A 57,671-nucleotide genomic window follows, 5' to 3' on the forward strand; every position below is an offset into this window, starting at 1 on the left:
TCCCGCTGATGATCCGACGGTCGTCCACCCGTGGCACCCCGTGCGATAGCGGAAAATATGGCTCGATCCGGCGCATCTGCGCCTCCGACAACCAGAGCAGGTCACTCATCACGACGTCTCCTCACGCCGTCATTGAATCAATCCTTCGCTATCACCGCAAGCGATTTAATAGGTCCTGAGCCTAGAGCGACCAAGAACCGCCCATCCCATCATCGTCACCCTGAACTTGTTTCAGAGTCCATTCCTCTCAATAGATCAATGGCTTGTTAGGCTTGATGGATGCTGAAACAAGTTCAGCATGACGTTGGTGGGATGGCCGTAAGCCACCCCACCAACGTCATCTAGCGAAGTCGAAGCGAGGCGCGTGCCTCGCTTCGAGGATCTCACTGTCTTCTGGGTTCTGAGAAGAACAGAGAGATGCCAGCCTTCGCTGGCATGACGAAATAGGGAAGTTTCCGCTAGCCGCTCATCTTGGTCTTTTGATGGGTGGCGCACTTGTCCAGGCGGCTTGGAGCCGGATGTCTCGACAGGCTCGAAACGAACGGCTGTTGCTATTTTTGTCGCCTTCCTATTAACTCCGACAAATGATGAGGATGACATGGAAGGCCAGCCGCCGCGATTTGTTCGCGGGCGGTGTGGCGGGGCTCGTGGCTGCTGGTGCAGTGCGGGCGGGGGCAGCTCCGGCGGAAGCGGGAAAAGCGGTGCTGGCGCCGCGTCCGCCGATGGGATGGAATAGCTGGAACAGCTTTGCCACCACCATTACCGAGGCCCAGGCGCGCGAGACCGCCGGGATCATGGCGGAAAAGCTGCTGCCCTTCGGCTATGACATCTTCACCGTGGACATTCAGTGGTATGAGCCCGAGGCGTCGAGCTATACCTATAATGCCAAGCCCAGGCCGGCGATGGACGGTTATGGCCGGATGATCCCGGCGCCCAATCGCTTCCCCTCCAGCGCCGGCGGCAAGGGCTTCACCCAGCTTGCCAAGGATGTGCATGCGCTGGGCATGAAATTCGGCATCCATGTGATGCGCGGCATTCCACGCGCGGCAGTGGAACAGAATTTGCCGATCTTGGGGACGAAATATCGCGCGGCGGACATTGCCGACAGGAAGAGCATCTGTAGCTGGAACCCGGACATGTATGGCGTCGACATGACGCGACCGGGTGCGCAGGCCTATTATGACAGCATCTTCCGCCTCTATGCCGACTGGGGCGTCGATTTCGTCAAGATGGACGATATGAGCCGACCCTATGACGCCCATGCGGCGGAGATCGAGGCGGCGCACAAGGCGATCGTTGCGACCGGGCGGCCGATCATCCTGAGCCTTTCACCGGGCGAGACGCCGGTGATGCGCGGCGACCATGTCCGCAAATATGCGCAGATGTGGCGCATTTCCGACGATTTCTGGGATGACTGGGCGATGCTGGAGGCGCAGTTCACCCGGCTGGAGAATTGGACGCCCTATCGCGGGCCGGGTTCATGGCCGGATGCGGACATGCTGCCGCTGGGGCGGCTGGCGCTGGGCGAGCGCGATACCCGCTTCACCCCGGACGAGCAGCGGACGCTGATGACCCTGTGGGCGATCGCGCGGTCGCCGCTGATCATGGGCGGTGACCTGCGGCATCTGGATGCGGCGACGCTGGCGCTGCTGACCAACAAGGAGGTGATCGCGGTCAATCAGGCGAGCCATGACAACCAGCCCCATTATATCGAGGATGGCGGGCGCATCTGGTCGGCGAAGGCGGAAGGGAGCGCGGATCGCTATGTCGCCTTGTTCAACGTTAGCGACAAGCCGCGCGAGGTCTGGATCAGGCTGCGCGATCTGGGGCTGAACGGTCCGGTGGCGGTGCGCGACCTGTGGGCCGGGCAGGCACTGGGGCAGCAGGCGGACCGGATATCGGTGACGCTGCCGCCGCATGGGGCGGGACTGTATCGGCTGAGCGCTGCATAAGTATCTCCCCTCCCTTTCAAGGGAGGGGATCAAGGGGTGGGTGGCGAACGAAGTGAGCCTCCTGCGGAGGCTACCCACCCCCGGCCCCTCCCTGGAAGGGAGGGGAGTAAGGGGCTTACTTCCGGACCGCCGCGCTCTTGTCGCGGATGGCCTTGAATTCGGAGCCGGTTTTCCATTCGGGCCAGCGGGCCGAGAAGGCAAGGTCGCGGCCGATGTCATACATCAGGTCCACGTCCTGCGCGGCGCCGTCCAGCTTCCATGTATCGTCGACCGCGTCGCAGGCCTGGTGATAGCATTTGCCGGTATAGGCATCGATCCATGCCTGGCCGGCGGCGCGGCCGCCGTCGACCATGTCGGATGCACCGGCAAGGCCCATCATCAGCAGCACGGGCACGCCGCGCTTGGCCATGGAGAAATGGTCGGCGCGGTAGAAGAGGCCGCGTTCGGGCAGGCTTTCCTGGGTGATGACGCGACCCTGTTTGGCGGCGAACTTGGCGAGATCGTCCTCCAGCACATTCTGGCCCTTGCCGATCAGGATCACGTCCTTGGCCTTGCCGGCGGTCTGGAGCACGTCGATGGTGAGGTTCGCGACCGTCTTGTCGAGCGGATAGACCGGGTTCTGGGCGTAAAATTCCGATCCCAGCAGGCCGCGCTCTTCCGCCGTCCAGGCGGCGAAGACGATCGAGCGATCGGGAGCGGGGCCGGCCTTGAAGATGCGGGCAATCTCGAACAGGCCGGCCATGCCGAGCGCGTCGTCATTGGCGCCGGCACGATAGATGCGGCCCTGCGCGTCGGGCGCACCCTTGCCATAGGCGTCCCAATGGGCGCCATACATGACCGTCTCATCCGGGCGCTTGGCGCCGGGGATGCGGGCGATGACATTGGCGCTCTTCACCACTTCCTGGGTCACCGGGAAGGCGGCGGAGAAGCTGGCACCCTTGAGTTCGACCGGCTTGAATTTCGCCGAGCGGGCCTGCTTGCGCAGCGCGGCCAGATCCTGACCGGCACCGGCGAACAGCGCCTTGGCCGCCTCGCCCTCGACCCAGCCCTGCACCTGCAGGCTGGTCAGCTTGTCGGCGGGGCGGACGAGATCATAATTCTCGCCGCTGGGGCTGACGACCACGTTCCAGCCATAGCCGGCGCCCGGCGTGTCATGGACGATCAGCGCGCCGATCGCGCCGTGGCGGGCGGCTTCCTCGAACTTGTAGGTCCAGCGACCATAATAGGTCATGGTCTTGCCGCCGAACTTGCCGAACGGGTCTTCGCCCTTCGCGGCTTCAAAGTCCGGGTCGTTGATCAGGAAGACGGCGATCTTGCCTTTCAGGTCCACGCCCTTGAAATCGTCCCAGCCGCGTTCCGGGGCGGAGACGCCATAGCCGACAAAGACCATCGGTGCATTGGCGACGGCGACCTTGTCCTTGGGCTGGAGGGTCGAGAGATAGACCTGCTTGCCGAAGGTCCAGGGGGTGGCGGCGCCATTTTGCGCGACCGACAGGCTTTCCGACTGGCCAAGGCGGGTGTGGAGCAGCGGCACGGTCTGTACCCACTGGCCGTCCGGACCACCCGGTTCCAGCCCCAGTTGCTCGAAGCGGGCGACGAGATAGCCGATCGTGCGCTCTTCTCCCACGGTGCCGGGCGCGCGGCCCTCGAACAGGTCGGACGCCATGGTGCGGACCGACTGTTCCAGCTTGGCCGGATCAGTTTTCGCCGGATCGGTCTGGGCGCTGGCGGGGAAGGAAAGGGTGGCAAGGCCAAGGGCCAGGAGGGGGAGGGCGTGTTTCATGCCCGTGCCTTAACCCCCGCACAGGGCGGGGGAAAGGGCCGTTTCAGAACTCGATATCCAGTTCCTCGATATCATCGGGTTCGGCGCGGGCGGCGTCGATCCATTCGCGCATCAGCGGCCAGCCGTTGATGGTGTCGCAATAGGCCGCCGACCTGGGTGAGAGTGGCACGGCATAGGTGAGGAAGCGCTGCGCCACCGGTGCGAACATGGCGTCGGCCACGGTGGGCTTTTCGCCGAACAGCCAGGGGCCGCCATAGGCGTCCAGGCATTCTGTCCAGATCGTCTCGATCCGCTCGATATCGGGCTTGGCGCCCGAGAAGATCGGGAAGCGGTCATGGCGAACCTTGAGGTTCATCGGCAGGGCAGAGCGCAGATTGGCGAAGCCCGAATGAATTTCGCCCGAGACCGACCGGCAATGGGCGCGGATGATGCGTTCGGCCGGATACATGCCGACCTGGGGATAGAGTTCGTGCAGATATTCCGCGATTGCGAGCGTGTCCCAGACGCTCGCCCCTTCATGGGTGAGGCGCGGCACCAGCACCGATGGCGACAAGAGCAACAGTTCAGCACGATTTTCCGGATCATCGATGGCGATGATCCTTTCCTCCACCTTCAGCCCGGCGAGCCGGCACAAGAGCCAGCCGCGCAGCGACCAGGAGGAATAGTTCTTGCTGGATAGAGTGAGTTCCGCGACGGCCATCCATGCTCTCCCGATACACGGTTCCCGGCCCCCAAACGCAAAATCGCAGGGGCGGTTCCCTGGCAGATATGCCGAATGTTATTTCCCATCATTCATGATGCAGTGCAACATGAAAAGCATGTATAGCGTTTAAGGGAAGAACCGAGTCGTCTCCCCTAGGTTGAACAAGGTTGTTTTGGTAATATGCGAATGCTTTACGACGGTTACCAGGCCATGGAAGACATGCTGGCCCCGGCCCGCTTCGGGGCGCAGATGGCGCTGGCGATGCGCGACCATATCGGTCCGGTCGCCGATTGGCCGATGCCGCGCCGCATGTTCGCCCTGATGGACGTGTTCCAGGGCGCGCGTATGACCCACAAGCGCCCCGCCTATGGCATTGACCGTGTCCAGACCGGCAATGCCGAGGTCGAGGTGCGCGAGGAGATCGTACTCGACCTGCCGTTCGGCGACCTGCTGCATTTCGTGAAGGATGACGTCGAGACCGCCCAGCCCAAGGTGCTGGTGGTGGCGCCGATGTCGGGGCATTTCGCAACCCTGCTGCGCAGCACGGTAGCGACGCTGTTGCAGGACCATGACGTCTATATCACCGACTGGAAGAATGCCCGCGACGTGCCGATGGAAGCGGGGCGCTTCGGTTTCGACGAATATGTCGATTATGTGATCCAGTTCCTGCAGGATATCGGCCCCGGCGCCCATCTGGTGTCAGTGTGCCAGCCCTGTGTGCCGGCACTCGCCGCCGTGGCGCTGATGTCCGAGGATGAGGATGCGGCGACGCCCAGGTCGATGACCCTGATGGGCGGGCCGATCGATCCGCGCGCGGCGCCGACGGTGGTCAACGAACTGGCGAACGAGAAGCCGATCGAATGGTTCGAGGAGAATCTGATCTCTACCGTGCCGTTCCGCTATGCCGGGCGCGGGCGCGAGGTCTATCCCGGATTCCTGCAACTGTCCGCCTTCATGTCGATGAACATGGAACGGCACGGGTCGCAGCATCGCGAACTCTATCAGTTGCTGGCCGACGGCAAGACGATCGAGGCCGACAAGATCAAGACTTTCTACCAGGAATATTTCGCGGTCCTCGACATGACCAAGGAATTCTACCTGGAAACGGTCGACATGGTGTTCCAGCGCATGCTGCTGGCCAAGGGCGAATTGAAGGTCCATGGCCGGGCGGTGAACCCCGGCGCGATCCGCAAGACAGCGCTGCTGACGGTCGAGGGTGAAAAGGACGATGTCTGCGCGGTTGGCCAGACGTCGGCCGCCCATGGCCTTTGCACCGGCCTGCGGCCGCATCTGAAGCGCCACCATCTGCAGCCGGGCGTTGGCCATTATGGTGTCTTTTCCGGCAGCAAATGGGAAAAGCAGGTCTATCCCCAGGTGCGCAACATGATCCTGGCGATGAACTGATCCTCCCTGCTTGCGGGGAGAGGGACCGCGCCCGGAGGGCGTAGCCCTCATGACTATCAAGCCGAATTGGGAAAGGGCGCGCCAACTGGCACGCCCCCTCCACCACCGCCGTTGGCGGTGGTCCCCCTCCCCGTGCCGGGGAGGAATTAGGCGGCTGCGCGATTGAGATAGGGCAGGCGGCTGGCGAGCGCCGGCGGCAGGCCGGTGACGATCGTGGCGCGGGTGCGGTGCCAGAAGGCCGAGAGCAGCAGCAGCGTGCCGCCGATCACCAGCGCGGTGAGCGCGGCGGACAGTTCGACCGCGCCGACCTTCTGGAACAGGCTGTAGAGCGCATAGAGGACGTAGGCGAGGCTGGAGACCAGCAGTGCGCGGCGGTCGATCGCCAGCGCCACCAGGCCGAAGGCGAGATAGAGCAGGATCACCAGGAAGGCCTGTCCCGCATCGACCAGCCCATGGGTGATGCCCAGCAACTGGAACAGCGAATGGGCGATCATCGGTGCGGCGGTCAGGTGCAGCCAGAAGGCGACGTCGGAGCGGCGGCTGGTGCGGCCCGGATCGCTCATGTCCCAGCGCATGGCGAGGGTGAAGATGGCGAGGCCGGCGACCAGCAGCAGGATGAAGGGCAGGGTGTGGCTGAACGGGATCAGCCACATGGCAAGGCCGCCAACGATCGCGGCCGCGCCGGCAGCACCGGCGGCGACGGTGATCGGCACCATGAAGCGGCGCCAGTGGAACCAGGCGGCGATCGCGGCGCTGAGGCCGGCGAGCGAGGCGACCAGACCCGCGCCGTCATTCTGCGCGTCCGGGATCAACGGTCCGATCAGCAGCGCTGCGGTGAAGGCGATGCCGCCGACAAAGGCGAGCAGCAGCAGGATCGAAGGCAGCGCCATGCGCAGGCGTCGCGTGAAATATTCGGCCAGGCCCCAGGCGGTGCCGGCGACGAACAGGCCGGACACGAAGGAGGGCTGGTGCGGGGTGGTGATGCCGAGGTGAACCTCGTTGCCGAGTCCCGCGACCGCGACCAGCAGGATCACCGAGGCGATGGCGACGAAAATATCGTTGAAGCCGGTCAGCAGGCGAAAATGTTCCTCGTCCACCGAACTGGCGCGCAGCCGGGCGACATGGTCGCGCAGCGCCTGGGCGCTGGCGGGCGTCAGCGCGCCGGCCGCTACGGCATCTTGCAGATCGCTCTCGCTATACATTCTGGGGCACTCCTTGTCCGGCCTGGATCGGGATCATAGCATTACTGTATTGCTTGAGCAATACGGTTGATTTTGGCCTTTTTCCGGGCACGGAGCGATGATAGCGCGGTTCGAACAGATAAAGGAGAGACCCCGATCATGACCCTGCCGGCTTCGCTTCAAGGCCGTTTGTCCCTGCCGCTGATCGGGTCGCCGATGTTCATCATCTCGCAGCCGGAACTGGTGATTGCCCAATGCCGTGCCGGCATCGTTGGCGCCTTTCCGTCGCTCAATGCGCGCCCGTCCGGCACGTTCGAGGCCTGGTTGCAGCAACTGGGGGCGGAATTGACCGATCAGGACGCGCCCTTTGCCGTCAACCTGATCGTCCATCGCACCAATGCGCGGCTGGAAGAGGATCTGGCGCTGTGCGTCAAATATAAGGTGCCGATCGTCATTACCTCGCTGGGCGCGCAGGAGAAGGTGAATGAGGCGATCCACAGCTATGGCGGCATCGTGCTGCACGACGTCATCAACAATGTCTTTGCCAGGAAGGCGATCGAGAAGGGCGCCGATGGCCTGATCGCGGTGGCGGCGGGCGCGGGCGGGCATGCCGGCACGCTGTCGCCCTTTGCCCTGGTCCAGGAAATCCGCGAATGGTTCGACGGGCCGCTGGCGCTGTCGGGCGCGATCGCGACCGGCCGGTCGATCGCGGCGGCGCGGATGATGGGCGCGGACCTTGGCTATATGGGGTCGCCCTTCATCGCCACGACCGAGGCGAATGCGCTCGACGCCTACAAGGACATGATCGTCGACAGCGCATCGGCCGACATCGTCTATTCCGACGTCTTCACCGGCGTGCTGGGCAATTATCTGCGCCCCAGCATCGTCGCGTCGGGACTGGACCCGGACAAGCTGCCCAAGGCGGCCGACATGGATTTCGCGAGCCTCGCCGGCGACAAGAAGGCGTGGCGCGACGTGTGGGGCGCAGGCCAGGGTATCGGCGCGATCAAGGCTGTGCAGCCGGCGGGCGCCTTCATCGCCCAGCTGAAGGCGGAATATCAGGCGGCGGTTTCGGGCTTCATGGCCTGAGGGCTTGTCTGGAAAAAGCGCTTATGGCGCATCCGCACCAGCCCGCACCCCCACCCGACCGCCCAGACATGGTACCCTGATGGGTGGTCGGGTGGGGGCGCGGGCTGGTGCCGCATCGAAAATGCGCTCTTCCGTGCATTTTCCAGGCAGGCCCTGAGCACGCGCCTCATTCCGCCAGGAAGACACGCAGTTCCTTGATGAACATCTCGAACTGGTCGTGATGCAGCCAGTGGCCGGCATGGGGAAATTCCACCAGCCGGGCCTGCTGGAAATGGGCGATGCGGCCATCCTCGATCGGGTTTGACGCCCAGCTGTCGAGGCCGAGGCACAACAGCGTCGGGCAGGTGATGCGGCGCCAGAAGTCGGGCAGATTTTCGTCTGTGCCGGCCTGGGGCGCGGCGCCGTGCAGATAGGGATCGAACTTCCAGCTATAGCTGCCATCCTCGTTCCGGTTCACGCCGTGGAGGGTGAGGTGCAGCGCCTGTTCGACCGACAGATGGTCGTTGCGTTCGCGCATGCGGGCGACCGCGGCCTCGATCGTGGCATAATGGCGCGGCGAGCGGCGAGCGTTGGTGCGGCGGGTGTCGATCCAGCCCTTCCATGTCTCTTCGGTACTGCGTTTGGCCTGTTCGGCGATGCGGTCGGGCGACAGGCCCAGTCCCTCGATCGCGACCACGCGCGCGACGCTGTCGGGGCAGAGGCCGGTATAGCGCAGGCTGATCGATCCGCCGAGCGAATGGCCGACGATGGTGACCGGCCGGCGATCGAGCAATTCGACCAGCTGGGCCAGGTCATAGACATAATTGGCCATCATGTAGGAGCCGTCCGACGACCAGCCGCTGTCGCCATGGCCGCGCAGGTCGGGGCAGATGACATGATAGTCGCGGGCGAGCGAACGCGCGGTCCAGTCCCAGCTGCGTGCATGGTCGAAACCGCCATGGACCAGGATCAGCGGCGGCGCCGATGGGTTGCCCCAGTCGAGATAGTGAAGCCGCGTCCGCAGGGATGTGAAGAAATGCGATGTCGGCGTCGGCTGTGTGGCTTTGTTCATGCGATCCTGTGGAGTTGCTGGCGGTCAGGATGCAATTGCCATCGGCCATGCGCATGACGATGGCAAGACATAAGGCCAAGAAAATATGTGAAATTCTGTCACATATTGTCGGGGATGACTTCAGGGATGGCTATCGGTGCCGATGGGAACCAGTCGGCGGAGAGCGCTGTCGTGGCGGATGCGGTGGACCATCATCGCCAGTTCCGCCTGACGGAAAGGCTTGTCGAGGCGCAGGCGACGGCTGGCATCAGCGGGCAGTTCGGCATAGCCGGTGATGATGAGCACGGGCAGGTCGGGATAGGCCTGCTCGATCGCGTCGGCCAGTTGCGCGCCGGTCATGCCGGGCATGGCATGATCGGTGACGACCAGATCGATGCGCCCCTGCTCCAGCATGTGCAGCGCTTCTCGCCCCGATCCGGCCTGGAACACGGTATGGCCCATCGTTTCCAGCATGCCGGCGGTATTGGTCAGCACCAGATCGTCATCATCGACCGCCAGGATGACCAGCGGTTCGGTTTCCAGCTCGTCCGGTTCGCACGGGATGGCCGTCCGCTCGTTGCTGGCGTCAGTCAGGGCGACGGGTAGCCAGATGGACACGCTGGTCCCCTTGCCGGGTTGGCTGGCGATGGTCATCGCGCCGCCGCATTGCTGGGTGAAGCCATGGATCATCGACAGGCCAAGGCCGGTGCCCTTGCCCACCCCCTTGGTGGTGAAGAAGGGTTCGCGGGCACGGGTCAGCGTCGCCTCGTCCATGCCTTCGCCTTCGTCCGTGACGGTCAGTCGGATGAAGCTGCCGGCGGCGAGGTCGGGCTGGTCACCCAGCGCCAGGGTGATTTCGCTGCCCTCGATCAACAGGCGGCCCCCGTCGGGCATGGCGTCGCGCGCATTGACCGCCAGATTGATGAGCGCCAGTTCCAACTGGGCCGGGTCGGCATGGGCCGGGCGCAGCGACAGCGGGAAGCGCGTCTCGATCGCGACGCTGCTGCCGATCGTGGTTTTCAGCAGATCGGCCATGCCATGGATCAGGCCGATGCAGTCGACCTGTTCCAGCTTGAGTTCCTGCTTGCGGGCAAAGGCGAGCATCCGCTGGGTCAGGGTGGCGCCGCGATCGGCGGCGGTCATGGCATTGTCGAGATAGCGGCTGATATCGGCGCCGGCCGCAAGACGCTGCCGCGCGAGATCGAGGCTGCCGACGATCACGGCCAGAAGATTGTTGAAATCATGGGCGACGCCGCCGGTCAGCTTGCCGATGGCGTCCATCTTCTGGCTCTGGAAGATCGCCTCGCGCGCCTGTTCCAGCGCCTGGGCTGCCTGGCGCCGTTCGGTAAGGTCGCGGGTGATCTTGGCAAAGCCCAGCAGTTCGCCGGCGGAATCGCGGATCGGATCGATCACGACGCTGGCCCAGAAACGGGTGCCATCCTTGCGGATGCGCCAACCCTCCGCCTCGAATCGGCCTTCGCGCTGGGCGGTGTCGAGCGCACGGGAGGGGAGGCCCGCCATGCGGTCTTCCTCCGAATAGAAGCGGGCGAAATTCTGGCCCATAATCTCTTCGGCGCTATAGCCCTTGAACCGTTCGGCACCGCTGTTCCAGCTGGTGATCGTGCCGACCGGGTCGATCATGTAGATGGCATAGTCGGTGACGCTCTGCACCAGCAGACGGAAGCGTTCCTCGCTGCGGCGCAGTTCCTCCTGCGCGGCGCGACGTTCGGTCAGGTCGCGGGTAACCTTGGCAAAGCCGAGCAGATGGCCGGCGGGGTCGCGGATCGGATCGATCACCACATTGGCCCAGAACCAGGTGTCATCCTTGCGCAGGCGCCAGCCTTCCGCTTCGAACCGCCCTTCAACCTCGGCAGTGCGCAGCACGGCGGCGGGCACATGGGCGGCGCGGTCCTCCTCTGTATAGAAAGCGGAGAAGTGCTGGCCGATAATCTCGTCGGCGCTGTAGCCCTTGATGCGCTGCGCCCCGCTATTCCAGCTGACGACGAAGCCGGCCGGGTCGAGCATGAAGATCGCATAGTCGGTGACGCTCTGGACCAGCAATTCGAACCGGTTGACCGGCTGGCCTGTCTCTATCGTCCCCATTTCCGCCCCTGACATTTTCGATCCTATATCTTTGCCTATGGCAAACGCGGCACGATGCAATCTGTTCCGCCATATGGGACGGGATCGCAACGGCTTGACTTCATGGGGCAGGCCCCGCACGACGCTGCTGCAATCAGAGAGGATCACATGGCAAGCGACGCGACTATCACCGTCATCGGCGAGGCAATGCTGGAACTGAGCCGGGGCAGCGGCGATGGCTGGAACCTGCGCTATGGTGGCGATGTCATCAACACCGCGATCCATCTGGCTCGTGCGGGTGACAAGGTGCGCTTTGCCAGCGCGATCGGCGCCGATCCGATGAGCGAGGATCTGCGCAAGGCTTGGGAAGCGGAAGGGGTCGATACCGGCCTGCTGATCGGCGCTCCAGGCCGGACCACCGGCCTCTATGCGATCGAGACGGATGAGACCGGCGAGCGCAGCTTCCATTATTGGCGCGGCGAAGCGGCGGCGAGGGCGATGTTCGACCTGCCCGAAAGCGGCGCCATGGTTGATGCAGCCGCCCAGTCGGACCTGCTCTATTTTTCGCTGATCACGCTTGCGATCCTGCCCGATGCCGGCCGTGAGGCGTTGCTGGCGCTGTGCGAACGGGTGAAGGCACGGGGCGGCCGGATCGCCTTCGACGGCAATTATCGGCCGCGCCTGTGGAGCGACGCCGCGACTGCGCGGGCCTGGCGCGACCGGGCGATCGCACTGTGCGACATCGGCCTGCCGACCCTGGCGGACGAGGTCGAAATGGGCGAGGCGGATGATGCCGCCGACGCCGCGGCCCGCTGGGGCGCGGGTGAGGGCCGCGAGATCGTGGTCAAGCTGGGCGCCGAAGGCTGTCTGGTCGGTGGCGTGCTGGTGCCGCCGCCGGCGCGGGTCGATGTCGTGGATTCGAGCGGTGCGGGCGATGCCTTCAACGGCGGCTATCTGCATGCGCGGCTGGCCGGCGCTGCGCCGGCCGAGGCGGCGTTGGCCGGGCACCGGCTGGCCGGCTGGAATATCGGTCGGCGCGGTGCGATCCCGGCGCGTGATGCCGATGCGCCCTATGGCATGCAGGTGCCGGCATGAAACCGGTCGAACGCGCCGCCAGAGCCCTGTGCCGATTGGACGGTCATCCGCGCGATGGCGTATCGGAGGCGGACATGCCCTGGGAAGACTATCTGCCCCAGGTTCGCGCCGTGCTGGAAGCGTTGCACGAACCGAGTGAATGGATGGCCGAGGCGGGCGCCGAACTGCTTCGCCATGTCGGTGCGGGCGAGGGCGAGCAGGGCTATCGCCAGGATGCGGCCGACATATGGCGTTACATGCTCGATTCGATGGTCAAGGATATTGGCTGACGCATGGGCGCAGGATGCGGGGTGCGATGGCCCGTGGTCCCGCCCTGTGCTAGCGCGCTGACATGACGACCGGGGATGCCGCATCGGCAGGCGGGCGCGACGAAGGGTCGGGCCGCCGCCGCCAGATATTGGAAATCGCCGCGCAGCTTTTTGCGCGCAAGGGCTATCGCGGCACGTCGATGCGCGACATTGGCGAGCAGGCCGGGGTGCTGGGCGGATCGCTCTACCACCATATCAAGTCGAAGGACGCGCTGTTCGTCGAACTGCATAATGGCGCGCTGGATGCGGCCGAGGCGCGGATCGCGGCGGCGGTCGCGACACAGGCCGATCCCTGGGCACGGCTGGAGGCGGCCTGCGCCAGCCTGCTGGATATCCAATTGGCGGCGGATTCGCTGACCATGCCGATGATGAATGATTTTCGCGCCGTACCGGATGGCGTGCGCGATCAGCTTGTGGCGCGCCGCGACCGGTTCGAGCAATTGTTTCAGGATCTGGTGGCGGCGCTGCCGCTGCCCGTCAACATCGACCGTTCGCTCTATCGCACGCTACTGCTCAGCCAGCTCAATTCGGCGGCCGACTGGTATCGCGATGGCCGGTTGACGCGGGCGCAGATCTCCGCGCAGATCGTCGCCATTTTTCGCCACGATCGGTTATAGTCAGGGCATCAGCGGCGCGCGTCCCAGCGGCAAGGATGCCGTGTGCGTTTGACTGTAACAGATGTTTGGTATAGCTGATCCGCAGCAATATTGGAGAGGTTCGATGTACAGCTATGTTCCGCCGATCGACGATTATCGCTTCCTGCTGAGCGAGGTGCTGGGCTTCGACCAGGCGATGGCGGAGCTGAACAAGGATGTCGACGCCGACCTGGCCGTGACCGTGCTGGACGAGGCCGGGCGCATGTGCGCCGAGCGCCTGGCGCCGCTCAACCGCGAAGGCGACGAGCATGGCAGCCAGTTGATCCACGGCGCGGTGCGGACGCCGCCCGGCTTTGCCCAGGCCTATCGCGACTTTGCCGATGCCGGCTGGGCGGCGCTGTCGGCCGATCCCGACCATGGCGGGCAGGGGCTGCCCTTCATCCTACAGCTGTGGCTGGACGAGATGCTGTCGGCCGCGAACCTGTCCTTTGGCCTGTTCCCCGGCCTGACCCGTGGCGCTTGCGAGGCGATCGCCGCCCATGCCAGCGAGGAACTGAAGGCGACCTATTTGTCGCGTATGGTGAGCGGCGAATGGACCGGCGCGATGGCGTTGACCGAAAGCAGTGCGGGCACCGACCTTGCCCTGCTGAAAACCAAGGCCGAGCCGCAGGGCGATGGCAGCTATGCGGTGACCGGCACGAAGATTTTCATCTCGTCGGGCGATCATGATTTTGGCGGCAATATCGTCCATCTGGTGCTGGCGCGCCTGCCCGATGCGCCGGCCGGGGTGAAGGGGATCAGCCTGTTCCTGGTGCCCAAATTCCTGCCCGGCGCGGATGGCGCCTTCGATCAGCGCAACGGCATGTCGGTCGGCGCGCTGGAGAAGAAGATGGGTATCCATGCCCAGCCGACCTGCGTCATGAATTATGACGGCGCGACCGGCTGGCTGGTGGGTGAGGCGCATCGCGGCCTGGCCGCCATGTTCACGATGATGAATGCCGAGCGGCTGATGGTCGGCATCCAGGGACTGGGCATCGCTGGCGCTGCCTATCAGCAGGCGGCGGGCTATGCCAAGGAACGGCTGCAGGGTCGCAGCGCGGACAATGCGCGCGCGCCGGTGGCCATCATCGAACATGCCGATGTCCGCCGGATGCTGCTCAATATCCGCAGTTTCGTGGAGGCCGGGCGCGCGCTGGCGGGCTGGACCGCGCTGCAGCATGACCGGTCGCAGCACCATGGCGATGCCGGCGAGCGCGCCAGGTCCGACGCGCTGGTGGCGCTGCTGACGCCGGTGGTGAAGGCATCCTTCACCGATTTCGGCTTCGAAAGCGCGGTGCAGGCGCAGCAGGTCTTTGGCGGCCATGGCTACATCCGCGAATGGGGCATGGAACAATATGTGCGCGATGCGCGCATCGCCCAGATCTATGAAGGCACCAATGGCGTGCAGGCGGCGGACCTGGTCGGGCGCAAGCTGCCTATGGTGGGCGGCGCGGTGGTCGAAGGCTATTTCGCCCTGATCGCGGCCGATGTGGAAGCGGCCGGTGGGAGCGTGATCGCGCGCAGCACCTGCACGGCGCTTGAGGCGCTGCGCACGGCGACGGCGGCCCTGCAGAGCGCGGACACGGATGCAGCCGGCGCGGCGGCAGTCGATTATCTGCGCCTGTTCGCGCTGGTCTCGATGGGCTGGATGTGGACCCGCATGGCGCAGGCGGCCGCGCAGGGCAACAGCCCGCTGCATCAGGCGAAGCTGAAGCTGGCCGACTATTTCGCGCTACGCGTCCTGCCTCAGGCGCAGGGCCTGGCCGCCACGATCGCCGCCGGTGAAGCGTCGATCATGGCGTTGGAGATCGACGCCTTCTAATTGCGCACCATCAACACGTCGCAGGGCGCGCCTTCAAGCAATTCGGAGGCGCGGCTGCCGATCAGCGCATGGACGAAGCCGCTGCGACCATGGGCGCCCAGCACCAGCAGGTCGATATCGCGCTGTGCGATCAGGGTCGGCAGGACCTCGCCGGCACGTCCCTCGATCAGTTCGACCTGGAAGGGGCGGGCTTGGCCGGCCAGTTCCGGACGCGCGGCAAATTCGGCGCTTTCCCGTTCCGCTTCCGACCGGGCGAAGGCCAAGGTCTGGTCGGGATCGAGGCGGGAGGGGAAGCCGCCATCATAGACATGGACCAGATCGAGCCGCGCCTTGGGAAACAGCATCGCGGTCATCTGCACGGCATGGAGCGAACAGTCGGAAAAGTCGGTTGCGATCAGGATGCGCCGATAGGGATGGCGCGGCCGTTCCTTGACCACCAGCACCGGCACGGGCGAACGCCGGACCAGATAGTCGACCGCCGTGCCTAGGATGAAGTCGCCGACATGATTGTGGCGCGCCGGGCCGACGACGATCACCGCGCTGCCCCGCTCCTTGCCCAGTTCAGCGATGGTTTCGGGCGCACGGCCCTGGATCAGCACCGGTTCGACCGGCGCGGCGACGCCCTCGGTCAGCTTGGCGATGACTCGTTTGGCTCGATCGGAGGCGCGGGCGACATGGGCGGCATCACCCTTGTCCAGCGCATGGGCGACGAGCAGCGTACCGCCCAGATCGGTCGCCAGTTCGACGGCCCGGTCAAAGGCCCGGTCGCTGCGGGCGGTCAGATCGGTGGCGATGAGGATTGTTGGCGGCACGAACATCTCCCTCTTGTGTCGGGCGGTGGCTAAGCGCTTGCAAGACAAAGCCTATCATCCTCACGCCGCGCTTGCCACTCCGGGTAGACCCTGGCCCGGCAGGGGGGCGATGGCCGACACCGGCACCTGTCGGTCGGTCAGCGTGAGTGGCGCGGGGCGGTGCGAAATCAGGATCAGGCCGGTGCCGGTCCGGTCGAGCCAGATGCGCAGCCGGCTGATCAGAAGCGCCTCGGTCGCGGCATCCAGCCCCTCGGTCGGCTCATCCAGCAACAGCCAGGGACGGCCGGTCAGCAGCGCGCGTGCCAGCGACAGCCGCTTGCGTTCGCCGCCTGACAAGGTGCCGCCGGCTTCGCCCAGCCGATAGTCGATCCCGCCGGGCAGGCTGGCGATGCGCTGGTCGAGACAGGCGACATGCAGCGCATCGGCCATATCGGCCGCATCGATGCCGGGCCGGGCGAGGCGCAGATTGTCGGCGATGCTGCCGGCCAGCATCGGCGCGTCCTGGGGCGAGAGGGCGAACTGGTCACGCAGTTCCGTCCCGGAGCAGGCTACCAGCGGATGGCCGCCAAGCGCGACATCGGCCGTGACCGGACGCAGGCCGGCCAATCCCTCCGCAAACAGGCTCTTGCCCGAACCGGAGCGGCCAGTAACGGCGACGCGCGCACCGGGGCGCAATTCGACGTCGCCCAATCGGATGACTTGGGCTGTCGCGGCGGATGGCGCAGGCGCATCGTCCAGCGGCAGTGCATCAAGCGCGGCCAGCCGGGCAAGGCCGGCATCGACGCTGGCCTGGCGGAAGGCGGTGCGCGACAGCCCGGCCATCGCCTCCACCGCGCCGGCGCTGGCCAGCAAGGCAAGCGCGACCAGCGGCGCGGGGGCATCGGCGCCGAGCAGCACCAGCATGACCGACAGCGCGCTATAGGCCGCGAGCAGGGCGGCCTGCACGCCTTCGCCGATGAACAGGCGGGCGCGTGCCCGGTCGAGCCGGCGCGTGAGCGGTGCCAGTTCGGCCATCACCCGGTCACCCAGCCCATAGGCCGCGATTTCTGCGCGGGCGCTCGCGAGTTCGACATAGCGCGCGCGGAGCGCGCCGAGCGCATCGGCGGCCTGCTGCGCGGGGCCTTCGGTCAGGCGGCGGGCGAGGCTGCGCAGCAAGAGCGGCAAGGCGGCGAGCATGACCGCCAGCAGCAGGGCCGACAGCCAGCCGCCGCTCGCCGCCAGCATCACGCCCGCCAGCGCGGCCATCAATCCGGCGATCCGGCTCGGCCGGCGCACCACCAGATCCTCCAGCGCGTCGATGTCGCCGGTCAGCCGCGCGGCGGCGTCGCCGCTGGACAAGGGCAGGGCGGTGCGGCTGTCCTGCGCGGCGAGGCGCGCGAACAGGCTGGCGCGCAGCCCGCCCATGGCTTCGAGCGCGGCGCGGTGCGACCAGAGCCGCTCACCATAGCGCGAGACGGTGCGCAATATGGCGAGCAGCCGGATCGCCGCGCTGGGCACCAGATAGTTGAACGCCTGCGCGGCGATCGTGCCGGCCGCGCCGGCCATGGCGGCGGCGGTCAGGAACCAGCCGGCCAGCGCCAGCAACGCGATGCCGGCCAGCGCCGCAATGACGGCGCACAGCGTCGCTCGGCGCAACAGCGTGGCGGAGCCTGCCGCCTTGTCGAGCGCGATCCGGATCGGGTTCACAGCATCACCTCCATCCGCGCGGCGGCGGTCAGGCGATGATCGTGGGTGGCGACCAGGATCGCGCGCTCGGCCGACAAGGCGACCAGCAGGGCGATGATGTCGGCGGCGCTATCCGCATCCAGATCGGCGGTGGGTTCGTCGCAGAGCAGAACGGGCCGTTCGGACAGGATGGCGCGGGCGAGGCCGATGCGCCGCCGTTCGCCGCCCGACAGGCCCGTCCCCTGATGATCGATGGCAAGGTCCAGCCCTTCGGGCCGCGCGGCCAGCATCGGCGTCAAGCCGACACGCGCGGCGACCTGCGCGATCTCCGCTCGGTCGGCATCGGGGCGGGCGAGGGCGATATTGTCGGCCAGGCTGCCGGGCAGCAGCAGCGGGCGCTGGGCCGCCCAGGCGATGCGCGCGGGATCGATCAGAGACAGCTCGCCCGAGGCCGGATCAATCTGTCCGGCGATCGCGGCGAGCATGCTGGTCTTGCCGCTGCCGGTCGGGCCGGTGAGGGCGATCAGGTCATGCGGCTTGAGCGTCAGGCTGACCGGGCCGATCCCCGAACCGATGCCGATCCGCAAATCCTTGAGATGGAGGCCATCGAACGGAGGGCTGGCCGGATGGAGCGGGGCCTCCACGTCCGGCAGGGCGGCGGCGATCGCCTTGTCCGCCGCTTCGCCCATCTGCTTGTCATGATAGGCCGCGGCCAGCCGGCGCATCGGCAGATAGAATTCCGGTGCCAGCGCCAGCGCGAACAGCGCGGCGCGCAGGTCCAGTGCTTCGGGCGCGGGGAAGGGTAGCAGGCCAAGCAGCGCAAAACCGCAATAGACCGCGACCAGCGCCACTGAGAGGGCCGCGAAAAATTCCAGCACGGCGCCCGACAGGAAGGCGACGCGCAGCACCGCGCCGGTGCGGGTCGCCACCTCCTGCGCGGCGCCCGCCACCTGCCGGCTGATCCGTGCCTGGGCGCCATGGTGACGGATCAGCGGCAGCGCGCGCAGCCGGTCGACGAACAGGCCCGACAATTCGGCCAAGGCCGCCAGTTGCCGCTCCGCCGCCGCCCGCGCCGCCGTGCCCGCCAGCACCATGCCAAAGGCGAAGGGGAGCAAGGTTGCCAGCATGATCGCGGCGCAAACCCAGCTCGCGGTCGCGACGATCGCGGCGACCAGCAGCGGCCCCAACACCGCCGCCTTGCGGATCGGCAGGAAGCGGGCGCCATGCGCCTCGATCGCGGCGAGATGGTCGATCGCCAGCGTGGCATTCTCGCCCGCCAGCAGCGGTCGGGCCAGCCGTCCGCCCAGCAGCCGGGGCAGCAGCGTCGATCGCCGCGCGGCGACGATGCGCTGGGCCGACCGGATCGCCTGGACATGGGCCAGCATCAGCCCGGTCGCACGCACCAGCCCGCCGGCCAAGAGCAACAGCGGCGGCAGCCAGCCGATCGCGACGCCATCGGCCAGCGCACTGACACCCTGCGCCAGTCCCGCCGCGAAAAGAGCGGCGCCGATGATGTCGATGACCCAACCCATGCCTGCGGTTTTCCCTAGCTAGACCTTGCGTCCCATTCATTTAGGTTTTGCGGCAGAATATAATTTGATCTGTCTCAATGATGTAGCGCCGTCACGTCCATATTTCGCCAGCCAACTTGGTTCAGGGAAGAAAGGAGGTCGCGATGATAAGCATGGCCGTCGTTGAATTATCCAGGCTGCAATTCGCTCTCACAGCTTTATACCATTTCCTGTTCGTGCCCCTGACGCTGGGCCTTTCCTTCATGCTCGTCATCATGGAAAGCGTCTATGTCATGACGGACCGCCCGATCTGGCGGGATATCACTCGCTTCTGGGGCAAGCTGTTCGGGATCAACTTCGTCCTTGGCGTGGCCACCGGCCTCACCATGGAGTTCGAATTCGGCACCAACTGGGCCTATTATTCGCACTATGTCGGCGACATTTTCGGCGCGCCGCTGGCGATCGAGGGCCTGATGGCCTTCTTCCTGGAGGCGACCTTCGTCGGCCTCATGTTCTTCGGCTGGGATCGCCTGTCGAAGCGCGGCCATCTGCTCACCACCTTCATGGTGGCGCTGGGGTCGAACCTGTCGGCGCTGTGGATCCTCGTCGCCAATGGCTGGATGCAGCATCCCACCGGCGCGACCTTCAACCCGCAGACGATGCGGATGGAAGTGACCGACTTCATGGCAGTGATCTTCAATCCGGTCGCCCAGGCGAAGTTCGTCCACACCGTCAGCGCCGGCTATGTCTGTGCCAGCGTCTTCGTGCTGGGGGTCTCGGCTTATTATCTGTTGAAGGGCAAGCATGTCGCCATTGCCAAGCGCTCCTTCACGGTCGCGGCCGCCTTTGGCCTTGCCGCGTCGCTGTCGGTCGTCGTGCTGGGTGACGAAAGCGGTTATGCGCTGACCGAGAACCAGAAGATGAAGCTCGCCGCGATCGAGGGCATGTGGCAGACCGAGCCTGCACCGGCCGGCCTGACCCTGTTCGGCCTGCCGTCCAACAGCGGGCGGGAGACCACGCATGAGATTAAGGTGCCCTATGTGCTGGGCCTCATCTCCACCCGCAGCCTGACCGGCGAAGTCACCGGCATCAACCAGTTGGTCGACACCGCCAAGGTGCGGATTGCCGCCGGCATCATCGCCTATGATGCGGTCGAGACGCTGAAGGTCGATCGCAACGACCTGGTCGCGCGGGAAGCGTTCGAGCGCAACAAGGCGGATCTGGGCTATGCCCTGCTGCTGAAGCGCTTCATCGCCGATCCGCGCCAGGCCGATGCCGCGACGATCGAGAAGGCGGCCTGGAGCACCGTGCCCAATGTGCCGGCGATCTTCTGGATGTTCCGCATCATGGCGGGGCTGGGCTTTGCCTTCATCGCCTTCTTCGCGACCGCCTTTGCCTTCTCGTCGATGCGGCGGTTCGATGCGCGCTGGTTCCTGAAACTGGCTCTGTTCATGATGCCGATGCCCTGGATCGCGATCGAGGTCGGTTGGGCCGTGGCGGAAATCGGGCGCCAGCCCTGGGCGGTGGACGGCGTGCTGCCGACCTTCCTTGCCGCCTCCAGCCTGACGGTGCCGCAATTGTGGACCACCATCATCGGCTTCACCCTGCTCTACGGTATCCTGGCGGTGATCGAGGTGAAGCTGATGCTCGCCACCATCGCCAAGGGGCCGGAACGCTATGTCCCCTGGCGGCCTGACAGCCCCGCCGAGCCGGCGCCCGATTTCCGCGCCGTGCCCGCCGAATGACGCCCGCCAACCGGAGTTAGGACAATGACCATTCCGCTCGATTATGAAACGCTGCGCGTCATCTGGTGGCTGTTGCTGGGCGTGCTGCTGATCGGCTTCGCCCTCACCGACGGCTTTGACCTCGGATCGGCGGCCTTGCTGCCCTTTGCCGGCCGGACCGACGAGGAACGGCGCATGATCATCAACAGCGTTGGCGCCACCTGGGAAGGGAACCAGGTCTGGTTCATCCTGGGCGGCGGCGCCATCTTCGCCGCCTGGCCCTTCGTCTATGCCGTCAGCTTTTCCGGCTTCTATCTCGCCATGTTCCTGGTGCTGTCGGCGCTGATCCTGCGGCCTGTCGGCTTCAAATATCGCTCGAAGAAGCCGGATGCCCGCTGGCGGGCCGGCTGGGACTGGGCGCTGTTCGTCGGCGGCCTGGTGCCCGCTTTGGTCTTCGGCGTCGCGGTCGGCAATGTGCTGGTGGGCGCACCCTTCCGCCTCGATGGCGATCTGCGCATGTTCTATGAAGGATCGCTGCTGGGCCTATTCACGCCCTTCACCCTGCTGACCGGCCTGCTTTCGGTCGCGATGCTGGTGCTGCATGGCGCCGGCTGGCTCAGCCTCAAGACCGAAGGGCCAGTGCTGCAGCGCGTGCGCCTTTATGGTCAGGGCGCAGCGATCCTGTCGATCATTCTGTTCGCCATCGGCGGGCTGTTCGTCGCCTGGAGCGGAATGGGCTATCGCGTCGATGGCGTGATCGATCCCAATGGCCCGTCCAACCCGCATCTGGGTGGCGCGGTCGCGGCGGCGGGCGCCTGGCTCGACAATTATGCGGCGCATCCCTGGATGCTGCTGGCGCCGATCCTGGGCTTTGTTGGGCCGGTGCTGGCATTGCTGGGCATTCGTGGTCGGCGCGACACGTTGGTCTTTGCCGGCTCGTCGATCGCCAATGTCGGCATCATCAGCACCGTCGGCCTGTCGATGTTCCCCTTTATCCTGCCCAGCTCGATCGATCCGGGTTCCAGCCTGACCGCATGGAATGCCTCGTCCAGCCACGGCACCTTGTTCACCATGCTGATCTGCACCGTCATCTTCCTGCCGATCGTGCTGGCCTACACGGCCTGGGCCTACAAGGTGATGTTCGGCCGGGTGACCGACCGCGAAATCCGCCTCAACCCCGACTTTTACTAAGGATCCGACCTATGTGGTATTTTGCCTGGATATTGGGCGTGGGCCTGGCTGTCGGCTTCGGCATCCTCAATGGCGTCTGGCACGAGTTCCATTCGGAACCCGGCGAATATTGAGCTGACAGATAGCGCCCCGGCGGTTTGACACAGCCGGGGCGTCGCGCCACCCTATCGCGGCCAGAAGAACGCAGGGGAAGGGCATGGACGAAGAGGCCGCAACTGCCCGCATCGCGCGCCGCCATGCCCAGATATTGGGCGATGTCCCCCGCATCGAAGCGCTGAGCATCGACGAATACAGCGCCGATCTCGACCCGCTGATCCGGCAGATGATCGCCATCAACCAGAGCATCGACGCGCGCGAAGCGGACCTGCTGACCGACGTGACCGATGCCCAGGCACAGGGGCAGGGCGACATGTCCGCCGTGCTGGCGCGCCTGCCCGAAATCATCCGTACCATGATGCGCCATCCCGCGCTGTTCGCCCGCCAGACCGATGTCGGCGTCACGCTGCTGACGCAGGGCAAGCTTTCCGCGCGCGATCGGGAAATGGCGATCCTGCGCGTCGCCTGGCTCTGTCAGGCGCCCTATGAATGGGGCGAGCATGTGATGATCGCGCGCCATGCCGGCATCGGTCGGGAAGAGGTGGAGCGCATCGTGACCGGCTCGGCCGATCCGGGCTGGAACGACCATGACCGGGCGATCCTGCGCGCGGTCGAGGAACTGCATGGCGACGCCATGATCGCCGACGCGACCTGGGCTGTGCTGGCGGCGCGTCTGGACGAGGCGCAACTGATCGAACTGACGGTCCTGATCGGCCAATATCAGGCCGTGGCCTATTATCAGAACAGCCTCAAGCTGCGCCTGCACGGCGGCAACAAGGGGCTGTCCGCCCGATAGGCCCGGCCGTCAGGTCGGTTCAGTTGGCCGGTTCAGCCGATCCGTTCACTCGGCATGTTTCGGGGCGGGACTGTCCACCCTGACGAAGCCGTGCGGGGTCTGGACCCACTGGCCGGCCTTCTTGCTGGTCGGCGTGAAGGCGACGCGGGCTTGGGGGCTGCTAGCGCTACGAATTGGCTTCATGGCTGGATACTCCCTGTTCCTTTTCATTCTATCCAAAATCACGCCGAACGAACCTCGGGAATAGTACGGGGATCGTCTATTTTCGGGATATTTTGTCGGATTGGATATTATTGCGGCCTTGAAATGCAAATTCACAAGTGCCCCTTTTGTTCCTAAGGAAAATCGCAAAATTGGCATGGTTTGGGTGCATCGCCGGCGTGATTGGTTTGTCCAAATTGGTCATGCCAACTTGTGGGGCTGCCGGCGCCGGGTTAGCCTCCCGCAAAATCGAGGGAGGATGCCGTGACGAAGGGCTGCATGTTGATGCTGGGAAGCCTGTCCCTGCTGGCGATGACGGGCGCGATGCTGGGCGCTGCCACGCCTCCCGTCGACCCCGGCCGCTTTGCTCAGGTCGCGAAGGTCGATGACCAGTATCAGGCCTATAATGTCGAGATGGTGGAGGTGGTCGGCGGCCGCTTCTGGGCACCCTATCCCAAGCCGGGCGAGGCGCGGCCCCAGCCGGCAGCCGGCGGCAGCGGCGGCGTCGATATCGCGGCCGTCATGTTCCGCAAGCGCGAGCCGATCGACCTGACCGGCGACACGCGGCTGCGCAACCTCGCCCGCGCGCTCGGGCCGACCTATGTGCGCGTGAGTGGCGGCTGGGCCAATGCCGTCTATTTCCATGACAGCGATACGCCGCCGCCCGCCACGCCGCCCAAGGGCTATCAGAGCGTCCTGACCCGTGCCCAATGGGCCGGCGTCGTCGATTTCGTGAAGACCGTCGGCGGCAAGCTGGTCGTGTCCTTCCCGGTAAGCGATGGCGCGCGCGACGCGTCGGGCCTGTGGGATCCCGATCAGGCGCGCCGGCTCAACGCCTATACCGAGAAGTTGGGCGGCCATATCTACGCCGCCGAACTCATCAACGAACCCAATGCGGGGTCTATGGTCGGCCTGCCCAAGGGCTATGACGCGGCCGCCTTCGCCCGCGACATGGCCGTCTTCCGCGCCTTCCGCGATGCCGATGCGCCGCAGATGAAGATCGTCGGGCCGGGCAGCACCGGCGAGGCCGGCTTCGTCATCATGCCGCGCAATATCGGCGTGGTGCCGACCGATGCGCTGATGAGCGCCGAGCCGCGGCCCAGGGTCGATATCTTCTCCTATCATTTCTACGGCACCGTCTCGAAACGCTGCGCCGCGATGGACAAGAGCGCCGGGATCAGCCCGGACCGGGCGCTGGACGAGGACTGGCTGGCGCGCGCCGACAGCACGGCGACCTATTATAAGGAACGGCAGCAGCGCTTTGCGCCCGGCACCGACATCTGGATCACGGAAACGGCGCAGGCGGCCTGCGGCGGCGACGCCTGGGCAGCGACCTGGCGCGACAGTTTCCGCTATGTCGATCAGTTGGGGCGGCAGGCGAAGCTAGGCGTGTCGGTGGTTTTCCACAATACGCTGGCGGCCAGCGACTATGCGCTGATCGACGAGGCGACGATGATGCCGCGTCCGAGTTATTGGGCTGCCGTCCTATGGGCGCGGCTGATGGGCAATGTCGTGCTGGATGCGGGCCAGAACGCGGGCAAGCTGCATCTCTACAGCCAGTGTCTGCGCGGCACACCGGGCGGCGTCGCGCTGGTCGCGATCAATCTCGATACCGCCAATCCCGCCAGCCTGTCGCTGGCCGGCAAGGCGACCCGCTACACACTGACCGCCGACAATCTGGACGCGGGCAGCGTGAAGCTCAACGGCCGGACGCTGGTGGTGGGGCAGGATGGCGTCCTTCCCGATCTCAAGGGCGTCACCGCGCGAGGCATGCAGTCGCTACCAGCGGCGAGCATTAGCTATCTCGCCTATCCCGATGCCCGCAACCCGGCCTGTCCCTGACGCCTGATACGGCGCCGGGCAGGCCGGGAAGGGGCTGTCCGGCGCATTAGGCCAGGGCCAGGGCAAAGGCGCCCATATGGGCGATAATGGCGCAGCACATGATGGCGATCGCGCCCTTGGTGCTCAGAAAATCGGTCATGGTCGGTCTCCTTGGCCGGTCGGGGCGGATGAACCATTCATCGGCCTGCCGGTATGAGAGGGAGCGATGGCAGCCCACGATTGACGGGCAAGCGGCTTTTCGTCACGCAGGAGGAACAGAAGAAAAAGCGCGGAAAACCGGGCCATTCGCGGTTCGCGTTTCGCGAATGGAGAGGGGGATTGCGTGAAACGTCTCCGCCGTGTGCTGCTCGAACTCTGGGCGATGCTGCCGGTCGCGGCGGTCGTCGGCTTTCTTGGCCCCTTTGGCACCTATTTGTCGGGCGACTTTCTGCTGCGCGCCGGGCGCTGGTGGATCATGCTGATCGGCGCCTATATCCTCGCGCGGCCGACGCTGATCGCCTGGCGGGCGATTGCGCGGGCGACGCGGTTGCCGCGCGGGTCTCTGGTCTTCTGGGGCATGGTCGCCTCCAGCTTTCCCATGGCGCTGATCTGGCGGCTGGTCGGGCGGGACGAGGTGCGACTGCTGGGCGGCTATGCCGGCCTTTTGCCCTTCACCTTGCTCTGTTGCCTGCTGGTGATGACCATCGCCTGGTGGGCGGAGCGGGCGGACGCGCATCTGCTGCGCTATTATGATGAGCATATGGGGCCGGCCTCACCCTTCGTGTCGCCATCGACCGATGGTGCGCCGCCGCTCACGCCGATGGCGGGAAAACAGGTTCGCCTTCATCAGCGTCTCAGTCCGGCTTTCACTGGTCCCATAATCGCCCTGGAGAGCGAGGATCATTATGTCCGCATCCATGGGCCGCATGGCAGCGAACTGATCCTGATGCGGCTGCGCGATGCCATTGCCGAAATGGACGATGTGCCCGGCGCACAGACCCATCGCAGCTGGTGGGTTGCCAGGGCGGCGATTGCGGATGGCGCGGGCCTGACCAGGAGCCGAGACATCCCCCTGACCAACGGCCTGTCCGCACCGGTTGCACGCGATTCCGTCGATCGGCTGCGTCAGTCCGGTTTCCTGCCGGACTGACGCAGCAGGATCAGAGGATCAGGTTCAGCGCGACGATGATCAGGATCGTCGCCAGGATCGTGCGCAGCACCGCTTCGCGCACATGCGAGGCGAGCAGGCTGCCGACGATGATGCCGGGGATCGACCCGATCAGCAGCGATGCCAGCAGCGACATGTCGACCGTGCCCAGCCACCAATGGCCGATGCCGGCCACCAGCGTCAGCGGCACGGCATGGGCGACGTCGCTGCCGACGATCCGGGCGAGCGGCGTGCGCGGATAGAGGATCAGCAGCGCCGTCGCGCCGATCGCGCCGGCCCCGACCGAGGTGATGGTCACCGCCACGCCGACGACCACGCCCAGCAATATGGTGAGATTGCGGGTGGTGGCGGGGCTGCGATCCTGGCCATGGGTGCGCGACCAGGCCGTGATCCGATCGCGGAACAGCAGCACCAGGCCGGTGAGGAACAGCATTACCCCCAGCGTGACCTTGATCGGATCGACCACGGCGGCCGACGGCGGCCCCATTGCCCGCAGCGCCATCAGCGCGCCGATCGCGGCCGGCATCGACCCCAGCGCCAGCCAGCCGACGATCGCCCAGTCGACCGACCGCTTCCAGCCATGAACCAGGCTGCCCACGCTCTTGGTGACGCAGGCATAGAGAAGGTCGGTGCCGACGGCCGCAGCCGGGTGGAAATTGAACAGCAGCACCAGGATCGGCGTCATCAGCGATCCGCCGCCAACGCCGGTCAGCCCGACCAGCGTGCCGACGATGAAGCCCGTCAGGGAATAGAGCGGATTGATCGTCACGGCCGCTCCTGCGGTGCATGACGACAGGCGGTGCGACCCATCATGGCGTCACCTAAGGGCGTTTGCGCTGCCCATGCAAGTCCCTGCACTCGATCCATATCCCTGCGTCCCCCTTATGTTTCGCGGTGGGACATAGCGGACGCCATGGCGGGGTGAAACCCGCCCCTTGCTTGAGGGGGGTGATAGCTTTGCTATGGACGGCGCGCGCCACATATCGCTCCCGCGGCTGTCTGGCCTGCGTCCGACCGCCTAGCGTGCCGGGATAAGCGACAGGAGCAGGATATGGTGGAACGGGCACGGGTGGCGGTGGTGACGGGCGCGAGTTCGGGCATCGGCAAGGCGATCGCCAAGGCCATGGCGCGGCAGGGCTGGCGGGTGATCGGCACCGGTCGCGATCCCGAGCGGCTGGCGGCTGCAGAGGCTGAGATAGCGGCGGAGGCTGCCGGCGCGCCCGTCACCATGTTGCGCGCCGACCTGTCGCTGCTGGGCGGCGCCGCCCAACTGACCCAGGATATCGCCGCGCTGACCGACCGGGTCGACCTGCTGTTCAACAATGCCGGCGGCATGACCGATAAGCTGGTGATGACGGACGAGGGGCTGGAGGCGAATTTCGCCGGCAATCATCTGGGGCCGTTCCTGTTGACCCAGCGCCTGCTGCCGCTGTTGCGCAAGGCGGCGCAGGATCAGCCGGCGGGCGCCGTGCGCATCCTCAACACCGCATCAGACGCCAGCGAGATGATCCCGGCGATCAACCTAGACGACATGCAGAATCTGGAACGGTTCAGCCCCGGCATGGCCTATTGCACTGGCAAACTCGCCAATGTGCTGTTCGCCCGCGCGCTGGCGGATCGGCTGGCGGGGGAGGGAATCGTCGCTCATGCCGTCCATCCCGGCGCGGTCGACTCGAACTTCTTTTCCCACGCGCCGGCCGACACGCAGGCGCGCTCGCGCGGGCTGGACAAGGCGAGCGAGGCGGAGGGAGCGGACACGCTGGTCTGGCTGGCGACCGCACCGGAAGGGGCGGCCAGCAATGGCGGCTATTGGTATCGCCGCGCACCGCGCACGCCCAACAAGCTGGTCGAGGATGCAGCGATCGTCGATCGCTTCTGGCGGGAAAGCGAAAAGCTGATCGCGGCGCATGGCCGCTGAGGAAGCAAGGCGCCCCGGACCGGCAATCCCCATCGCCGGTCCGGGGCAGTCCCTCCCCCAGGGAACTTATTCCGGCACCTTCACCTGCGCCAGGCGCGGCGAAAGCAGGTGGATCGCCAGCAGGGCGATGAAATAGGCGCTGCCCGCCACCGCGAAGAGCGGCGCATAGCTGCCGATGCTATCGAGGATATAGCCCGCATATTTGGCCATCAGCATGCCGCCGATCGCGCCGGCCGTGCCGCCGATGCCGACCACCGATCCGACAGCCGCGCGTGGGAACATGTCCGACGGCAGGGTATAGAGATTGGCGGAAAAGGCCTGATGCGCGGCGGTGGCGATGCCGATCACCAGCACCGCGACCCACAAATTGTCGATCGACTGGGCAAAGAAGACCGGCGTGACCGCAGCGGCGCAGACCAGCATGGTCAGCTTGCGCGCGGCGTTGACGCTGTGCCCGGCCTTCATCAGCCGTCCCGACAGCCAGCCGCCGGCCACGCTACCCAGGTCCGACAACAGATAGATGGCGACCAGCGGCGGGCCGAAGCTGATGAGGTCGAGGCCGTAGCGCTCGCCCAGATAGCCCGGTAGCCAGAAGAGGAAGAACCACCAGATCGGGTCGATGCAGAATTTGCCGATGGCAAAGGCCCAGCATTCGCGCACGGCAATCAGCCGGCGCCAGCCGATCGGCGTGACCGGGTCGGCCGGATCCTGCTGGATATAGGCAAGTTCGGCGGCGCCGACGCGCGGATGCTCCTGCGGCCGGCGATAGAAGATCAGCCAGGCGGCGAGCCAGACGACGCCGAATATGCCGGTCGCGATGAAGGCGAAGCGCCAGCCATATTGGATGGTCAGCCATGGCACCAGCAGCGGCGTGATGATCGCGCCGACATTGGCACCGGCGTTGAACAGGCCGATCGCGAAGGCCCGTTCCTTCTGCGGGAACCATTCGGCCACCGCCTTGATACCCGCGGGGAAATTGCCGGATTCGCCGACGCCCAGGCCAAAGCGGGCGAAGGCGAACTGGGTCACGCTATGCACGCCGCCATGGGCGACATGGGCGATCGTCCAGATGATGATCGCGACGGTATAGCCCAGCCGCGCGCCGATCGCATCGACCAGCCGGCCAAAGCCCAGATAACCGATGGCATAGGCCGCCTGGAACCAGAAGACGATATTGGCATAGTCGGTTTCCGACCAGTGCATCTCGGCCGCCAGCGTGGGCTTCAGCACGCCGATCATCTGCCGGTCGACATAGTTGATCGCGGTGGCGGCGAACAACAGCCCGACGATCACCCAGCGATAGCGCCCGACCCTCTGGGTTGCTCCGGCGACGGCCTCGTTCATTCTCTTCCTCTCCTCTTGCCCTGCGGCCTTGTCAGGCGGCCGCTTGGGGGCGGATGACGCAATGTGCGGTGCCGAGCGGTCCGAAGTCCGCAACCACCGTCTGCCCGACGCGCACTTCATGCACGCCGGTGACGGCGCCTGTCGATATCCATGCGCCCGGTTGCAGCCTTATGCCGCGCGCGGCCAGATTTTCGAGCAGGAAACGCACGGAGCCGATCGGCCCGTCGGGGAAGCTGACCGCGCGGCCGGTGCCGGCGACAACGCCATCGATGCTCAGGCTGATGTCGATCTCGGCAAAGGCCAGATTCTGCCAGTCCGGCACCGCCGCGCCGATCAGCAGGCCGTTATTATTGCCGAAATCCGAAACGGTGACGGCCGGGCCATGCTCGTTGATGCCGGTGAAGGGCGAACTGGCGATCTCCAGCCCGATATGCACGGCGTCGACCAGCGCGGCGGCTTCCTTCAGGGTGAAGCTGGTCTGGGCCGGGTCGGGCGCCTGGCCGATGCGCAGCAGGAATTCCGCCTCCGCCGCGCCAAAGCCCTGGGCAAAGACCAGCCCGGTGGCATCGGGGGTCAGGGCGTGGATGGTCGGGGTGAAGATCGGCCCGGCCAGCCGATCCGCGCCGAAACGCTCGACCAGCGGGGCGGGCACGCGGCCGACCTTCCAGCCGCCGACCGGCGCATTGACCAGCGCCAGTGCCTCCGCCTGGATTGCATAGCCGTCGGCCAGGCTGGGCGGGATCGGGCCGGGATAGTCGGAAAAGCCCGTCGCCTGCTGTCGGGCGGTGACGAAGGCGCGCGCAATGGCGGCAGGGGAAGCGGCGGTCACGATGATCCTCTCGGCTGGTTCTGCCTCTCGGGATGCCTGCAAGAGTAACCGGTGTCAATAGATTTGCCGAGCGACGTATATTGCGCTGGTTGCGGGCCATAAGCGCGCTATAAAAGGGCCATGACAAAGACACCCAGGGACGAGGGCGCCACCGCCAAGCTGACCATCAACGACATTGCCCGCATGGCCGGCGTGTCGAAGAAGACGGTCAGCCGCGTCATCAACAGATCGCCGCTGCTGAACCAGGAAACCCGCGGCAAGGTGGAGGAAATCATCCGCCAGACCGGCTATGTCCCCAATCCGCAGGCACGTGCGCTGGCGCTGGGACGCAATTTCCTGATCGGCCTGATCTACGACAATCCCAATGCCCAGATGGTGCTGAGCATGCAGAAGGGGATATTGGAAGCGCTGCACGGCACTGAGTTCGAACTGGTGGTGCGCCCGGTGGACAGGGGCGCGGCGATGGTGATGGAGGATATCCATAATTTCGTGACGCGCCAGCGCCTGTTCGGCGTTGTGGTGCTGCCGCCGCTCTCCGAAAATGACAGCCTTTCCAAACTGTTCGACGATGCCGGCTGTCGCTATGTGCGCATGGGTTCGGCGCTGCTCGATGACCCTGAACATATGGTCGCCTCCAATGACCGCGACGCGGTGGCCGATGCGGTGCGCTATCTGATCGCGCAGGGGCATCGGCGGATCGGCCTGATCGCCGGGCCGCATGGCTTCCGCTCGGCCAAGGAACGGCGCGAGGGCTTTGAAATGGCGCTGGCGGAAGCCGGCATCAGCCTGCCGCGTAGCCTGGTTGCGGACGGACAATATACTTTTGAATCAGGGGTTTCGGCGTCCGAAAACCTGTTCGACCTGACCTCGCCGCCGACTGCGATCTTTGCCAGCAATGACGAGATGGCGGCCGGCGTTCTCTATGCGGCGCGGCTGCGCGGGATCGAAGTGCCGGAGCAATTGTCGATCATCGGCTTCGACGATACGCCGCTCACCACCCGCGTCTGGCCGCCGTTGACCACGGTGCGCTGGCCGATCGCGGCCATGGGCCGCGCCGCCGCACTCAAGCTGATCGGCACTGCCATCGGCGAGGAGGCGGAGGTCAGCGAGCCGTCGCTGTTCAGTTCGACCCTGATCCGGCGCAGTTCGGTGGCGCCTGCATCGGGCTGATCGATGTCAAGGTTGACACCGGTTTCCGAATTTGCTTCCCAAGGGGCAATTTCGAATAACCGGCGAGGATATCATGTTCGACAAGACCTATTATGCGACCCACCCCGACATGATGGAGTGCGTGTCGAACGAGGAGCTGCGGGATCGCTATCTGATCGGCGGGCTGTTCCGTGATGGCGAATGCGTGCTGAACTACACCCATGCCGAGCGCTTCGTGATCGGCGGCGTGGCGGTAGTCGATGCGCCGGTGAAGCTGCCGGCGCAGACCGAGCCGGCCTCGGCGGCGGGCCATCCCTTCCTGGAGCGGCGCGAACTGGCGATCGTCAATGTCTCGGGCGTGGAAGGCAGTGTGACCGTCGACGGCGAAGTCTTCACGCTCGGCAACAAGGATTGCCTCTATGTGACGATGGGCGCCAAGGACGTGGAGTTCGCCGGCGCCGGCGCGCGTTTCTATCTCGCCTCCTGCCCGGCGCACAAGGCGTTCACCACCCGCAAGCTCGGCATCGCCGACGCCAATGCGCTGGAGCGCGGCAGCCTCGAAGAGTCGAACGAGCGCACCATCTTCCAGCTCGTCATCCCCGGCATCTGCGACAGCGCACAGCTGGTCATGGGCCTGACCGTGCTCAAGCCCGGTTCGGTGTGGAACACCATGCCCCCGCACATCCATGAGCGCCGCAGCGAGATTTATTTCTATTTCGAGCTGGATGGCGATGCCGATCGCGTCTTCCACTATATGGGTGAGGGCGATGCGATGCGTCACATCGTCATGGCCAATGAGGAAGCCGTGATCTCGCCGCCCTGGTCGGTCCATATGGGCTCGGGCACCAAATCCTATGCCTTCATCTGGGCGATGGCCGGCGAGAACCAGGACTATACCGACATGAACGTGCTGGATATCTGCCAGCTGGCCTGACGGTTTTTCGCCCCTTTCGCGCGAGCGGAAGGGGCCAGGGAGTCCTGACATGAGCAATATCTTCGATCTTGGTGGCAAGGTCGCCATCGTCACCGGCGCCAATACCGGCATTGGCCAGGCGATCGCGCTGTCGCTGGCGGCGGCGGGCGCCGACATTGCGGCAGTCGGCCGCACCCCGGCGGAGGAGACCGTCGAGAAGGTTCGCGGGCTCGGCCGCAAGGCGGAGATCGTCTCGGCCGATCTTTCCAGCATCGAACCGGTGCAGCGCGTCGTCGACGAGACGATCGAGAAGCTGGGCGGGCTCGACATCCTCATCAACAATGCCGGCATCATCCGCCGCGCCGACAGCGTCGACTTCACCGAGGAAGACTGGGACGCGGTGATCGACACCAATTTGAAGTCGACCTTCTTCCTCGCGCAGGCGGCCGGGCGGCATATGCTGGCGCAGGGTAGCGGCAAGATCGTCAACATCGCCTCGCTGCTGTCGTTCCAGGGCGGCATCCGGGTGCCGAGCTATACCGCGTCCAAGAGCGGCGTCGCCGGCCTCACCAAGCTGCTGGCGAACGAGTGGGCGGCCAGGGGCGTCAACGTCAACGCGATCGCGCCGGGCTATATCGCCACCAACAACACCGCCGCGCTGCAGGCCGACGAGACCCGCAACCGCCAGATCCAGGAGCGTATCCCGGCCGGCCGCTGGGGCGACCCCAGCGACATTGGCGGCGCCGCCGTGTTCCTGGCCTCGCCGGCCGCCAATTATATCCATGGCCATGTCCTGGCCGTCGATGGCGGCTGGCTGGCCCGCTGATATCCCGTCCTGCGCCGGCCACCGGGCCGGCGCAGGACAACCCCGATCCAAGAGGAGGGCTCAGCCTCCCGTTTCATCACAGGAGGACGGATGCCCGATATCGACCGGCGCACGGCGCTGACTGCCACCGGCCTTGCCGGCCTGGGCCTCGCCCTTCCCGCTGACGCCCTGGCCCAGACGGCCAATAGTCTGGATGCGCGCAAGCCGGGCCTGCCGCTCAAATCCGGGCATCTCCATATGGGGGCCGGCGCCGGGCCGCAGGGGCGGATCGGCATCACCAATCTCTATCTGACCCGCGACGACCGGCCCTGGCTGCCGGTGATGGGCGAGTTTCACTTCACCCGCTTCCCGAGCGAATATTGGGAAGAGGAATTGCTGAAGATGAAGGCGGCCGGCGTCGGCATCGTCGCCTCATACGTGCTGTGGAACCATGTCGAGCTGGCGCCCGGCACACTCGACTGGACCGGCGACCGCGATATCGGGCGTTTCGTGCGGCTCTGCCAGAAACATGGCCTGCTCTTCTTCCTGCGGCCCGGCCCCTGGGGCCATGCCGAGGCGCGCTTTGGCGGCATTCCCGACTGGATCGCCGGCAGCACCCGCACGCGCAGCAACGACCCCGCCTATATGGCGCAGGTCGAGCGTTTCTGGCGCGGGCTGCACGATCAGCTCACGGGGCTGATGTGGAAGGATGGCGGGCCGATCATCGGCATGCAGGTCGAGAATGAATATAATCTGGGTGGCCCCGGCCAGGGCCGGGAACATATCGCCGCGCTGAAGGCGCTGGCGCTGCGGATCGGCTTCGACGTGCCGCTCTATACCGTGACCGGATGGGACCAGACCGTCTATCCCAAGGGCGAGGTGGTGCCGGTGCATGGCGGCTATCCCGACGAGCCCTGGTCGGCGAAGACGGTGAAACTGCCGCCCAAGGAAAATTACCTGTTCCGCTTCGACAGCCGGGTGAGCGGCGACCTGGGCGCGCAGACGCGCGGCGGGCGGCGCGGCGACGCCGACAGCGACATGGAAGACACGCCCTTTCTGGGCGCGGAATATGGCGGCGGCGTGCCGGTCATGTATCGGCGGCGGCCGTTGCTGCAGCCGGCCGACGTGGCGGCGGCGGTGACGACGCAGGTCGGATCGGGCGTCAATCTGCTGGGCTATTATATGTTCCATGGCGGCGCCAACCCGATGGCGAACGGGCGCATGCTGGAGGAAACGCAGCGGTCGAGCGGCTATAATGACTGCCCGGCGATCGCCTATGATTTCCAGGCGCCGATCGGCCAATATGGCGAGGTCAATCCGGTGAGCGCAGCGCTGCGCCCGCTCCATTATTTCCTGGCCGAATATGGCGAGACGCTGGCGCCGATGACGGTGCATGCGCCGGCCGTGCTGCCGGCAGACAAGGATGACCTGAAGACGCTGCGCTGGGCGGTGCGGGCGAAGGGCGACTCCGGCTTCCTGTTCGTCAACAATCATGTCCGCCAATATGGCACGGCGGCGCATCCCGGCACGCAGTTCAATGTGACATTGGCCGGCGGCACGGTTCGCCTACCGAGCCGGCCGGTGACGATCGCGCCGGGCGACAATTTCTTCTGGCCGATCGGCATGGACCTCGACGGGGTGCGGCTCGACTGGGCAACGGCGCAGCCGGTGACGCGCATTGCCGACAGGGACGGGCCGATCCATGTGATGGCGGCCTGCCTGCCCGGCCCGGTAGAGTTGGCCTTTCCGGCGGAGACGAAGGTCGATGCGCCGGCACGCAGCGAAGGCGGGCGGGTGATCGTCCAGGTGCCGCCATCCGCGACGCGGCCGGTGCGGGTGACCGGCGCGGACGGGCGATCGGTGCGGCTGCTGCTGATCGACCGGGAGGCGGCAAAGCGCATCTGGGTCGGCGAGATCGGTGGCGAGCGGCGCGTGGTGCTGAGCGCGGCGGATGCGCTGTTCGGGCCGGACGGGCTGGAACTGCGCCAGCGCGGCGAGGCGCGTTTCGCCTGGCAGATATTGCCCGGCAAGGCGGCGATGATGACGGCGAAGGCGACAGCCATCGCGCCCCTGCCCTTCACCCGGACGCGCGAGGCCGGCACGGCGCCGCCGATCGAGATTGGCGGACCGGCCAAGGCGGCGATGCAGCCGCTGCCCGAGGCGCACAAGGCGGCGGCGGCCTTTAGCTTCACCATTCCGAAGGATGTGTTGGCGAAGGGCGGCGACGCCTTTCTGGAGATCGACTGGCGCGGCGATATCGGCCGGCTGTTCGATGGCCCCGACATGCTGGACGATGCCTATTGGGACGGGCGGGTCTGGCGGATCGGCCTCAAGCGCTTTGCCGCGCGGCTGGGCCGGCCCTGGACGCTGACGGTGATGCCGCTGCGCGCCGATGCACCCATCTATCTGGATGATGCAGCGCGGGCGAAGCTGCCGGCGGGGGAACAGGTCGCGACGCTGGAGGTGCTGCGCATCGTTCCGGAATATCGCATGGAGGTGAAGGCATGACCCGGTTCACGCGTCGCGGCACATTCGGCCTTGCCACCCTGCCCCTGCTGGCCCGGCCGGCGCTGGCCAAGGTGAGCAAGAATGGCGCGCGGCCCGGCGCCTATCTGATCGGCGCTGACATCAGCTGGGTGCCCGAGGATGAGGCGGCGGGGGCGCGCTATTTCGTGGATGGCGAACAGAAGGACCCGATCCTGATCCTGCGCGATGCCGGGTTCAACGCGATCCGGCTGCGCATCTTCGTCGATCCGGCCAAGGGCTATTCGAAGCGGGAGCCGGACAAGGGCTGGGCTGGCCTCGCCCAGACGGTGAAGCTGGGCAAGCGGGTGCGCGATGCCGGCATGGGGCTGGTGCTGAGTTTTCATTATAGCGACACCTGGGCCGACCCGGAGCATCAGGCGGTGCCGGCGGCCTGGGCCGGTTATGACCTGCCGGCGCTGGCCAAGGCGGTCGAGGCGCATACCCATGACACGCTGGTGGCGATGCGCGCGGGCGGCGCGCCGGTCGACATGGCGGTGATCGGCAATGAAACGACCTTCGGCATGTTGTGGCCCCATGGCCGGGTGAAGCTGTCGACGTCGACCGGCAATCCGGTGACCGACGCCAATCATGCCAAGGTCGGCGAAGTTGGCGGGTTCGACGGCTTTGCCGCATTGCTGCGCGCCGGGATTGCCGGTGCGCGCCGGGCCGAGCCGGGGGTGGCGATCCAGGTGCATAATCATCTGGGCCGGCACTGGCCGATCGTGCGCGAATGGACCGATGCGCTGATCGCCCGGCAGGTGGATTTCGATGTGGTCGGCTTTTCCTGCTACCAGCAGCGGGCGCAGGGCGACTGGGCCACGACCTTCAGCGAATATGTGAAGCGCTATCCCGACAAGGGGCTGCTGGTCGCCGAATATTCGAGCCGCAAGCGCTATATCAACGATCTGGTCCACGCCCTGCCCGGCAAGCATGGCTGGGGCACGTTCATCTGGGAGCCGATCCGGCATCAGGAAGCGATTTTCGATCAGGACGGGCATAATGCCGGCGAAGGCGCCAAGCCCGACCTGATCAGCCAGGGGCTGAACGGGGCGGAGGCGCCGGGCGGGCTGGCATCGCAGCAGCCGGTTGCCCCCAAGCCCGAACCGACCGGGCCGATGGGCCATGGCGGCGACTATGTCGCCAATGAGCTGATCACACTCTACCCGCAAATGGCCAAGGATTATCGTTGATGAGACGGCGCGACTTCACATTGGGGCTGGGCGCATTGGCGCTGGCGGGGTGCGCCACCCGGTCGGCGGCGCGCGCCGATGACCTGCTGGTCTTTGCCTATTTCACCACCGGCAAGGGCGAGGCCGACGGCCTCAAACTGGCGGTGAGCGAGGATGGCTTTGCCTTTCGCACGCTGGCGGGCGGGCGCAGCCTGCTGGTGCCGCAGGTGGGCGAGAAGAAGCTGATGCGCGACCCCTATCTGTTCGCGGACAAGGGCGTCTATCATCTGCTGTGGACCACCGCCTGGGAAGGGGTGACGATCGGCCATGCGACCAGCCGCGATCTGGTCCACTGGTCGCCGCAGCGCGCCATCCCGGTGATGCAGGACGTGCCCGGCACCCGCAATTGCTGGGCGCCCGAGGCGGTGCGCGATCCGGCGACCGGGCGGCATATCCTGTTCTGGTCGAGCACCGTGACCGGACGCTTCACCGAGACGGCGGGGACATCGGAATCGGGCTATAACCATCGCCTCTGGTCGGTCAGCACCAGTGATTTCGAGACGTTCAGCACGCCCGCGCCGCTCTATGATCCCGGCTTCAGCGTGATCGACGGGACGTTCGCGCAGGCGCCGGGCGGCGGCCTCTATCTGATCGTCAAGGACGAGACGGTGCAGCCACCGCACAAATGGCTGCAGGTGGCGAAGGCGGACAGCCCGACCGGGCCGTTCGGCCCCCTGTCACCGCCCTTCTCACCTGGCTGGGTCGAGGGGCCGATGAGCGCGCAGGTCGGCGATGCGCTGCTCTGCTATTATGACGTCTACAAGGAGGGTCGCTGGGGCGCGGCGATGACCCGCGACATGGTGACGTGGACCGACGTCAGCGCGCGCCTGACCATGCCGGCCGGCGCGCGCCACGGATCATTGCTGCGGGTTCCCCGCGCTCTGGTCGACCGCATCGTCTGAGGTCCAGCCGCCGCCCAGCGCCAGGAAGATGGCGATCTGGTCCTGCACCAGCTGGACGCGGGCGGCCGCGGCCGAGGATTCGGCGCTGGCGAGGCTGCGCTGGGTATCGAGCAGGTCGAGGAAATCGCTGCGGCCGAAGCGGAACAGCTTGTTCGCCTGCCCCGCCGAGACATTGGCGCTGTCGCGGGCGCGATCGAGCGCAGCGGCCTTTTCCGCATCGCGGCGATAGGTTTCGAGCGCGGTTTCGGTCTGGCGCAGCGCTTCCAGCACGCTGCCGTCGAAGCTGGCGAGATCGGCCTGCACCTGGGCATCGGCCTGGGCGATGCGGGCGCGGACCACCGGGCGGTTGGGGAAGGTCCAGCTGATGAGCGGGCCGAGGCTGAAGCCGAAGGCGGAACCGGAGCCGAAATCCTTGAGCGGGCCGGACAGGCCGACCGAGCCACCGATGCTGACCTGCGGATAGAGATCGGCCATGGCAACGCCCAAAGTCGCGGTGTCGGAGGCGATCATGCGTTCGGCCTGGCGGATGTCGGGGCGGCGGCGGATCAGCTCGGTGCCATCGCCCACCGGCAGCGGCGCGCCGAGCGACGGCAGGGTGGCGCAGCCTTCCACATCCCTGGGGTAATCGGCGGGCGGACGGCCGAGCAGGGTGGCGAGCAGATAGAGGCCGCTCTGGCGCTGGGCTTCATAGACCGGCAGCGTCGCCTCGCTCTGGTCCACCGCCGCCTGGGCGCGGCTGACGTCGAAGGCGGTACCGCGACCGCCCTTGAACAGGCGCTGGGTGGCGTTGAGCGTATCGCGCTGGAGCGAGACGACCCGGCGATTGACGCCGAGCGCATAATTGGCGGCGCAAACCTGGGCATAGGCCTTGGCCGTGGCGGCGGCGACGCTGACGCGGACATAGTCGCGCGCGGCGGTCACCGCCTCGACATTGGCGCCGCTCGATTCGATCGCGCGGCGGATGCGACCGTTGAGGTCGAGCGGATAGGAGGCGCTGAGGCCGAAATCATAGCTGACCGAGCCGGGCAGATGCTGGGTCACGCCCGAGGGCCGCGCCAGCGTTTCGCCGCCGCTGATCGTGGTGCTGATCTGGCGCCCCGCCTCGGTCTCGCGCAGCACAGCCTGTGCCGCCGTCAGATTGGCATCGGCGACGCGCAGGTCGGTATTGGCGGTCAGCGCCTCGGCAATCAGCGCGTCGAGCCGGGGGTCATTATAGAGTTTCCACCAATGGTCGGGCAGTTCCGCATTGCTGAAGCCCGCGCCCTGCGCCGACTGGAAGGCGCCCTGCGCGCCCGGTGCGGTCGCGGCCGAATGTTCGGGCGGATGATAGTCCGGTCCGGCGGTGGCACAGGCGCTGAGGGCCAGGGCCACCAAGGATGTGGCGATACCCTTACGCATGACGGCAGCTTCCCGGCTTGGCATCCTTCTTCGCCGGTTCGACCGTCACCGTGGCGGTGCGGCCCGAGATCAGCGTGATATTGGCCGGGACATTGGTGAGCTTCACCCGGACCGGGATGCGCTGGGCGAGGCGGACCCAGGAGAAGGTCGGCTCGACCGTGGGCAGGAGATTGCCGGAATCGCTGCGGGTCGAGTCATTGATGCCATAGGCGATGCTTTCGACCTTGCCGTGCAGATCCTGCTTCTCGCCCATCAGGCGGACGGTGACCGGCGCGCCGATGCAGACCAGAGGCAGCTTGGTTTCCTCGAAATAGCCCTCGACCCGCAGGCTGTCGCTGTCGATCAACGCCATCGCCTGGGTGCCGGCGCCCAGATAGTCGCCGGGATGCAGATCGAGATTGGTGACGACGCCGTTGACCGAGGCGCGGACCTGGGTGCGCTTGAGGTTCAAGGCGGCGGCGTCGCGCGCGCTGCGTGCCTCGGCCAGCGCGGCCTGCGCGGTGGCGACGCGGGCGACATTCTGTTCATGGCTTTCCTTGGCGACGAGATCGCCCAGCGCCAGATCGCGGGTCGCCTCTCGCCGGGCCTGGCCGAGCGTCGCCTGGGCGCTGGCGATCTGCGCTTCCGCCTGTTCCAGCGCCAGCGCATAGCGCGGCGTGTCGATGACGAAGAGCAGGTCGCCCGCCTTCACCTGCTGATTGTCGCGCACCGCGACCGAGGTGACGAGGCCGCCGATATCGGGGGTCACGCGCACCACGTCGGCGCGGACACGACCGTCGCGGGTCCAGGGGCTGCGCTCATAATGGTTCCACATCCACACCGCGACGATGACGGCGAGGATGACGATGATGATGGTGGCGGCGCTGCGGATCAGCGTCCCGGTCAGGCGGTTCATAGGCGGATTCCCAGCATCGGAACGAGAATGGACAGGCCCCCGAGCGTCAGCACGAACAGGCTGAGGTCGACGAGTGCCCGATAGGCAAGAAAGCGGTAGAGGCCGAACGCCGCGATCAGGCGGGTGAGGCCATAGGTGAGGATGAGCGCGGCCAGCGCCAGCGCCAGCAGCGTGGGGAAGAAGACCCCGTCGATGGACAATTCGCCGGTCATGCGGGAACTCCGGTCAGGGGGGGCTTTGGGGTCAGGGGGGGCATGCGATAGCCGGCGCTGTCGGCAAAGAGATTACGGCGCAGGCTGACCAGCGCCAGGATCGCATCGCGGCGGACCGAGGGCGCGGGATTGGCGGCAAGGTCGCCGATGGCGCTGTCGATGTCATCGAGCAGGGCGGGATCGGCGGATGCCGGTGCATCGGGATCGAGCCGGCGATAATGGTCGGCCACGCCGCCCAGCACCCGGCCGAGCGGGGCGCCTTCGTCAAAGGGAAGATCGACGCGGAGCTGGCGCAATTCGCCGATGGCGACACCGGTGCGCAGGTCGCGCAGCGCGTCATAGAGCGGCTTGCCGCTGTCGGTGCGAATGGCGGCGAGGCGCGGGGCGAGCAGCGCGATGCGATCGAGCATGCGGTTGATCCAGCCGCGCACATCGGGCTGGGTCATGAGGTTGGCGCGAGTGGCGATATCCGCCCAGCCGGCGCGCACGGTGCGGCGCACGGCGCGTTCCACCCCGGCCGATTGCAGCAGGCCGGCCATGATGATGGCGAACCAGATGCCGACCAGCTGTGCCACCGAGCCGTTCACATAGGAGGCGAAGGCGCTGACATAGGCACTGGAGAGCAGCACCGGACTGCCGAGGCCGAGCAGCGTCGGCAGCGCAATGCCCATCCAGCGCGGCGAGGCCATCATTGCGCCCAGTATCAGCAGCGGCGGCGCATAGGCCAAAGCGAGCATGGCGAAGCCGTCGAGCCGGGGCATGATGGCATAGCCATAAAGCGCGCCGAGGAAGGTGGCGATGATCGTGCCGATCATGAAACCCTTGAGCGGGGCGAGCGGATTGTCCGACGCCGAGAAGAGGGCAAGGAAAACGCCGGCCAGCATCACCGCGCTGCCGCCGTCGTGCCAGCCGCTGCCGATCCACAAGGCACAGCCGATCGTCACCGTCATGAAAGCGGCGAAGGCGCCGCGCGCGGCACCGGCATAATCGCGATGCAGTTCGCGGTTGCGGCGCCCCTCCAGCAGTTCGGCGACGCGCGGCGTCACCGGGCTGCGGCTGTGGGTCAGCATCTGGTCGAACAGGTCGCGGCAATCGCGATGGACCGCGATCAGCGTGCCGAGGCGGGAATAGAGGCTGAGCCGCATCATGCCGGCCCAGTCCATATCGCTGTCGGCTGCCGGTTCGAGCGCGGCGCAGCGGTCGATCAGCGCCTGGGCGCCGGCGGCGCGGGTGGCGCTGTCGGTGCCGGGATGATCGAGCCAGTCGCGCGCATCGGCGATCAGCTGTTCGACCTGGGCCGGGACGATGCCGCCATTGGCCTGTTTCAGCATGGCCAGCCGATCCTCCACCGCGGCGCCGAGCGGCAGCAGCAGAGAGAGCTGGTCCTGCATCGCGCGCACGGTGCGGACGCGCGGCGCGAGGCGGCTGATGTCGAAGGGCAGATGGATCGACATCTGGTGCAGTTCGGTGACGTCCTGCGCCAGGCGGCGGCGTTCGGCATCGAGACCGGGCACCGGTTCGGTCGCGATCGCGTCGCGCGACCAGCGTTCGGCATCGCGCAGCATGGCTTCGACACGGGCGAACAGATTGCCGGTGATCGAGCCGGGCAGGACGACGCCATGGACGATGCTGCCACAGGCGATGCCGATCCAGATTTCCTGCACGCGCAGGGTGGCGACGGTGAAGATGGTCTGGGGCGAGTCGACGTCGGGGAAGACGATCAGGCAGGCGCTGTAGCCGGCCAGCACGAACATGTAGGAGCGCGGCGTGCGATCGAGCAGCGAGACGAAGACGCAGAGCGCCAGCCAGGCAGCCATGGCAAGGGTCAGAAGTTCGGGCGAATTGACCAGGGGCGGGACGATCGCGACCGAGAAGGCGGCGCCGACGATGGTGCCGATGGCGCGGAAGATCGCCTTGGAAATCACCGCGCCGGCGAGCGGCTGGGCAACGATATAGGAGGTGAGGAAGGCCCAATAGGGGCGTTCCAGGCCAATGCTGAGCGCGACATAAAGGGCCAGCATCGCCGCCAGGAAACATTTGAGCGAGAATAGCGCGGCGGGAACGCCGAGGCGCTCGCTCCAGGCTGACAAAGCGGCCTTTTTCATGACTGGCCCCGGCGCTCCCCGATACGGCGTCGCAGCAGTTCTAACAGATTGACCGCCGTCTCGATATCCGCCTCTGGCACACCATCGAGCAGGTCGTTGCGCATGTTGCTGAGCCGCGTTTCGATGCGGCCGACAAGGTCGCGACCGGAGGTGGTGAGCGACAGGCAGTTGGACCGGCGATCCTCCGGATTGGGGGTGCGCTCGATCAGGGCAGCGGCCTGTAGATGGTCGAGGGTGCGAACCAGCGAAGGCTGGGTGATGCCCAGCACGTCGGCCAGTTCGATCTGGCGCACGTCGGCGCCCAGCCGGTCGAGATAGAGAAGGCACCAGCCGGCGGAATTGGAGACACCAAATTCGGCCAGGGTGGAATCGGCAAGCTGGCGCCAGAGGCGCGCAATCTGCGGCATATTATGCGCCAGGGCGCGCTGAAGTTCGGTCCGATTCACGAACGCTTAGATAGCTAACTAATTTTATAGTGCAACGGGCCGGCCATGAATTTTTGGTAATGTCGGCTGCGGCCCGGCGTGAACCGGGCCGCAGCCGATCGGGATTATGCGCGACGCGTGCCGGTGAAGGGCGCAGCACCAAAGGCGCCGAGCTGCATCGTGCCGGTCAGGCTTTCGCCGGTGATTTCGGCTTCGCATTCCAGCGTCATCGGCATGGGGATGGTCATTTCCATCTTCCAGGTCAGCTTGTTGCCGGCGACCACGCCATCCTTGACGTCGAGCGAGCCCATCATGCCGGCAAAGGTGCCGTTGAAACGGTCGCCCGTGCTGATCACGGTGAACACGCCGGTCTGTTCGCCCAGCGGGGTCTTAGCCACGCAATCATAGGCACCATCCACTGCAGCCATCTCACTTCTCCTTTACGTTAGCGTCAATCAGCCAATGTGCCCATTTCCACCGGCAGGCCGACCGCGTCAAGCTGGGGCTTCACCAATTTCGCATCGCCGACCACGACCCAGATCAGCCGATCGGGGTTGATCGCCTCGCGCGCGGCCTGATCCATCTGCGCCGCGGTGATGGCGCGATAGGTTGCCGGCAGGGTGGCGTAATAATCGTCAGGCCGGCCGAGCAGATTGTTGCGCATCATCGCCGAGAGCAGGTCGGACGAGGTTTCGAAGCTGCCGGGCAGCGACAGGATCTGGCCGTTGATGGTCTGGTCGCGCTCCGCCTGAGTCGTGCCCTTGCTGGTCAGGAAATCCTTGATGTCCTGGCGCGCGGCGATGATCGATTCGCCGGTCTTGTCGGTCTGGACCGGGGCGTAGACCAGCAGCGGGATGGTTTCCTTGACGCCGGGCATGCCGGTGCCCGCGCCATAGGCCCAGCCCTTCGCTTCGCGCAGGTCCATGGTCAGGCGCGAGGTGGTGCTGCCGCCCAGCACCTCGTTCGCGGTGATGAGGGTGACCGGATTGTCGGTGCCCGACTTGTTGGTGAGCTGGCCGGCGAGGATCATCGACTGCGGGCTTTGCGGCTTGTCGATGAGGACGATGCGCGACGGGCGCATCATGCGGTCCATGCGGAACAGCTTGGCGCCCTTGGCAATGGCCGGCGCCTTCCAGTCGCCGAAGCGCTTTTCGAGCAGCGGCAGCAGTTCAGCGAGCGTCGTGTCGCCGGTGGCGAAGATGGTCGCATTGTCCGGGCGCATCCATGTGTCATGGAAGGCGACCAGATCGGCGCGCGTCACCGCTTTCACCCCGCTTTCGGTGCCCGAACCGGTGAAGGGAATGCCATAGGGATGGGCCTGGCCATAGAGCATCGGCGGCAGCATGCGCTGGGCGATGGCCATGGGCTGGGTCTTTTCCGCGGCGATGCGGGTCAGCATCTGGCTGCGCAACCGCTCCACTTCCTTGGGATCGAAGGCGGGATTGCGGATGATGTCGGCCAGCAGGCCGAGCGAGGCGTCGAGATTGGGCTTGAGCGCATAGAGGCCGACATTGGTGGCGTCCATGCTGTTGGCCGCGCTGATGCCGGCGCCCAGACGTTCCTGCTCCTCGGAAATCTGCACCGAGTTGCGGCTGGTGGTGCCTTCGTCGAGCAGGGCGGTGGTGAGCGCGGCGGTGCCGAGCTTCTGCCGGTTGTCGGCGGCATTGCCCGCGTCGAAGGCGACCGAGACCTTCACCACCGGCACGGTGGCGCGGCGCGAGAAGACGACCGACATGCCGTTGGAGAGCTTCGCGCGCTCGACCGGCGGGAAGACCAGATCCTTGACCGGCTCGATCGGCGGCTCGGCGACCTTGGTCGGCGGCGGCGGCGTGCCGGCCTTGGGCGCGGGGCGATTGGGATCGCGGAAATGGGCGGGATGCATGGTCGCGCTGCCCGAGGGCGCATTGCCGGCGAGCGCATTATCCTCGGCCGAGCGTTCGCCCGGCGACACGGTCAGGCGGAAGACCGGACGGCCCAGCCATTTGCGCGCGGCGGCCGAGACGCTGGCGGGCGTCGCGGCGGCATAGATGGCGAGATCCTTCTTATATTTGCCCGGATCGTCGGAATAGACCGCGCCTTCGGCTAGGGTCACCGCCTTGCCCGAGAAGCCGCCGACCTTTTCGAGGCCGCCGATCGTGCCGGAGAGCTGCTGGGTCGCGGCGCGCAGCACCTCGTCCGCGCTGGGGCCCTTGGCAAGATAGTCGGCGAGCAGCGCGTCGAGCCGCTTGCCCACGGCGACCGGATCCTGGCCCGGCTTCACGTCGACGGTGATCTCGACCATCGACAGCTTCTCGAACGGCTGGATGCTGGCCTTGACCGCGACCGCCACCTTCTCGTCGCGGACCAGGATATTGTCGAGGCGCGAGGAGCCGAGGCCGCCGAACACCGAGAGGGCAAGGTCAAGCTGCTGCAAATCGGGCGAATTGACGCCGGGGACGATCCAGTTGCGGTAGAGGCGGGTGGCAGCGACATTGTCGTGCATCACCTTTTCCACATCCTTGTCGAGCGTCGGCACGGTCGCGTCGACATCCTGCGGCGCGGGGCCGGAGGCAATGTTGCCGAACCATTTTTCGACCTTCGCCTTGGCGGTCGGCACATCGATGTCGCCGGCCAGCACCAGCGTGGCGTTGTTCGGGCCATAGTGGGTCTTGAACCAGCTCTGGACGTCGGCGAGGCTGGCCGCGTTCAGATCCGCCATCGAGCCGATGGTCGAGTGGCGATAGGGATGGCCTTCGGGCAGCATGCCGGCGAGCTGGGCATATTCCACCAGGCCATAGGGCTCATTCTCGCCCATGCGCTTTTCATTCTGGACGACGCCGCGCTGGGCATCCAGCTTGGTCTGGGTCACGGCGCCGAGCAGATGGCCCATGCGGTCGGATTCCAGGAACAGCGCGCGATCGAGCGCGCCGGTCGGCACCGTTTCGAAATAATTGGTGCGGTCGAACCAGGTCGTGCCGTTCCAGTCGGTCGCGCCGATATCTTCCAGACGGCCGAAGAAGGGACCGTCGGCATTTTCCGAGCCATAGAACATCAGATGTTCGAACAGATGGGCAAAGCCGGTCTTGCCGGCGGGCTCGAAGCGCGAACCGACATGGTACCAGACCGACACGGCGACGATCGGCGCCTTGCGATCGGTATGGACGATGACCCGCAGACCGTTCGCCAGGCGAAATTCCTGATAGGGGATGTCCACCGCCGAAACGAGGCTGGAGAGCGGCGCGGGCGCGGCGGCGGCAGCGGCCGGGGCGGCCCGCGCGGCGGAGCCAAGCGGCGCGAACGCAAGCGCGGACAGGCCGAGCATCAGGGGAAGCCGGCGGGACATGCGGGTAAGGATCATGAAGACCTCTAGGACAGGAGGGCAGTCGATGCGGCCGGGACGGACCCCGCCGCGATGGCGCGCAGCATAGCGGGGCGTGATAGCGGCGCAATACGCATGATATCGACAAGCGGAGGCTGGACAGCGACGGGGCGCAGCGGCAAGTCTGCACGCCATCATCCATAGAGACGGAAAGTCCCCGATCCCATGAAACGCCTGGCCCTGCTGGCCGCCACCGCCGCCCTTGTGCTGCCCGCCACCTTGCCCGCCCAGACCACTGCCCCAGCGGCATCGGACACCCCGACCTTTTCGGCCGCCGCGGTGCGCGCCCATGTCGAATTCCTGGCCGACGACCTGCTGAAGGGGCGCGACACCGGCAGCGAAGGGCATGAAATCGCTGCCCGCTATGTCGCCAGCCAGTTCGATGGCCTCGGCCTCAAGCCCGCCGGCGACAATGGAAGCTGGCTGCAGCGCATCGGCTTCCAGAAGACCGAGCGCGCCAAGACGCCGGGCACGCTGACCGTCACCGGTCCGGCCGGCGCCAAAAGCTTCACCCATGCCGGCGATGTCCTCATCGGCATGAACGCCGCCGAGCCCAAGCTGGACGTGTCGGCGCCGCTGGTGTTCGTGGGCTATGGCCTGGAGAATGCGCGGCTCGGCCTCAACGACTATGCCGGGCTGGACGTGAAGGGGAAGATCGTCGTCACCCTGCGCGGCTATCCCAAGGGGCTGCCGAGCGAGGAAGGCGCGCATCTGTCCGCCACCAAGGGCAAGATCGCCGAGGCGCATGGCGCGATCGGCATGCTCTCGATCGGCACCCTCCAGTCGATGAAGGCCCGCCCCTGGAACCGCATGGTCCAGTTCGCCGATGAGCCCGACTTCACCTGGGTCTCGCCCGAGGGCGTGCCGTTCGACGCCGCCCCCGGCATCCGGGTCGGCGCCAGCCTGGACGATGCCGCGGCGCAGGCGGTGTTCACCGGCGCACCGACCAGCATCGCCGCGATCCGCAAGCAAGCCGACAAGGCCGGCGGCAAGCCCAAGGGCTTTGCGCTCAAGTCGACTGCCCAGATCCAGGTCGAAAGCGTCAGCGAGCGGGTGACCAGCCCCAATGTCGTCGCCATCCTGCCCGGCAGCGACCCCAAGCTGAAAGACGAATATGTCGTCCTGTCGGCGCATCTCGACCATATCGGCATCAGCCCGGCAAAGCCCGGCGACAAGCCCGACACCGACCGCATCAACAATGGCGCGCTGGACAATGGCGCCGGCATCGCGACCATGCTGGAAGTGGCGCGTGCCATGGCCCAGTCGCCCAACAAGCCGCGCCGCTCGATCGTCTTCCTGGCCTCCACCGGCGAGGAGAAGGGGTTGCTGGGCGCGGACTATTATGCCCGCCATCCCACCGTGCCGGGCAAGCAGATCGTCGGCAATGTCGACCTGGACATGCCGCTGCTGCTCTATCCCTTCACCGATGTGATCGCGTTCGGCGCCGACCATTCGACGCTGGGGCCGATCGTCGCCAAGGCGGTTGCGCCGATGGGGATCAAGCTGGCCGCCGACCCGATGCCGCAGGAAACCATTTTCGTGCGGTCGGACCATTATATGTTCGTGAAACAGGGCGTGCCCGCCGTCTTCCTGGCGACCGGCTATGCCAATGGCGGCGAGAAGGCATGGGGCGAATTTCTGAGCGGCGCCTATCACCATCCCGGTGACGACATGACGCAGAAGATCGATTGGGATGCGGGCGCCCGCTTTGCCGAGGCCAATTACCGCATTGCCCGGGTTATGACCGATAGCGACACCCCGCCGCAATGGTATAAGGCGGACTTCTTCGGCGACCTGTTCGCACCGGAAGCGGCCAAGGCACCCAAGCAGTGAGATAAATAGGCAAGGGGCGCGGATTTTTTGCCCGCGCCCCTTGTGTGTCATTTTTGCAACATTACATCGCCAGCAATGCCTTGAAGGGGATGCTAATGAACCTCGAAAAATTCACCGACCGCGCCAAGGGTTTCCTCCAGTCGGCGCAGACCGTTGCGATCCGCATGAACCATCAGCGGATCAGCCCCGAACATCTGTTGAAGGCGCTGCTGGAAGATGAGCAGGGCATGGCGTCCGGCCTGATCAAGGCGGCGGGCGGCGATGCCGCGACCGCGCTGCGCGAGACCGATGCCGCGCTGGCCAGGGTGCCGGCCGTGTCGGGCAGCGGCGCGCAGCAGACGCCGGGCCTGGACAATGATGCCGTGCGCATACTCGATTCCGCCGAGCAGGTGGCGCAGAAGGCGGGCGACAGCTTCGTCACCGTCGAACGGCTGCTGCTGGCGCTGACGCTGGCGACGACCACGGCGGCGGGCAAGGCTTTGGCGACCGCCGGCGTGCGCGCCGAGGCGCTGAACGGCGCGATCAACCAGCTGCGCGGTGGCCGCACCGCCGATACTGCGGGCGCGGAAGACCGTTATGATGCGCTCAAGAAATTCGCCCGCGACCTGACCGAGGCGGCCAAGGCCGGCAAGCTCGATCCGGTGATCGGCCGCGACGAGGAAATTCGCCGCACCATCCAGATCCTGGCGCGCCGCACCAAGAACAACCCCGTGCTGATCGGCGAGCCGGGCGTCGGCAAGACCGCGATCGCCGAAGGGCTGGCGCTGCGCATCGCCCATGGCGACGTGCCCGATACGCTGAAGGACCGCACCTTGATGGCGCTCGACATGGGCAGCCTGATCGCCGGCGCCAAATATCGCGGCGAATTCGAGGAGCGGCTGAAGGGCGTGCTCGACGAAGTGAAGGGGGCCGAGGGCAACATCATCCTGTTCATCGACGAGATGCATACGCTGATCGGCGCCGGCAAATCCGAAGGCGCGATGGATGCCGGCAACCTGCTGAAGCCGGCGCTGGCACGCGGCGAGCTGCATTGCATCGGCGCCACCACGCTCGACGAATATCGCAAATATGTCGAGAAGGACCCGGCTTTGCAGCGGCGGTTCCAGCCGGTGTTCGTCGGCGAGCCGACGGTCGAGGACACGATTTCGATCCTGCGCGGCATCAAGGACAAATATGAGGCGCATCATGGCGTGCGCATCGCCGACGGCGCGATCGTGGCGGCGGCGACCCTGTCCAACCGCTATATCACCGACCGTTTCCTGCCCGACAAGGCGATCGACCTGATGGACGAGGCCGCGAGCCGCATCCGCATGGAGGTGGAGAGCAAGCCCGAGGAAATCGAGAATCTCGACCGCCGGATCATGCAGCTGCAGATCGAGCGCGAGGCGCTGAAGAAGGAAAGCGACCAGGCGTCGAAGGACCGGCTGGCCAATCTGGAGACCGACCTCGCCAATCTGGAGCAGCAGTCGGCCGAGCTGACCACGCGCTGGCAGGCGGAGAAGGACAAGATCGCGAGCGAAGCCAAGCTGAAGGAACAGCTCGACGCGGCGCGCCTCCAGCTGGAGCAGGCCCAGCGCAGCGGCGACTATGGCAAGGCCGGCGAGCTGCAATATGGCACCATCCCGCAGCTGGAAAAGCAGCTGGCCGAGGCCCAGGGCGCGTCCAAGGGCGCGATGCTGCGCGAGGAAGTGACGGCCGAGGATATTGCCAGCGTCGTGTCGCGCTGGACCGGTATTCCGGTCGACCGGATGATGGAAGGCGAGCGCGAAAAGCTGCTGGCGATGGAAGCCGAACTGGGCAAGCGGGTGATCGGCCAGGCCGATGCCGTGCGCGCGGTGGCGACCGCCGTGCGCCGCAGCCGGGCGGGTCTGCAGGATCCGAACCGGCCGCTCGGCAGCTTCCTGTTCCTTGGCCCCACGGGCGTCGGCAAGACCGAGCTGACCAAGGCGCTGGCCGGATTCCTGTTCGACGACGAGAGCGCGATGGTGCGCATCGACATGAGCGAGTTCATGGAGAAGCACAGCGTCGCCCGGCTGATCGGCGCGCCTCCGGGCTATGTCGGCTATGAGGAAGGTGGCGTGCTGACCGAGGCGGTGCGGCGCCGGCCCTATCAGGTCGTGCTGTTCGACGAGGTCGAGAAGGCGCATGGCGACGTGTTCAACGTGCTGCTGCAGGTGCTGGACGATGGCCGCCTGACCGATGGCCAGGGCCGCACCGTCGACTTCACCAACACGATCATCGTGCTGACGTCGAACCTGGGCAGCCAATATATCGCCGCCCAGCCCGACGACGAGCCGGTCGAGAAGGTCGAGGACCAGGTGATGGAGATGGTACGCAGCCATTTCCGCCCCGAATTCCTCAACCGCCTGGACGAGATCATCCTGTTCCACCGTTTGGGGGCCGGCCATATGGCGCCGATCGTCGATATCCAGGTGGCGCGGGTGCAGAAGCTGCTGAAGGATCGCAAGGTGGTGCTGAACCTGACCGATGGCGCGCGCGCCTGGCTGGGCCGGGTCGGCTATGATCCGGTCTATGGCGCGCGGCCATTGAAGCGGGCGGTGCAGCGTTACCTGCAGGATCCGCTGGCCGACCTGATCCTGCGCGGCGAGGTGCCGGACGGATCGACGGTGACGGTGGAAGATGGCGACGGCGCACTGAAGCTCAGCGTCGCATGACGACAAAGGTGGCGGATTTCGCGCTGGCCGATGGGATCGACATCGACCGGCTGCGATCCGACTATCAACGCGACGGGCATGTCCGCATCGGTCCCTTCCTGACCGATGCGGCGGCCCGCGCGCTGGCCACGCATCTGGACGCGCGCGAGGATTGGCGGATCGTCCTCAATTCGGACGAGAAACTGTTCGAGATCGATCGCCCAACGGCGCAGTCGATGACGCCGCAGCAATGGGGCGCCCTGAACCAGGCGGTGCATGAAGCGGCACGCCATGGCTTCCAGTTCCGCTATGGCAGCATTCGCGTGCCCGACGAGGAGCAGGCGCGCCGGCAGTCGCCGCATCTGCTCGACGCCTTCGTTCGCTTCATGGCCGGGCCGGAGGTGCTGGCGCTGGTCCGGGCGATCACGGGCGGCGAGGCGATCGGCTTCGCCGACGGTCAGGCGACCCGCTATGTCAGCGGCGATTTCCTGACCGGCCATGATGATGGAGTAGCCGGCAAGAACCGACACGCCGCCTATGTCTTCGGCCTGACCGAGGGATGGCGGACCGAATGGGGCGGCTTGCTGATGTTCCATGGTGCCGATGGCGGCTTTTCCGGCCGGGTTCCGGCGTTCAACAGGCTCGATCTGTTCCGCGTGCCGCAATTGCATAGCGTCAGCTATGTCGCGCCTTCCGCTGGCGCAGCCCGGACGTCGGTGACCGGCTGGTTCCGGTCGGCGATGGGGTGAAGACGGCGACGGCGCACGGAGACCCAGTGTCGGCTAAGTCAGGCGCGCCGCGCGCCAGTTGGTCCTGAAAGGAGGGCGGCCCCGCAAGGGAGGGCCGCCCTTTTATATTATCTGGCTTAGAAGCTTGCCTTCGCGCCGATGCGGAAGGAGCGGCCCAGGATCGCCGACTCGCCAACCACCGGGTTGTAGAGATAGGCCCCATAGGTGGTCGCATCGATCGGCGGCTTGTTGTTGAAGACGTTCATGACATTGGCATAAAGCTCGAACTGGTCGTTGACCTTGATCGTGCCCGTCATGTCGACGCTGATGAACGACTTCACACGGCAGCCCTGATAGGCGTCACCATTATAGTTGGTCGGCACCAGGCTGCAGTCGCCGGCGGTACCGCCCTGATCCTCGGCCGAATAATTATAGCCATCGGTATAATAAGCGGTGGCGCTGATCGAACCCCGGCCGAAGTCCAGCGTATTTTGCCAGCTGCCACGCCACTGCTGCGTGCCCGAACCGGCCGTCAGGTTGAAGTTGCCGAGCGTGTCGACATAATGTTCAACCGTCCCGTCGGGATATTCGGTGTTCAGCTTGATGACATAGGTCGCATCGATCGAGGTCGAGAAGGTGATGTTGTCGCTCAGGCGGAACTTGCCCATCGCGTTGAAATCGATACCCGACGTCTTGATCGTGTTGGCGTTGATGAAGCTACCCTGCACGAAGGCGATGCGGCGCTGCGAACCGGTATGTTCCTGATCGACTTCATCCGGGATCACCGTCACGCCATCATAGGAGGTTTCCCCGGTGGCGTAATAGTTGGCGATCGCGTTCGAGAAGTTCACCGAGGTGATCGCGCCGGTCTTCTTGATATTATAATAGTCGACGCTGAACGACACATTGTTGAGCGGCTGGAAGGTCGCACCAAGCGTGATGTTGCGCGACTTTTCCGCCTTCAGGTCCGGATTGCCCACCGTCGTCTGACCGATCGAATAGTTGGTCAGATAGGTGTTGGGACCGGTGCCAGCCGCGTTCAGATGCTGGTCGATGAATTCCTGCGGCATCGAACCGATCGACTGGGTGACATAGCCGGTGGTCGGCAGAGCGCCCATTTCCGCGAAGCTGGGGATACGGAAGCCCTTCGAGAAGGTGCCACGGAACATCAGTTCGCGGATCGGCTTGAACTTCGCGCCGAACTTGGGCGAGAAATTCTCCTGCCCGGTCGAATAGCGATCATAGCGTCCCGCCGCAGTCAGTTCGAGCTGCTCGACGATCGGTGCGCTCAGTTCGAAATAGGCGGATTCGACGTCGCGATGGCCCTTGGCGCCGAAGGCGTTCAGGCGGAAATAGCGCTCGGTCTGACCGTCATAGTCGGGGTTGCCGCTGGGATTGTTGAGCGATTCATAGCGGGCGGCGACGCCAACCGCGACCTGCAGCGGACCACCCGGCAGGTCGAACACTTCCTTCGAAATGCTGGCCTGGCCCTGATAAAGCTGGGTCTTGCTGTGGTTGATCTGGGTCGGGGTCAGATAGTCGAGCGTCTCCTGCGAGGTCGCCGACGGGTTCATGAAATTATACGAACCGTCCGCGATCACATCGAGCAGATGCTGGATATAGACATAGCCCTTGGCCGTGGTCTTGAGCTTCGAGACCATGGCGGTGCCGTCGACCTGATAATGCCAGTCGTCGCCGAAATCGCCCTTGATGCCGGCGGCAGCGCGGAAGACCTGGCTGACCGATTCATTATATTCGGTGCTGGTCGGCAGGCGGCCGATGATGGCGGCTTCCTGGCCTTGGGCGGCATAGGGGTTGTTCGGGTTCAGCGTGCCGTTACTAGCGTCGCAGCTGGCGGTGCCGCGGGCGCAGACATAGACGGGCAGACGCAGCAGGCCCGCACCGGTCGAGGTCGAATAGGCCGAATAGTCGATGCCGGCCGGCGCATTGGCGCGGATGATCGAGGCAAGGCCGGTATAGGAGGACTTGCTGTTCTCATAGTTGAGTTCGAGATAGGCTTCACCGCTGTCGCCGACGATCTTGGTGAAGCGACCCGAAATGCCCCAGCGCTGCTGTTCCGGCAGAACCTGGCTGTAATCGTGGGTGATGTCCTGCTGGCAGACGGTATGCGGTGCGGTCTTGTTGGCCGCATATTCGTCGTCGGTCAGCGTGTAGGGATTGAGGCTGCCGCAGCCGGCTGCGGCATTGAGCAGCTCGTAGCGGCCAGTGCCCGCGCCAGTGGCGGCATCATACGGACGGGCCATGAAGACATTGGTCGCGGTCGACAGGCCGGTGAAGCCGATGCTGGGATCGACGCCATTGGCCATGTTGTTGGGACCGCAGACGCCGTCATGGCAGATGCCGGACAGATCGTCGCTGTTATAGGGATAGCCCAGGTCCTTGTTATAGACCGCCTTGCTCTTGAGATAATGGGCGCTGACATAGGCGTTGAAGCCCTGTTCGGCGAGGTCGCCATAGCCATAGGTGGCCGACAGGCGCTGGTTGGCGCCATAGCCCTTTTCAGCGACGCCCGCTTCGGCCTGAAGGTGCAGGCCCTTCACTTCGCGCTTGGTGATGATGTTGACCACGCCGGCCACCGCATCGGCGCCATAGGTGGCGGACGCGCCGTCCTTCACCACTTCGACCCGGTCGACGATGGCGTCGGGGATGGTGTTGAGGTCGACGAAGTTGCGCGTGCCGTCATCGGCCAGCGGATAATAGGCGGCGCGCAGGCCGTCGAACAGCACAAGCGTCGAGGAGGTCGACAGGCCGCGCAGCGAGACCGCCGAGGCACCACCGGCGAAGGCGCCGTTGGCCGAGAAACCGTTGGTCAGCGCCGGACCGTTATTGGCCGACAGATTCTGGATGCCCTGCTGCACCGTGGTGATGCCGCGGATCGCCAGATCTTCCGACGACACGGTGGTGATCGGCGAGATCGTTTCCTTGTCGATGCGGCGCAACAGCGAGCCGGTCACGACGATCGTGTCGTTCGCGCCATCATCGGCCTGGGGGGTGGCATCCTGAGCATGGAGGGGCGCCTGGAACAGCGCGGTGGCGAGAATGACGGGCGCGACTCCGGCCCGCAAGAATGCGGCAATCGATGCGTTCTTCAAATTTCCAGTCCCTTATCTGGAGCGGCAGATTGGTCTGCCTGCTGTGACCAGTGCGACCCTGCGGAACCACAAGGCGGGGCATGGGTGCGCCCCATGGAACCGGCTGTAAACCCGGTTGCGTTACGAAACGTTACGATTTTTACAAATGTGCAACATTCCAGCAACACCATTACGGTGTTGAAACTAAATCATATTCCTCTGAATCTGTCCGTCACCGACGGTCGAAAAGCGCGCAATTATCGGTATTTTTGCGCAACGGGACTGGCGAGAGAAGACACGCCCTTCGCGCGCTTGCGTAATTATATTACAGGAATCGATCGTTAAAATTTCGCACATGGACTGGGTCGAAAAAGATCAAATCACGCGCATGCGTGACCAGATAAAATGACTGCGCACATGAAAATGGGGGCGCGCGCCCATAGCGCCCGCCCCCGTCAATTCGGTACATATTGTTCCTATCGCCCATATGGGCGACGCGCAGATTCAACCGTTCGGATTCATGCCGGCGCGGCTGCGCGTAATCAGATCATCGGCATCGCGATTCTGCTGTTCACTGATGGCGCGCCATTCTGCGTTCGTCTTGCAGACGCGCTCCTTCTTCACCAGCGAACCCGTTATCGGGAAGCTGCGGCAGCGCGTTGCATTAGGATCATTGCGGTCGAGCTTGGGCTTGTCTTCAGCGAGGGCGGGATAGGCCATCGCGAACAGGCCGGTCACGACCAAGGCTTTGACGATACGCATCTTATATCTCCCAGATGACAGGCGATCCGGCGCAATGGCCGTCGCGTCCAATATCTTAAACCCCGGCCTCCAGAGCATCCTGCGCCCTGCTGGCATCAGCTGTGGCATAGAATTGCTTCAAGAGTTGCTGCTCGGCAAGTGACAAATGCGGATTCCACACGTCGAAGATCAGGACGACACGAAGATGATCGCTGTCATTCCAGGCTTCATGTTCGATCGTGTCGTCAAAGGCAAAGGCCTGTCCTTCCTGCCAGGCACGGGTTTCACCGCCGACGCGGAAGAAACAACCCGGCGGAACAATGAGCGGCAAATGGATGATCGCCCGCGTATTGGTAACCCCAGTGTGGGCCGGAATACGGCTGCGAGGCTTGAGCAGCGAGAAAAAGGCGGATGGCGCTCGGCCGGGGATGTCGGCCCGCGGCAATGCTTCCAGCGCCGCCACGGTCTGGGGACAGGCATCGCAGACGGCTTCGTTGCGCACGCCATATTCCCATAGGAAAGCCGCCCCCCAATCGAGCGAGCCATCGAGCGCCGTCCATTTATTTTCGGGCGTGCCCGGATCCTGACGAACATAGGGACGCACATTGCCGCCCTGCTGTTCGATCAGGCCCAGAAATTCGGCCCGGATGACGTCGGTCTTCGCTTCCAGTTCCGCCATCCAGGGGAAATGGTCGGGCTCGAAATATTCATCGGCCGGCAGGAAGGGGTAATGGAGCCCGGAACACTGGTTCTGGTAGAGCGGACGCCGCCCGAATTCATGATCGAGACAGGCCTGGAAGCGGCGCTGGCTCCGCACATCCGCATCCGCCAGCAGCGGCGCGACACCATCTTCCACGAAGCTTGCCAACCGCGCCTGATGATTGGTGACGAAGCCACGCGCTTCGGCCAACGTGTCGACCAGTTGCGGCGGCAAATCGCCCATGCCGGACGACATCGCCAGCACCTTGCTCCAGCTATCGGCGGCAGCCTGGACTTCGCCCAGACGCTGCTGCAATTGGGCCAGGCGCATCTGCGCCATGAAATTACGCTGATCGATGTCGATCGCGCGTTGCAGAGCGGCCCTCTCACCCTCGACATCGCCCAGTCCTCGCTGTGCGGCTGCCACATTCATCCACAGGGCGGGTTCACTGCCATCACTCTGGGTGGCGCCCAGAAAATGGCTGCGGGCAGCACCAAAATCGCCGACTTCCAGTGCCATCATGCCCAGCATGTTGAGCGCCTGAGGCTCGCCGGGCTGGAGCGCAAGAACATGCGCAAGCACAGCCCGCACCTCGTCATGGTGGCCGGTGCGGCGGGCTTCGGCCGCCTGTTGCAAAAATCGTCCGATCTGCTGGTTCATCCCATCCTGCTATCATATGCGACGGCCCAAACAAGACGGCTGCCTGCGGCCTTGCTCCCCGCCCCCATGCCGTGCGAAGGCTGGGTCAATGAGCGCTTCCTCGACCCAGCCCCTGACCATGTTAATGGCGGATGCCCGCTGGCTGGCCCACCGCTATGATCCGGGCCATGATGCCTTTCAGTTTCTACAGGTATCGCGCGCGCGCCACGCCGATGTGCCGTTCCTGACAGACGAATATATCGCTCAGGGCGTCGAGCCGATCGTGGTCCGACGCGAGGAAGCCGTGAGCGCCGCACCGCCGCCCGCGCCGGTGCATTTCATCTTCCATTCGGCCTATTGCTGTTCGACCTTGCTGGCCGCCGCCTTCGACCGTCCCGGCGTCGCCATGGGCCTCAAGGAACCCGTGCTGCTGAACGACATTGTCGGCTGGCGCCATCGCGGCGCGAAGGGACCGGAGGCTGCCCGCGCGCTGGATCATGGCCTGCGACTGCTCGCCCGCCCCTTCACAGCCGGCGAAGCGGTGGTGGTGAAGCCGTCCAATCTGATCAACCCTTTGATCCCCGGCATCATGGCGCTGCGCCCCACGGCCCGTGCGTTGCTGCTCCATGCGCCGCTGGATGCCTATCTGGCGTCGATCGCCCGCAAGGGCATGTGGGGCCGGTTGTGGGTGCGCGACCTGTTCGGCAAGCTGCTGCGCGAGGGCATGGTCAATCTGGGTATCGCCCCGTCCGATTATCTGGGGCTGACCGATATCCAGATTGCGGCGCTGGGCTGGCTGGCACAGCAGGCCCAGTTCCAGGCGCTGACCGGGCAATTGGGCGAACGCGTCCTGACCCTGAACAGTGAAATATTGATCGCGCATCCGGCCGAGAGCCTGACCGTTCTGGCCCGCCATTTCGATATCGCGCTGAGCGACGCGGACATTGCCGCCATCGTTGCCGGGCCGATATTCGGCCGGGATTCCAAGACCGGCGCCAATTTCGGCCAGGGCCAGCGCGAACGCGCCGCCCAGGATGGCAAAACGCTGCATGCCGAGGAGGTAGAGAAGGTCGGCGAATGGGCCGGCCTGATCGCCCGCAACAATGGCATCGCCATGGACCTGCCCCGCTCGCTTTTGGGCTGAGGCGCCTATCCCGCCCGCGGGCGGGACAATAGCCAATCGACGGAAGACCGAGCGCTGCACGCA

At 65.6% G+C, this 57,671-nt stretch carries 46 protein-coding genes and 1 pseudogene; 24 read left to right on the forward strand and 23 right to left on the reverse strand.

Annotation, left to right across the window (positions count from 1 at the left end):
- Positions 1–109: pseudogene (locus AC13EK_RS07565) on the reverse strand (IS5/IS1182 family transposase); the annotation flags it as partial.
- 484 nt (positions 110–593) lie between these two features.
- On the opposite strand from AC13EK_RS07565, the gene AC13EK_RS07570 reads away from it, so the two are divergent.
- The gene (locus tag AC13EK_RS07570; protein ID WP_277788510.1) at positions 594–1,952 is read left to right on the forward strand and encodes a glycoside hydrolase family 27 protein; all 1,359 of its coding nucleotides are present in this window, start codon (positions 594–596) and stop codon (positions 1,950–1,952) included.
- Positions 1,953–2,067: 115 nt separating this feature from the next.
- On the opposite strand, the gene AC13EK_RS07575 is transcribed toward AC13EK_RS07570, so the two are convergent.
- Positions 2,068–3,735 carry a M28 family metallopeptidase gene (locus tag AC13EK_RS07575; RefSeq protein ID WP_069338731.1) on the reverse strand — a complete coding sequence of 556 codons (1,668 nt, stop codon included), beginning with the start codon at positions 3,733–3,735 and terminating at the stop codon, positions 2,068–2,070.
- 43 nt (positions 3,736–3,778) lie between these two features.
- Complete coding sequence (locus AC13EK_RS07580; RefSeq protein ID WP_004207782.1) at positions 3,779–4,435, reverse strand: glutathione S-transferase; 657 nt, start codon at positions 4,433–4,435, stop codon at positions 3,779–3,781.
- Between the two features lie 183 nt (positions 4,436–4,618).
- Between AC13EK_RS07580 and AC13EK_RS07585 the strand changes: the two genes are divergently transcribed.
- A complete protein-coding gene (locus AC13EK_RS07585) occupies positions 4,619–5,842 on the forward strand; it encodes a polyhydroxyalkanoate depolymerase (protein ID WP_037522629.1) in 1,224 nt (407 codons plus the stop codon).
- Between the two features lie 146 nt (positions 5,843–5,988).
- Here the strand turns inward: AC13EK_RS07585 and AC13EK_RS07590 are convergent, their stop codons facing one another.
- The gene (locus AC13EK_RS07590; RefSeq protein WP_069338730.1) at positions 5,989–7,044 is read right to left on the reverse strand and encodes a hypothetical protein; all 1,056 of its coding nucleotides are present in this window, start codon (positions 7,042–7,044) and stop codon (positions 5,989–5,991) included.
- A gap of 138 nt (positions 7,045–7,182) precedes the next feature.
- Between AC13EK_RS07590 and AC13EK_RS07595 the strand changes: the two genes are divergently transcribed.
- Complete coding sequence (locus AC13EK_RS07595) at positions 7,183–8,112, forward strand: NAD(P)H-dependent flavin oxidoreductase (RefSeq protein WP_017502408.1); 930 nt, start codon at positions 7,183–7,185, stop codon at positions 8,110–8,112.
- A gap of 166 nt (positions 8,113–8,278) precedes the next feature.
- On the opposite strand, the gene AC13EK_RS07600 is transcribed toward AC13EK_RS07595, so the two are convergent.
- The gene (locus tag AC13EK_RS07600; RefSeq protein WP_069338729.1) at positions 8,279–9,163 is read right to left on the reverse strand and encodes an alpha/beta fold hydrolase; all 885 of its coding nucleotides are present in this window, start codon (positions 9,161–9,163) and stop codon (positions 8,279–8,281) included.
- A gap of 120 nt (positions 9,164–9,283) precedes the next feature.
- Positions 9,284–11,245, reverse strand: a complete 1,962-nt coding sequence (locus AC13EK_RS07605) for a hybrid sensor histidine kinase/response regulator (RefSeq protein WP_483022153.1) — start codon at positions 11,243–11,245, stop codon at positions 9,284–9,286.
- Between the two features lie 147 nt (positions 11,246–11,392).
- On the opposite strand from AC13EK_RS07605, the gene AC13EK_RS07610 reads away from it, so the two are divergent.
- From AC13EK_RS07610 to AC13EK_RS07625, 4 genes are all read left to right on the forward strand, one after another.
- A complete protein-coding gene (locus AC13EK_RS07610) occupies positions 11,393–12,319 on the forward strand; it encodes a sugar kinase (RefSeq protein ID WP_069338727.1) in 927 nt (308 codons plus the stop codon).
- Positions 12,316–12,588: a hypothetical protein gene (locus tag AC13EK_RS07615; RefSeq protein WP_069338726.1), complete on the forward strand. Its 273-nt coding sequence runs from the start codon at positions 12,316–12,318 to the stop codon at positions 12,586–12,588. Before AC13EK_RS07610 ends, AC13EK_RS07615 begins: the two co-directional genes overlap by 4 nt.
- Positions 12,589–12,650: 62 nt before the next feature.
- On the forward strand, positions 12,651–13,244 hold the full coding sequence (locus AC13EK_RS07620) for a TetR/AcrR family transcriptional regulator (RefSeq protein ID WP_069338725.1): 594 nt from the start codon (positions 12,651–12,653) through the stop codon (positions 13,242–13,244).
- A 103-nt stretch (positions 13,245–13,347) separates the two neighbouring features.
- The gene (locus tag AC13EK_RS07625; RefSeq protein ID WP_069338724.1) at positions 13,348–15,084 is read left to right on the forward strand and encodes an acyl-CoA dehydrogenase family protein; all 1,737 of its coding nucleotides are present in this window, start codon (positions 13,348–13,350) and stop codon (positions 15,082–15,084) included.
- Here the strand turns inward: AC13EK_RS07625 and AC13EK_RS07630 are convergent.
- Genes AC13EK_RS07630 through AC13EK_RS07640 form a run of 3 tightly spaced genes read right to left on the reverse strand, consistent with a single transcriptional unit; the run spans position 15,081 to position 19,093 of the window.
- On the reverse strand, positions 15,081–15,902 hold the full coding sequence (locus tag AC13EK_RS07630) for a universal stress protein (RefSeq protein WP_037522613.1): 822 nt from the start codon (positions 15,900–15,902) through the stop codon (positions 15,081–15,083). The two genes, AC13EK_RS07625 and AC13EK_RS07630, sit on opposite strands and share 4 nt — an antisense overlap.
- A 54-nt stretch (positions 15,903–15,956) precedes the next feature.
- Positions 15,957–17,582, reverse strand: coding sequence for an ATP-binding cassette domain-containing protein (locus tag AC13EK_RS07635; RefSeq protein WP_069338723.1), 1,626 nt, complete (start codon positions 17,580–17,582; stop codon positions 15,957–15,959).
- The gene (locus AC13EK_RS07640) at positions 17,579–19,093 is read right to left on the reverse strand and encodes an ATP-binding cassette domain-containing protein (RefSeq protein WP_069338722.1); all 1,515 of its coding nucleotides are present in this window, start codon (positions 19,091–19,093) and stop codon (positions 17,579–17,581) included. The genes AC13EK_RS07635 and AC13EK_RS07640 overlap by 4 nt, the downstream gene beginning before the upstream one ends.
- Positions 19,094–19,236: 143 nt before the next feature.
- On the opposite strand from AC13EK_RS07640, the gene AC13EK_RS07645 reads away from it, so the two are divergent.
- The 4 genes from AC13EK_RS07645 to AC13EK_RS07660 all read left to right on the forward strand — a co-directional run bounded on the left by AC13EK_RS07645 (position 19,237) and on the right by AC13EK_RS07660 (position 22,879).
- Complete coding sequence (locus AC13EK_RS07645) at positions 19,237–20,817, forward strand: cytochrome ubiquinol oxidase subunit I (RefSeq protein ID WP_069338721.1); 1,581 nt, start codon at positions 19,237–19,239, stop codon at positions 20,815–20,817.
- Between the two features lie 24 nt (positions 20,818–20,841).
- A complete protein-coding gene (cydB, locus tag AC13EK_RS07650; RefSeq protein ID WP_069338720.1) occupies positions 20,842–21,987 on the forward strand; it encodes a cytochrome d ubiquinol oxidase subunit II in 1,146 nt (381 codons plus the stop codon).
- Between the two features lie 11 nt (positions 21,988–21,998).
- Positions 21,999–22,100, forward strand: coding sequence for a cytochrome bd-I oxidase subunit CydX (gene cydX / locus AC13EK_RS07655; RefSeq protein WP_004207768.1), 102 nt, complete (start codon positions 21,999–22,001; stop codon positions 22,098–22,100).
- A gap of 83 nt (positions 22,101–22,183) precedes the next feature.
- Complete coding sequence (locus AC13EK_RS07660) at positions 22,184–22,879, forward strand: carboxymuconolactone decarboxylase family protein (RefSeq protein WP_069338719.1); 696 nt, start codon at positions 22,184–22,186, stop codon at positions 22,877–22,879.
- Between the two features lie 45 nt (positions 22,880–22,924).
- On the opposite strand, the gene AC13EK_RS07665 is transcribed toward AC13EK_RS07660, so the two are convergent.
- A complete protein-coding gene (locus AC13EK_RS07665; RefSeq protein WP_004207766.1) occupies positions 22,925–23,062 on the reverse strand; it encodes a hypothetical protein in 138 nt (45 codons plus the stop codon).
- Positions 23,063–23,344: 282 nt separating this feature from the next.
- Between AC13EK_RS07665 and AC13EK_RS07670 the strand changes: the two genes are divergently transcribed.
- On the forward strand, positions 23,345–24,922 hold the full coding sequence (locus tag AC13EK_RS07670; RefSeq protein ID WP_234792510.1) for a glycosyl hydrolase family 79 N-terminal domain-containing protein: 1,578 nt from the start codon (positions 23,345–23,347) through the stop codon (positions 24,920–24,922).
- A gap of 322 nt (positions 24,923–25,244) precedes the next feature.
- Positions 25,245–26,051, forward strand: a complete 807-nt coding sequence (locus AC13EK_RS07675) for a LytTR family DNA-binding domain-containing protein (RefSeq protein ID WP_234792509.1) — start codon at positions 25,245–25,247, stop codon at positions 26,049–26,051.
- A gap of 10 nt (positions 26,052–26,061) precedes the next feature.
- Here AC13EK_RS07675 and AC13EK_RS07680 read toward each other — a convergent pair whose 3' ends face one another.
- Positions 26,062–26,838 (reverse strand): sulfite exporter TauE/SafE family protein, encoded by a 777-nt coding sequence (locus AC13EK_RS07680; protein WP_010338010.1) that lies wholly within the window; start codon positions 26,836–26,838, stop codon positions 26,062–26,064.
- A gap of 282 nt (positions 26,839–27,120) precedes the next feature.
- Here AC13EK_RS07680 and AC13EK_RS07685 point away from each other — a divergent pair, with 282 nt between their 5' ends.
- Complete coding sequence (locus AC13EK_RS07685) at positions 27,121–27,987, forward strand: SDR family NAD(P)-dependent oxidoreductase (RefSeq protein WP_069338717.1); 867 nt, start codon at positions 27,121–27,123, stop codon at positions 27,985–27,987.
- Between the two features lie 66 nt (positions 27,988–28,053).
- Here the strand turns inward: AC13EK_RS07685 and AC13EK_RS07690 are convergent, their stop codons facing one another.
- Positions 28,054–29,331, reverse strand: a complete 1,278-nt coding sequence (locus tag AC13EK_RS07690; protein ID WP_004207760.1) for an MFS transporter — start codon at positions 29,329–29,331, stop codon at positions 28,054–28,056.
- Positions 29,332–29,362: 31 nt separating this feature from the next.
- Positions 29,363–30,160, reverse strand: a complete 798-nt coding sequence (locus AC13EK_RS07695) for a 2-keto-4-pentenoate hydratase (protein WP_069338716.1) — start codon at positions 30,158–30,160, stop codon at positions 29,363–29,365.
- A 120-nt stretch (positions 30,161–30,280) separates the two neighbouring features.
- Between AC13EK_RS07695 and AC13EK_RS07700 the strand changes: the two genes are divergently transcribed.
- The 6 genes from AC13EK_RS07700 (at position 30,281) to AC13EK_RS07725 (ending at position 37,684) form a co-directional block, all read left to right on the forward strand.
- Positions 30,281–31,330 carry a LacI family DNA-binding transcriptional regulator gene (locus AC13EK_RS07700; protein ID WP_004207757.1) on the forward strand — a complete coding sequence of 350 codons (1,050 nt, stop codon included), beginning with the start codon at positions 30,281–30,283 and terminating at the stop codon, positions 31,328–31,330.
- Between the two features lie 73 nt (positions 31,331–31,403).
- Positions 31,404–32,243: a 5-dehydro-4-deoxy-D-glucuronate isomerase gene (kduI, locus tag AC13EK_RS07705; protein ID WP_483022149.1), complete on the forward strand. Its 840-nt coding sequence runs from the start codon at positions 31,404–31,406 to the stop codon at positions 32,241–32,243.
- Between the two features lie 49 nt (positions 32,244–32,292).
- Positions 32,293–33,048, forward strand: a complete 756-nt coding sequence (gene kduD, locus AC13EK_RS07710; RefSeq protein ID WP_483022150.1) for a 2-dehydro-3-deoxy-D-gluconate 5-dehydrogenase KduD — start codon at positions 32,293–32,295, stop codon at positions 33,046–33,048.
- 90 nt (positions 33,049–33,138) lie between these two features.
- Complete coding sequence (locus AC13EK_RS07715; RefSeq protein WP_069338779.1) at positions 33,139–35,535, forward strand: beta-galactosidase; 2,397 nt, start codon at positions 33,139–33,141, stop codon at positions 35,533–35,535.
- On the forward strand, positions 35,532–36,743 hold the full coding sequence (locus tag AC13EK_RS07720) for a glycosyl hydrolase 53 family protein (RefSeq protein ID WP_069338778.1): 1,212 nt from the start codon (positions 35,532–35,534) through the stop codon (positions 36,741–36,743). Before AC13EK_RS07715 ends, AC13EK_RS07720 begins: the two co-directional genes overlap by 4 nt.
- Positions 36,743–37,684 (forward strand): glycoside hydrolase family 43 protein, encoded by a 942-nt coding sequence (locus tag AC13EK_RS07725; protein WP_069338777.1) that lies wholly within the window; start codon positions 36,743–36,745, stop codon positions 37,682–37,684. The genes AC13EK_RS07720 and AC13EK_RS07725 overlap by 1 nt, the downstream gene beginning before the upstream one ends.
- Here AC13EK_RS07725 and AC13EK_RS07730 read toward each other — a convergent pair.
- From AC13EK_RS07730 to AC13EK_RS07760, 7 genes are all read right to left on the reverse strand, one after another.
- On the reverse strand, positions 37,640–39,082 hold the full coding sequence (locus AC13EK_RS07730) for an efflux transporter outer membrane subunit (protein WP_069338776.1): 1,443 nt from the start codon (positions 39,080–39,082) through the stop codon (positions 37,640–37,642). The two genes, AC13EK_RS07725 and AC13EK_RS07730, sit on opposite strands and share 45 nt — an antisense overlap.
- Positions 39,075–39,977, reverse strand: coding sequence for an efflux RND transporter periplasmic adaptor subunit (locus AC13EK_RS07735; protein ID WP_010337503.1), 903 nt, complete (start codon positions 39,975–39,977; stop codon positions 39,075–39,077). The genes AC13EK_RS07730 and AC13EK_RS07735 overlap by 8 nt, the downstream gene beginning before the upstream one ends.
- Entirely contained in the window at positions 39,974–40,189 is a 216-nt protein-coding gene (locus AC13EK_RS07740) for a DUF1656 domain-containing protein (RefSeq protein WP_004209328.1), read from the reverse strand. Before AC13EK_RS07740 ends, AC13EK_RS07735 begins: the two co-directional genes overlap by 4 nt.
- Positions 40,186–42,294, reverse strand: a complete 2,109-nt coding sequence (locus AC13EK_RS07745) for an FUSC family protein (RefSeq protein WP_069338775.1) — start codon at positions 42,292–42,294, stop codon at positions 40,186–40,188. Before AC13EK_RS07745 ends, AC13EK_RS07740 begins: the two co-directional genes overlap by 4 nt.
- Positions 42,291–42,740 (reverse strand): MarR family winged helix-turn-helix transcriptional regulator, encoded by a 450-nt coding sequence (locus tag AC13EK_RS07750; RefSeq protein WP_004209326.1) that lies wholly within the window; start codon positions 42,738–42,740, stop codon positions 42,291–42,293. Before AC13EK_RS07750 ends, AC13EK_RS07745 begins: the two co-directional genes overlap by 4 nt.
- Before the next feature lie 104 nt (positions 42,741–42,844).
- Entirely contained in the window at positions 42,845–43,147 is a 303-nt protein-coding gene (locus tag AC13EK_RS07755; RefSeq protein WP_004209325.1) for a hypothetical protein, read from the reverse strand.
- Between the two features lie 23 nt (positions 43,148–43,170).
- Positions 43,171–46,056: a M16 family metallopeptidase gene (locus AC13EK_RS07760; protein ID WP_277788333.1), complete on the reverse strand. Its 2,886-nt coding sequence runs from the start codon at positions 46,054–46,056 to the stop codon at positions 43,171–43,173.
- A 186-nt stretch (positions 46,057–46,242) separates the two neighbouring features.
- Between AC13EK_RS07760 and AC13EK_RS07765 the strand changes: the two genes are divergently transcribed.
- The 3 genes from AC13EK_RS07765 to AC13EK_RS07775 all read left to right on the forward strand — a co-directional run bounded on the left by AC13EK_RS07765 (position 46,243) and on the right by AC13EK_RS07775 (position 51,313).
- Positions 46,243–47,910 carry a M28 family metallopeptidase gene (locus AC13EK_RS07765; RefSeq protein WP_069338773.1) on the forward strand — a complete coding sequence of 556 codons (1,668 nt, stop codon included), beginning with the start codon at positions 46,243–46,245 and terminating at the stop codon, positions 47,908–47,910.
- 95 nt (positions 47,911–48,005) lie between these two features.
- The gene (gene clpB, locus AC13EK_RS07770; RefSeq protein WP_069338772.1) at positions 48,006–50,585 is read left to right on the forward strand and encodes an ATP-dependent chaperone ClpB; all 2,580 of its coding nucleotides are present in this window, start codon (positions 48,006–48,008) and stop codon (positions 50,583–50,585) included.
- Complete coding sequence (locus AC13EK_RS07775; protein WP_069338771.1) at positions 50,582–51,313, forward strand: 2OG-Fe(II) oxygenase; 732 nt, start codon at positions 50,582–50,584, stop codon at positions 51,311–51,313. Before clpB ends, AC13EK_RS07775 begins: the two co-directional genes overlap by 4 nt.
- Before the next feature lie 116 nt (positions 51,314–51,429).
- Here AC13EK_RS07775 and AC13EK_RS07780 read toward each other — a convergent pair whose 3' ends face one another.
- The 3 genes from AC13EK_RS07780 to AC13EK_RS07790 form a co-directional block, all read right to left on the reverse strand.
- Positions 51,430–54,378 (reverse strand): TonB-dependent receptor plug domain-containing protein, encoded by a 2,949-nt coding sequence (locus AC13EK_RS07780; RefSeq protein ID WP_278984041.1) that lies wholly within the window; start codon positions 54,376–54,378, stop codon positions 51,430–51,432.
- A 510-nt stretch (positions 54,379–54,888) separates the two neighbouring features.
- Positions 54,889–55,146, reverse strand: a complete 258-nt coding sequence (locus tag AC13EK_RS07785) for a hypothetical protein (protein ID WP_234792514.1) — start codon at positions 55,144–55,146, stop codon at positions 54,889–54,891.
- 55 nt (positions 55,147–55,201) lie between these two features.
- Positions 55,202–56,485: an aspartyl/asparaginyl beta-hydroxylase domain-containing protein gene (locus tag AC13EK_RS07790; RefSeq protein WP_069338769.1), complete on the reverse strand. Its 1,284-nt coding sequence runs from the start codon at positions 56,483–56,485 to the stop codon at positions 55,202–55,204.
- 88 nt (positions 56,486–56,573) lie between these two features.
- On the opposite strand from AC13EK_RS07790, the gene AC13EK_RS07795 reads away from it, so the two are divergent.
- Positions 56,574–57,608: a hypothetical protein gene (locus tag AC13EK_RS07795; protein WP_069338768.1), complete on the forward strand. Its 1,035-nt coding sequence runs from the start codon at positions 56,574–56,576 to the stop codon at positions 57,606–57,608.
- Positions 57,609–57,671: the final 63 nt, after the last annotated feature.

This window comes from Sphingobium sp. L-44 (genome assembly GCF_056859495.1).

What these genes read in the sequence shown, in the direction of transcription:
- AC13EK_RS07740 (WP_004209328.1), bottom strand. Translation starts at nt 40,189, where the DNA reads ATGACCGGCGAATTGTCCATCGACGGGGTCTTCTTCCCCACGCTGCTG.
- AC13EK_RS07755 (WP_004209325.1), bottom strand. Translation starts at nt 43,147, where the DNA reads ATGGCTGCAGTGGATGGTGCCTATGATTGCGTGGCTAAGACCCCGCTG.
- AC13EK_RS07605 (WP_483022153.1), bottom strand. Translation starts at nt 11,245, where the DNA reads ATGGGGACGATAGAGACAGGCCAGCCGGTCAACCGGTTCGAATTGCTG.
- AC13EK_RS07760 (WP_277788333.1), bottom strand. Translation starts at nt 46,056, where the DNA reads ATGATCCTTACCCGCATGTCCCGCCGGCTTCCCCTGATGCTCGGCCTG.
- AC13EK_RS07645 (WP_069338721.1), top strand. Translation starts at nt 19,237, where the DNA reads ATGATAAGCATGGCCGTCGTTGAATTATCCAGGCTGCAATTCGCTCTC.
- AC13EK_RS07685 (WP_069338717.1), top strand. Translation starts at nt 27,121, where the DNA reads ATGGTGGAACGGGCACGGGTGGCGGTGGTGACGGGCGCGAGTTCGGGC.
- AC13EK_RS07665 (WP_004207766.1), bottom strand. Translation starts at nt 23,062, where the DNA reads ATGAAGCCAATTCGTAGCGCTAGCAGCCCCCAAGCCCGCGTCGCCTTC.
- AC13EK_RS07700 (WP_004207757.1), top strand. Translation starts at nt 30,281, where the DNA reads ATGACAAAGACACCCAGGGACGAGGGCGCCACCGCCAAGCTGACCATC.
- AC13EK_RS07660 (WP_069338719.1), top strand. Translation starts at nt 22,184, where the DNA reads ATGGACGAAGAGGCCGCAACTGCCCGCATCGCGCGCCGCCATGCCCAG.
- AC13EK_RS07745 (WP_069338775.1), bottom strand. Translation starts at nt 42,294, where the DNA reads ATGAAAAAGGCCGCTTTGTCAGCCTGGAGCGAGCGCCTCGGCGTTCCC.
- kduI (WP_483022149.1), top strand. Translation starts at nt 31,404, where the DNA reads ATGTTCGACAAGACCTATTATGCGACCCACCCCGACATGATGGAGTGC.
- AC13EK_RS07625 (WP_069338724.1), top strand. Translation starts at nt 13,348, where the DNA reads ATGTACAGCTATGTTCCGCCGATCGACGATTATCGCTTCCTGCTGAGC.
- AC13EK_RS07580 (WP_004207782.1), bottom strand. Translation starts at nt 4,435, where the DNA reads ATGGCCGTCGCGGAACTCACTCTATCCAGCAAGAACTATTCCTCCTGG.
- clpB (WP_069338772.1), top strand. Translation starts at nt 48,006, where the DNA reads ATGAACCTCGAAAAATTCACCGACCGCGCCAAGGGTTTCCTCCAGTCG.
- AC13EK_RS07725 (WP_069338777.1), top strand. Translation starts at nt 36,743, where the DNA reads ATGAGACGGCGCGACTTCACATTGGGGCTGGGCGCATTGGCGCTGGCG.
- AC13EK_RS07585 (WP_037522629.1), top strand. Translation starts at nt 4,619, where the DNA reads ATGCGAATGCTTTACGACGGTTACCAGGCCATGGAAGACATGCTGGCC.
- AC13EK_RS07600 (WP_069338729.1), bottom strand. Translation starts at nt 9,163, where the DNA reads ATGAACAAAGCCACACAGCCGACGCCGACATCGCATTTCTTCACATCC.
- AC13EK_RS07615 (WP_069338726.1), top strand. Translation starts at nt 12,316, where the DNA reads ATGAAACCGGTCGAACGCGCCGCCAGAGCCCTGTGCCGATTGGACGGT.
- AC13EK_RS07620 (WP_069338725.1), top strand. Translation starts at nt 12,651, where the DNA reads ATGACGACCGGGGATGCCGCATCGGCAGGCGGGCGCGACGAAGGGTCG.
- cydB (WP_069338720.1), top strand. Translation starts at nt 20,842, where the DNA reads ATGACCATTCCGCTCGATTATGAAACGCTGCGCGTCATCTGGTGGCTG.
- AC13EK_RS07765 (WP_069338773.1), top strand. Translation starts at nt 46,243, where the DNA reads ATGAAACGCCTGGCCCTGCTGGCCGCCACCGCCGCCCTTGTGCTGCCC.
- AC13EK_RS07610 (WP_069338727.1), top strand. Translation starts at nt 11,393, where the DNA reads ATGGCAAGCGACGCGACTATCACCGTCATCGGCGAGGCAATGCTGGAA.
- cydX (WP_004207768.1), top strand. Translation starts at nt 21,999, where the DNA reads ATGTGGTATTTTGCCTGGATATTGGGCGTGGGCCTGGCTGTCGGCTTC.
- AC13EK_RS07735 (WP_010337503.1), bottom strand. Translation starts at nt 39,977, where the DNA reads ATGAACCGCCTGACCGGGACGCTGATCCGCAGCGCCGCCACCATCATC.
- AC13EK_RS07775 (WP_069338771.1), top strand. Translation starts at nt 50,582, where the DNA reads ATGACGACAAAGGTGGCGGATTTCGCGCTGGCCGATGGGATCGACATC.
- AC13EK_RS07570 (WP_277788510.1), top strand. Translation starts at nt 594, where the DNA reads ATGACATGGAAGGCCAGCCGCCGCGATTTGTTCGCGGGCGGTGTGGCG.
- AC13EK_RS07730 (WP_069338776.1), bottom strand. Translation starts at nt 39,082, where the DNA reads ATGCGTAAGGGTATCGCCACATCCTTGGTGGCCCTGGCCCTCAGCGCC.
- AC13EK_RS07790 (WP_069338769.1), bottom strand. Translation starts at nt 56,485, where the DNA reads ATGAACCAGCAGATCGGACGATTTTTGCAACAGGCGGCCGAAGCCCGC.
- AC13EK_RS07630 (WP_037522613.1), bottom strand. Translation starts at nt 15,902, where the DNA reads ATGTTCGTGCCGCCAACAATCCTCATCGCCACCGATCTGACCGCCCGC.
- AC13EK_RS07715 (WP_069338779.1), top strand. Translation starts at nt 33,139, where the DNA reads ATGCCCGATATCGACCGGCGCACGGCGCTGACTGCCACCGGCCTTGCC.
- AC13EK_RS07795 (WP_069338768.1), top strand. Translation starts at nt 56,574, where the DNA reads ATGAGCGCTTCCTCGACCCAGCCCCTGACCATGTTAATGGCGGATGCC.
- AC13EK_RS07720 (WP_069338778.1), top strand. Translation starts at nt 35,532, where the DNA reads ATGACCCGGTTCACGCGTCGCGGCACATTCGGCCTTGCCACCCTGCCC.
- AC13EK_RS07785 (WP_234792514.1), bottom strand. Translation starts at nt 55,146, where the DNA reads ATGCGTATCGTCAAAGCCTTGGTCGTGACCGGCCTGTTCGCGATGGCC.
- kduD (WP_483022150.1), top strand. Translation starts at nt 32,293, where the DNA reads ATGAGCAATATCTTCGATCTTGGTGGCAAGGTCGCCATCGTCACCGGC.
- AC13EK_RS07690 (WP_004207760.1), bottom strand. Translation starts at nt 29,331, where the DNA reads ATGAACGAGGCCGTCGCCGGAGCAACCCAGAGGGTCGGGCGCTATCGC.
- AC13EK_RS07575 (WP_069338731.1), bottom strand. Translation starts at nt 3,735, where the DNA reads ATGAAACACGCCCTCCCCCTCCTGGCCCTTGGCCTTGCCACCCTTTCC.
- AC13EK_RS07590 (WP_069338730.1), bottom strand. Translation starts at nt 7,044, where the DNA reads ATGTATAGCGAGAGCGATCTGCAAGATGCCGTAGCGGCCGGCGCGCTG.
- AC13EK_RS07595 (WP_017502408.1), top strand. Translation starts at nt 7,183, where the DNA reads ATGACCCTGCCGGCTTCGCTTCAAGGCCGTTTGTCCCTGCCGCTGATC.
- AC13EK_RS07640 (WP_069338722.1), bottom strand. Translation starts at nt 19,093, where the DNA reads ATGGGTTGGGTCATCGACATCATCGGCGCCGCTCTTTTCGCGGCGGGA.